General features: G+C 67.7%; 47 protein-coding genes (1 of these 47 running past the window's edge). 21 read left to right on the top strand and 26 right to left on the bottom strand.

Annotation, left to right across the window (positions count from 1 at the left end; translation table 11 throughout):
• From KM176_RS04635 to KM176_RS04645, 3 genes are all read right to left on the bottom strand, one after another.
• Positions 1 to 1192, bottom strand: partial view of an NAD(P)/FAD-dependent oxidoreductase gene (locus KM176_RS04635; protein ID WP_160895437.1) — the 5' portion only. It extends 113 nt beyond the left edge of the window; 1192 of the gene's 1305 nt are visible here — the first part of the coding sequence; the start codon lies at positions 1190 to 1192; its stop codon lies beyond the left edge, outside the window.
• A gap of 73 nt (positions 1193 to 1265) precedes the next feature.
• The gene (locus tag KM176_RS04640) at positions 1266 to 2630 is read right to left on the bottom strand and encodes a glutamine synthetase family protein (RefSeq protein ID WP_160895438.1); all 1365 of its coding nucleotides are present in this window, start codon (positions 2628 to 2630) and stop codon (positions 1266 to 1268) included.
• The gene (locus KM176_RS04645) at positions 2627 to 3307 is read right to left on the bottom strand and encodes a type 1 glutamine amidotransferase (RefSeq protein WP_160895439.1); all 681 of its coding nucleotides are present in this window, start codon (positions 3305 to 3307) and stop codon (positions 2627 to 2629) included. Before KM176_RS04645 ends, KM176_RS04640 begins: the two co-directional genes overlap by 4 nt.
• Before the next feature lie 262 nt (positions 3308 to 3569).
• On the opposite strand from KM176_RS04645, the gene KM176_RS04650 reads away from it, so the two are divergent.
• Both KM176_RS04650 and KM176_RS04655 read left to right on the top strand, forming a co-directional pair.
• Positions 3570 to 3785, top strand: coding sequence for a hypothetical protein (locus KM176_RS04650; protein WP_160895440.1), 216 nt, complete (start codon positions 3570 to 3572; stop codon positions 3783 to 3785).
• An 18-nt stretch (positions 3786 to 3803) separates the two neighbouring features.
• Positions 3804 to 4706, top strand: a complete 903-nt coding sequence (locus tag KM176_RS04655) for a hypothetical protein (protein ID WP_215558762.1) — start codon at positions 3804 to 3806, stop codon at positions 4704 to 4706.
• On the opposite strand, the gene KM176_RS04660 is transcribed toward KM176_RS04655, so the two are convergent.
• The 7 genes from KM176_RS04660 to ppk2 all read right to left on the bottom strand — a co-directional run bounded on the left by KM176_RS04660 (position 4621) and on the right by ppk2 (position 11320).
• A complete protein-coding gene (locus tag KM176_RS04660; RefSeq protein WP_160891069.1) occupies positions 4621 to 5937 on the bottom strand; it encodes a glutamine synthetase family protein in 1317 nt (438 codons plus the stop codon). The two genes, KM176_RS04655 and KM176_RS04660, sit on opposite strands and share 86 nt — an antisense overlap.
• A gap of 174 nt (positions 5938 to 6111) precedes the next feature.
• Positions 6112 to 6960, bottom strand: coding sequence for an ABC transporter permease (locus KM176_RS04665; protein ID WP_160891068.1), 849 nt, complete (start codon positions 6958 to 6960; stop codon positions 6112 to 6114).
• The gene (locus KM176_RS04670; RefSeq protein WP_160891067.1) at positions 6957 to 7832 is read right to left on the bottom strand and encodes an ABC transporter permease; all 876 of its coding nucleotides are present in this window, start codon (positions 7830 to 7832) and stop codon (positions 6957 to 6959) included. Before KM176_RS04670 ends, KM176_RS04665 begins: the two co-directional genes overlap by 4 nt.
• 131 nt (positions 7833 to 7963) lie before the next feature.
• A complete protein-coding gene (locus KM176_RS04675) occupies positions 7964 to 8683 on the bottom strand; it encodes a transporter substrate-binding domain-containing protein (protein ID WP_160891066.1) in 720 nt (239 codons plus the stop codon).
• A gap of 158 nt (positions 8684 to 8841) precedes the next feature.
• Complete coding sequence (locus KM176_RS04680) at positions 8842 to 9621, bottom strand: ABC transporter ATP-binding protein (RefSeq protein ID WP_160891065.1); 780 nt, start codon at positions 9619 to 9621, stop codon at positions 8842 to 8844.
• Between the two features lie 121 nt (positions 9622 to 9742).
• Entirely contained in the window at positions 9743 to 10180 is a 438-nt protein-coding gene (locus KM176_RS04685) for a tellurite resistance TerB family protein (RefSeq protein WP_160891064.1), read from the bottom strand.
• A gap of 207 nt (positions 10181 to 10387) precedes the next feature.
• Positions 10388 to 11320: a polyphosphate kinase 2 gene (gene ppk2, locus KM176_RS04690; protein ID WP_160891282.1), complete on the bottom strand. Its 933-nt coding sequence runs from the start codon at positions 11318 to 11320 to the stop codon at positions 10388 to 10390.
• Positions 11321 to 11613: 293 nt separating this feature from the next.
• On the opposite strand from ppk2, the gene KM176_RS04695 reads away from it, so the two are divergent.
• Entirely contained in the window at positions 11614 to 12915 is a 1302-nt protein-coding gene (locus tag KM176_RS04695; protein ID WP_160891063.1) for an MFS transporter, read from the top strand.
• A gap of 121 nt (positions 12916 to 13036) precedes the next feature.
• Here the strand turns inward: KM176_RS04695 and KM176_RS04700 are convergent, their stop codons facing one another.
• From KM176_RS04700 to secG, 3 genes are all read right to left on the bottom strand, one after another.
• Positions 13037 to 14065, bottom strand: a complete 1029-nt coding sequence (locus tag KM176_RS04700; protein WP_160891062.1) for an Atu2307/SP_0267 family LLM class monooxygenase — start codon at positions 14063 to 14065, stop codon at positions 13037 to 13039.
• A gap of 388 nt (positions 14066 to 14453) precedes the next feature.
• Positions 14454 to 16097 (bottom strand): CTP synthase, encoded by a 1644-nt coding sequence (locus KM176_RS04705; protein WP_160891061.1) that lies wholly within the window; start codon positions 16095 to 16097, stop codon positions 14454 to 14456.
• Between the two features lie 260 nt (positions 16098 to 16357).
• On the bottom strand, positions 16358 to 16741 hold the full coding sequence (secG, locus tag KM176_RS04710; protein ID WP_160891060.1) for a preprotein translocase subunit SecG: 384 nt from the start codon (positions 16739 to 16741) through the stop codon (positions 16358 to 16360).
• Positions 16742 to 17285: 544 nt separating this feature from the next.
• Between secG and KM176_RS04715 the strand changes: the two genes are divergently transcribed.
• The 5 genes from KM176_RS04715 to KM176_RS04735 all read left to right on the top strand — a co-directional run bounded on the left by KM176_RS04715 (position 17286) and on the right by KM176_RS04735 (position 25673).
• A complete protein-coding gene (locus tag KM176_RS04715; protein ID WP_160891059.1) occupies positions 17286 to 18581 on the top strand; it encodes an adenylosuccinate synthase in 1296 nt (431 codons plus the stop codon).
• Between the two features lie 130 nt (positions 18582 to 18711).
• Positions 18712 to 18936, top strand: coding sequence for a DUF2842 domain-containing protein (locus tag KM176_RS04720; protein ID WP_160891058.1), 225 nt, complete (start codon positions 18712 to 18714; stop codon positions 18934 to 18936).
• A gap of 102 nt (positions 18937 to 19038) precedes the next feature.
• Positions 19039 to 22164, top strand: a complete 3126-nt coding sequence (locus tag KM176_RS04725; protein WP_160891057.1) for a valine--tRNA ligase — start codon at positions 19039 to 19041, stop codon at positions 22162 to 22164.
• Between the two features lie 169 nt (positions 22165 to 22333).
• Positions 22334 to 24631, top strand: a complete 2298-nt coding sequence (locus KM176_RS04730; RefSeq protein WP_160891056.1) for a xanthine dehydrogenase family protein molybdopterin-binding subunit — start codon at positions 22334 to 22336, stop codon at positions 24629 to 24631.
• Positions 24609 to 25673, top strand: coding sequence for a DUF2235 domain-containing protein (locus KM176_RS04735; RefSeq protein ID WP_160891055.1), 1065 nt, complete (start codon positions 24609 to 24611; stop codon positions 25671 to 25673). Before KM176_RS04730 ends, KM176_RS04735 begins: the two co-directional genes overlap by 23 nt.
• Positions 25674 to 25905: 232 nt before the next feature.
• Here KM176_RS04735 and metF read toward each other — a convergent pair whose 3' ends face one another.
• The gene (metF, locus tag KM176_RS04740; RefSeq protein WP_160891054.1) at positions 25906 to 26772 is read right to left on the bottom strand and encodes a methylenetetrahydrofolate reductase [NAD(P)H]; all 867 of its coding nucleotides are present in this window, start codon (positions 26770 to 26772) and stop codon (positions 25906 to 25908) included.
• 89 nt (positions 26773 to 26861) lie between these two features.
• Here metF and KM176_RS04745 point away from each other — a divergent pair, with 89 nt between their 5' ends.
• The 3 genes from KM176_RS04745 to thiC all read left to right on the top strand — a co-directional run bounded on the left by KM176_RS04745 (position 26862) and on the right by thiC (position 30877).
• Positions 26862 to 27827 carry a LysR family transcriptional regulator gene (locus KM176_RS04745; protein ID WP_160891053.1) on the top strand — a complete coding sequence of 322 codons (966 nt, stop codon included), beginning with the start codon at positions 26862 to 26864 and terminating at the stop codon, positions 27825 to 27827.
• A 79-nt stretch (positions 27828 to 27906) separates the two neighbouring features.
• Positions 27907 to 28695: an inositol monophosphatase family protein gene (locus tag KM176_RS04750; RefSeq protein WP_160891052.1), complete on the top strand. Its 789-nt coding sequence runs from the start codon at positions 27907 to 27909 to the stop codon at positions 28693 to 28695.
• Between the two features lie 400 nt (positions 28696 to 29095).
• Positions 29096 to 30877: a phosphomethylpyrimidine synthase ThiC gene (gene thiC / locus KM176_RS04755; protein ID WP_160891051.1), complete on the top strand. Its 1782-nt coding sequence runs from the start codon at positions 29096 to 29098 to the stop codon at positions 30875 to 30877.
• 42 nt (positions 30878 to 30919) lie between these two features.
• Here the strand turns inward: thiC and KM176_RS04760 are convergent, their stop codons facing one another.
• The 7 genes from KM176_RS04760 to KM176_RS04790 all read right to left on the bottom strand — a co-directional run bounded on the left by KM176_RS04760 (position 30920) and on the right by KM176_RS04790 (position 40045).
• A complete protein-coding gene (locus KM176_RS04760; RefSeq protein WP_160891050.1) occupies positions 30920 to 32056 on the bottom strand; it encodes a M24 family metallopeptidase in 1137 nt (378 codons plus the stop codon).
• Positions 32053 to 33279 (bottom strand): M20 family metallopeptidase, encoded by a 1227-nt coding sequence (locus KM176_RS04765; RefSeq protein ID WP_160891049.1) that lies wholly within the window; start codon positions 33277 to 33279, stop codon positions 32053 to 32055. Before KM176_RS04765 ends, KM176_RS04760 begins: the two co-directional genes overlap by 4 nt.
• Positions 33276 to 35333: a dipeptide ABC transporter ATP-binding protein gene (locus KM176_RS04770; RefSeq protein WP_160891048.1), complete on the bottom strand. Its 2058-nt coding sequence runs from the start codon at positions 35331 to 35333 to the stop codon at positions 33276 to 33278. Before KM176_RS04770 ends, KM176_RS04765 begins: the two co-directional genes overlap by 4 nt.
• Before the next feature lie 4 nt (positions 35334 to 35337).
• The gene (locus KM176_RS04775) at positions 35338 to 36165 is read right to left on the bottom strand and encodes an ABC transporter permease (protein ID WP_160891047.1); all 828 of its coding nucleotides are present in this window, start codon (positions 36163 to 36165) and stop codon (positions 35338 to 35340) included.
• Positions 36162 to 37112, bottom strand: a complete 951-nt coding sequence (locus KM176_RS04780; RefSeq protein WP_160891046.1) for an ABC transporter permease — start codon at positions 37110 to 37112, stop codon at positions 36162 to 36164. The genes KM176_RS04775 and KM176_RS04780 overlap by 4 nt, the downstream gene beginning before the upstream one ends.
• A 111-nt stretch (positions 37113 to 37223) precedes the next feature.
• Positions 37224 to 38771: an ABC transporter substrate-binding protein gene (locus tag KM176_RS04785; protein WP_160891045.1), complete on the bottom strand. Its 1548-nt coding sequence runs from the start codon at positions 38769 to 38771 to the stop codon at positions 37224 to 37226.
• A 50-nt stretch (positions 38772 to 38821) separates the two neighbouring features.
• Positions 38822 to 40045, bottom strand: coding sequence for a M20 family metallopeptidase (locus KM176_RS04790; protein ID WP_202397668.1), 1224 nt, complete (start codon positions 40043 to 40045; stop codon positions 38822 to 38824).
• Between the two features lie 134 nt (positions 40046 to 40179).
• Here KM176_RS04790 and KM176_RS04795 point away from each other — a divergent pair, with 134 nt between their 5' ends.
• Positions 40180 to 40977, top strand: a complete 798-nt coding sequence (locus KM176_RS04795; RefSeq protein WP_160891044.1) for a GntR family transcriptional regulator — start codon at positions 40180 to 40182, stop codon at positions 40975 to 40977.
• Between the two features lie 3 nt (positions 40978 to 40980).
• Here the strand turns inward: KM176_RS04795 and KM176_RS04800 are convergent, their stop codons facing one another.
• On the bottom strand, positions 40981 to 42507 hold the full coding sequence (locus tag KM176_RS04800; protein WP_160891043.1) for a bifunctional aminoglycoside phosphotransferase/ATP-binding protein: 1527 nt from the start codon (positions 42505 to 42507) through the stop codon (positions 40981 to 40983).
• 112 nt (positions 42508 to 42619) lie between these two features.
• A complete protein-coding gene (locus KM176_RS04805; protein WP_160891042.1) occupies positions 42620 to 42964 on the bottom strand; it encodes a zinc ribbon domain-containing protein YjdM in 345 nt (114 codons plus the stop codon).
• Between the two features lie 292 nt (positions 42965 to 43256).
• On the opposite strand from KM176_RS04805, the gene KM176_RS04810 reads away from it, so the two are divergent.
• Complete coding sequence (locus KM176_RS04810; RefSeq protein ID WP_160891041.1) at positions 43257 to 43778, top strand: hypothetical protein; 522 nt, start codon at positions 43257 to 43259, stop codon at positions 43776 to 43778.
• A gap of 171 nt (positions 43779 to 43949) precedes the next feature.
• On the opposite strand, the gene KM176_RS04815 is transcribed toward KM176_RS04810, so the two are convergent.
• The 3 genes from KM176_RS04815 to miaA form a co-directional block, all read right to left on the bottom strand.
• A complete protein-coding gene (locus KM176_RS04815) occupies positions 43950 to 45578 on the bottom strand; it encodes an ABC transporter substrate-binding protein (protein WP_236045171.1) in 1629 nt (542 codons plus the stop codon).
• 137 nt (positions 45579 to 45715) lie between these two features.
• Positions 45716 to 46510: an AraC family transcriptional regulator gene (locus KM176_RS04820; RefSeq protein WP_160891040.1), complete on the bottom strand. Its 795-nt coding sequence runs from the start codon at positions 46508 to 46510 to the stop codon at positions 45716 to 45718.
• Positions 46511 to 46637: 127 nt separating this feature from the next.
• Positions 46638 to 47537 (bottom strand): tRNA (adenosine(37)-N6)-dimethylallyltransferase MiaA, encoded by a 900-nt coding sequence (miaA, locus tag KM176_RS04825; protein WP_160891039.1) that lies wholly within the window; start codon positions 47535 to 47537, stop codon positions 46638 to 46640.
• A gap of 111 nt (positions 47538 to 47648) precedes the next feature.
• Between miaA and pyrH the strand changes: the two genes are divergently transcribed.
• The 8 genes from pyrH to KM176_RS04865 all read left to right on the top strand — a co-directional run bounded on the left by pyrH (position 47649) and on the right by KM176_RS04865 (position 56431).
• Entirely contained in the window at positions 47649 to 48380 is a 732-nt protein-coding gene (pyrH, locus tag KM176_RS04830) for a UMP kinase (protein WP_160891038.1), read from the top strand.
• A 156-nt stretch (positions 48381 to 48536) separates the two neighbouring features.
• Positions 48537 to 49100, top strand: a complete 564-nt coding sequence (gene frr, locus KM176_RS04835) for a ribosome recycling factor (RefSeq protein ID WP_160891037.1) — start codon at positions 48537 to 48539, stop codon at positions 49098 to 49100.
• Between the two features lie 41 nt (positions 49101 to 49141).
• Positions 49142 to 49876, top strand: a complete 735-nt coding sequence (uppS, locus tag KM176_RS04840) for a polyprenyl diphosphate synthase (RefSeq protein ID WP_160891036.1) — start codon at positions 49142 to 49144, stop codon at positions 49874 to 49876.
• A 2-nt stretch (positions 49877 to 49878) separates the two neighbouring features.
• Positions 49879 to 50667: a phosphatidate cytidylyltransferase gene (locus tag KM176_RS04845; protein WP_202397667.1), complete on the top strand. Its 789-nt coding sequence runs from the start codon at positions 49879 to 49881 to the stop codon at positions 50665 to 50667.
• 4 nt (positions 50668 to 50671) lie between these two features.
• Positions 50672 to 51856: a 1-deoxy-D-xylulose-5-phosphate reductoisomerase gene (dxr, locus tag KM176_RS04850; protein WP_160891035.1), complete on the top strand. Its 1185-nt coding sequence runs from the start codon at positions 50672 to 50674 to the stop codon at positions 51854 to 51856.
• Entirely contained in the window at positions 51853 to 53208 is a 1356-nt protein-coding gene (gene rseP, locus KM176_RS04855) for an RIP metalloprotease RseP (protein ID WP_160891034.1), read from the top strand. The genes dxr and rseP overlap by 4 nt, the downstream gene beginning before the upstream one ends.
• 117 nt (positions 53209 to 53325) lie before the next feature.
• On the top strand, positions 53326 to 55677 hold the full coding sequence (gene bamA, locus KM176_RS04860; RefSeq protein WP_160891033.1) for an outer membrane protein assembly factor BamA: 2352 nt from the start codon (positions 53326 to 53328) through the stop codon (positions 55675 to 55677).
• Positions 55678 to 55690: 13 nt separating this feature from the next.
• Positions 55691 to 56431 carry an OmpH family outer membrane protein gene (locus KM176_RS04865; protein WP_160891032.1) on the top strand — a complete coding sequence of 247 codons (741 nt, stop codon included), beginning with the start codon at positions 55691 to 55693 and terminating at the stop codon, positions 56429 to 56431.
• Positions 56432 to 56490 lie beyond the last annotated feature (59 nt).

The raw sequence follows: 56490 nt of genomic DNA on the forward strand, positions 1-56490 counted from the left end.
CGAAGCCCTCGGCCTGGCCCTTCAGCGCCAGGGCCATGAGCTGGCCGGCGTGGATCGCCGTGCCGACGCCATGGCCCGAATAACCCGAAGCGGTCAGGATGTTGGGGCCGAGGCGGGCGAGATAGGGCGCGCGCTTCATGGTGATGCCCAGCGTGCCGCCCCAGGCGTAGTCGATCCGCACATCCTTCAGATGCGGGAAAATCTGGGTCATCGGCTTGCGGACCTTGGCGGCGATGTCGGCGGGGAAGCGGTAGCCGTAGCTTTCGCCGCCCCCGAATAGCAGCCGCCGGTCCGGGGTCAGGCGGAAGTAGTTCACCACGAATTTGCTGTCGGCCACCGCCACGTCGCGGGTCAGCACCCGGGCGGCATCTTCGCCCAGGGGTTCGGTCACGGCGATGAAATTGTTGATCGGCATGACCCGGCGCGCCGGTTCGCGGTGCAGCCCGGTGAGATAGCCGTTGCCCGCCAGGATCACCGTGCCGGCACGGACCTCTCCGGCTTCGGTCTTCAGGAGCGCGGGCTGGCCGGGGGTGAGGGAGAGGACCTCTGTGCCTTCGAAGAGGCGGGCCCCGGCGGCGGTCGCGGCACGGGCGAGCCCGAGCGCGAGCTTCAGCGGATGCAGATGCGCCGCCCCCATGTCGAGGATGCCGCCGTCATAGGCGGGCGAGGGGCAGAGCGCCTGGGCGGCGGCTTTGTCCAGATGCGCGATCCGGTCGTAGCCGTAGTGGTCCTCCAGGTGATGCGCATAGTGGTGCAGGTGGCGTGCCGTGGCCGGGGAGGTGCCGATCCAGGCAACGCCCGGCTTCAGGTCGCAGTCGATCGCGTGGCGGGTGCAGAGATCCTTCACCAGGGTCTTGGCATCCTCGGCCAGGGTCCAGAGCTTCTGGGCGTCCTCGCGGCCCAGCCAGCCCTCGATCTCGTCCTGGTAGGGGCGCTGGCCCGAGCCGAGCTGCCCGCCATTGCGCCCCGAGGCGCCGAAGCCCACCCGCTGGGCTTCCAGCAGCACCACCGAGAGGCCCGCCTCGGCGCAGTGCAGCGCGGCGGAGAGCCCGGTGAAGCCGCCGCCGACGATGGCGACATCCGCGGTGGTGGCGCCCTCCAGGCGCGGGAAGGGTGCCAGCGCGGGGGCGGTGGCGGCGTACCAGCTTTGCGGATAGGCGCCGCGACGGTCATTGGCATAGAGAAGTTTCATCCGGTCCTCCGGCAAGGCGGCGCAGGGCCGCCCCCGGAAGGGGCGGTCGCGGCGGGGTCTGAGGGGGCGCGGATCAGACGTTGATCAGCAGGTGCTCGCGTTCCCAGGGAGAGATCACGTTCAGGAATTCCTCGTATTCGGTGCGTTTGACCACCGAGTAGACGCGCAGGAATTCCGGGCCCAGCACATCGGCCAGGGCGGTGGCCTCGTCCATCACGTCGAGCGCCTCGCCCAGGGTGCGGGGGAAATCGCCGTCGCCCTCGTAGGCATCGCCCTTGAACTGCTTGGAGGCGCGTTCCTCGTTCATCAGGCCCAGGTAGCCCGCCGCCAGGGAGGCGGCGATCCCGAGGTAGGGGTTGCAGTCCATCCCGGCGACGCGGTTCTCGATCCGGCGCGCCTCGGTCGAGGAGATCGGGATGCGGATGCCGGTGGTGCGGTTGTCGCGGCTCCATTCCAGGTTGATCGGCGCGGCATGGTCCTTCACGTAACGCCGGTAGGAGTTCACGTAAGGCGCCAGCAGCGGGATCACCTCGGGGAGGTGCTTCTGCATGCCGCCGATAAAGTTGTAGAAGGCGTCCGTCTCGCCACCCGCCGGGCCGGTGAAGATGTTCTTGCCGGTCTCGATGTCGAGGATCGAGTGGTGGATGTGCATGGCGCTGCCGGGCTCGTCCGAGATCGGCTTGGCCATGAAGGTGGCAAAGCAGTCGTGGCGCAGCGCGGCCTCGCGGATCATCCGCTTGAAGTAGAAGACCTCGTCCGCCAGCTTGACCGGGTCGCCGTGGCGCAGGTTGATCTCCAGCTGGCCGGCGCCGCCTTCCTGGGTGATGCCGTCGATTTCAAAGCCCTGGGCTTCGGCAAAGTCGTAGATGTCGTCGATGACGGGGCCGAATTCATCGACCGCGGTCATCGAATAGGCCTGGCGCGCGGCGGCGGGGCGGCCCGAGCGGCCCATCATCGGCTCGATCGGCTTGGCCGGGTCGATGTTGCGGGCGACCAGGTAGAATTCCATCTCGGGCGCCACGACCGGCTGCCAGCCCTGCGCTTCATACAGCTTGCAGACCCGTTTCAGCACGTTGCGCGGGCTGTAGGGGATCGGCTTGCCCTTGCGGTCGAAGGCATCGTGGATCACCTGCAGCGTCCAGTCGCCGGTCCAGGGCGCGGCGGTGGCGGTGGTGAAGTCGGGCGTCAGGATCATGTCGGGCTCTGTATAGCCCTCCTCGCCGGCGGCATCGGACCAGTCGCCGGTGATGGTCTGGAAGAAGATCGAGTTCGGCAGGTGGAAGTTCTTCTGCTTGGCGAATTTCGTCGCCGGCACGGCCTTGCCGCGGGCGATCCCCGGCAGATCCGAGATGATGCATTCCACCTCGTCGAGGCGCCGGTTCACGAGGTAGCTTTGCGCGGCCTCGGGCAGCTGGCTGGTCCAGTCGTCGTCACTCATTGGGATTTGCCTTTGAAGAGGGCGGTCATGCGGGCAGCCTCTGCCTGCGCGGTGGTGGGAGTTTCGAGCTTGGCGGTGGCGGCGGCGATCAGCGGATCGGGCACCACGCCTTTCGCCCGCGAGCCCAGCAGGGACGCGATGGCCGCCGAGGTGAATTCGGGATGCGCCTGCACCGTGTAGATCTGGTCGCCATAGGCCAGCGCCGCATTGGCGCAGAACGGCGAGGAGGCGACGACGCGGGCGCCAGGGGGCAGCTCGGTCACCTGATCCTGGTGCCAGGCATTGAGGATGGCGAGCCCGTCCTCGGTCTCGTAGACGTTCGAGCCGACGGACCAGCCGCCGGGGAATTTCTCGACCTTGCCCCCAAGCGCCTGGGCGATGATCTGGTGGCCGAAGCAGACGCCCACCAGGGGCTTGCCGGCATCGCGGATGGCGCGGATGAAGGCCTCGAGCGGGGGGATCCAGGGATGGTCCTCGTAGGCGCCGTGACGCGAGCCGGTCACCAGCCAGCCATCGCAGGCATCGGGGCCCTCGGGGAAGATGCCGTCGACGACCGGGTAGGTCTCGAAGGTGAAGCCGTTGCCGTCCAGAAGCCGTGCGAAGAGGGTCGGGTAATCACCCAGGGTTTCGCGCATGTCCTCCGGCGCGTAGCCGGTCTGCAGGATGCCGATTTTCATGAAACACCGATTGTTTGCGGAGTGAAGGTAGGGGAGCGGGGCGGAGGCGGCAAGGGGGTGCGGCCCGGGATCGGACGGTGGTGGCTTGCGTCGGCCTGCGCTTTCTGAAGGCCTGAGGCCGGACAGGTATCGGGGTCAGTCCCATCGGATGGCGTGCGGCACCGGCCCCGGGCAGAAGGAAGGCATGGTCACGGGCCGCGAGATTTCTGTGGGGCTGGGTGCGGCGGGACGGCCGGCGCTGGCCGAAGCCTCTGCGAGACCGATGACGCCCGACAGGGCGTGGGTGATCATCGACAACGACCTCTCCGGCGATCCGGGCGACCTGTTCCGGACGGCGCTTCACCTGATGTCGCCCTCGGTCGCGATCCCGCTGATCGTCGGGTCGCATCTCCCGAAGGGGGGCGGGGTCGATCCCTCCGGGTACCATGCGGGCAACGCGGCGGGGCGCGTGCAGCCGCTGCTCACGGTCATGGGCTAGGGCGACAAGGCGCCCGCCGTGGCCGAGGTGGAGCTCGGCGCTGGTGGCGATCTGCCGCAAAGCCTGGCGCCCCGGGCCATCATGTCCGAGGCGGTGCGCGACGACGACCGACCGCTCTACTGCTGCGCCGGCGGTGGCCTGATCGGGATCACACTGGCCTGGAAGGCCGCGCCGCGCAGTGCCGAAAGGCTTATGCTGATCCGAACCGGCGGCCCGGTCACGGTTCCGCCCGGCTGCAAGGGGTCCAGCCCCAACATCGACATCCCGGCGGTGCAGATCATCTTCAACGACAGCGATCCGCCGCTTTGGCAGGTGCCACGCGATGCCTGCCGCCAGATGCTTGTCGGCGCCGCCGAACTGCAGGCTGTGGCCCGCCCGGCGGGCGCCTTCCTCTCCGACAGCATCGAGAGGCGCCTGCCGAAGCCGGAGGTCTGCGGGATCACTCTCGGCGAGACCTGCATCCCGGGTGACAGCGCGCTGGTCAGGCCGAGCGAGCGGCAGTCTTCCTTCGATCCTAGCCCACCCTCGGTCGCATTTGTCACCCGCCCCGCGCCCCGGATTTCCGGCGCCGGAGGCAAGGCGCCGGGGCTGGTCGGGCGGGGCATCTTCTGTCCAGGGATCGATCAAAGGCTCACCTTCGCGGATTTCTTCGTCAGGCTGCAGTTGCAGGGCAGGGTTGAGGCGGGCGCGCCACGTCCCTTTCATCTTTCCAAAAATATGTCGGGGGAGTCTCCGAAGGAGACGGGGGCAGAGCCCCCTGCCGCTGCGAGGGGGGCGCTGCCCCCCGGTGCTGCGCACCTCCCCCCGGGATATTTCCGGCCAGATGAGAGAGCGTTCAGACCGTTTCCAGGTAGACGAGCCAGTGTTCTTCCGGGGGAAGCTCGGCCAGGCGGCGGATTTCCTGGCGCTTGGTCATGGTGAAGTTGCGGATCAGCTCGGGCGGGAAGATGCGGGCCATCAGCGGGTCGCGCTCGAAGCGGTCGATGGCGGCCTGCCAGCCGGGCATCAGGCCGGGCAGGTCCTGATCGTAGGCATTGCCGGTGATCGGCTCGGGCGGTTCGAGCCCGTCCTCGATCCCGGCCAGTGCCGAGCCCAGGATGGCCGAGAGCGCGAGATAGGGGTTGATGTCGCCACAGGCGACGCGGTGCTCGATCCGGCGGGCTTTCGCGGGCCCCGAGGGGATGCGGATCGAGGCGGTGCGGTTCTCGTAGGCCCAGCAGTTGCCGGTCGGGGCATGGGCGCCGGGGGTGAAGCGGGCATAGCTGTTGCCATGGGGCGCCCAGATCAGCGTGCCGCCTGCAAGGCCGGCGAGGCAGCCGGCGACCGCGTTCCTGAGCAGCGGCGTGCCTTTCGGGCCGCCATCGTCGAAGATGTTGTTGCCGTTCTCGTCCAGCACCGAAAAGTGCACGTGCATGCCGTTGCCGGCATCATTGGCGAAGGGTTTCGCCATGAAGGTCGCGGCCATGTCATGGCGCCGCGCCATGCCGCGCACCAGCGCCTTGAAGAGCCAGGCGTCATCGGCGGCGGCCATGGCGTCGCGGTGGGCCAGGTTGATCTCGAACTGGCCGAGGCCCGCCTCGGAGGAGGCGCTGTCGGCGGGAATGTCCATGGCGTCGCAGGCGTCGTAGAGCGCGGTCAGGAAGCTGTCGAAGGCATCGAGCTGGCGGATCGAGAGGATCGCATTGCCGAAGACCGGCCGCCCCGAGATCGGGTTCTGCGGCGCGGCCAGCTGGTGACCGGTGTCATCGACCAGGTAGAATTCCATCTCGACCGCCGCCTGCACCGTCCAGCCGCGTTCTGCGTAGCGGTCCAGCACCCGGCGCAGTGCGTGGCGCGGATCGCCGGCGAAAGGGGTGCCGTCGTCGCGGAACATCCACATCGGCACCAGCGCCGAGGGGCTGTCGAGCCAGGGCATCGGCACGGGGCCATGTTCGGTGGGTTTCAGGATACCGTCCTCGTCGCCGGATTCGAAGACCAGCGGGCTGTCCTCGATATCGGCGCCCCAGATGTCGACATTGAGCACCGAGAGCGGCATCCGGGTGCCTTCCGCGTGAAGCTTGTCGTAGGTGGCGAGCGGAATACGCTTGCCGCGCATCTGGCCGTTGAGATCGCTGGCGGCCACGCGGAAGGTCCGGAACTGGTCGGTTTGCATTGGGTCCTCTTGTGGGTCCTCAGGTTTGCCGGGCGTCTCCGGCAAAATATGATCAAATTATTTCTGCATCATGCGCCAAAGAAATGCCTTCGGAAACCCCCTTTCTGAGGGGGTGTGCCGAAACATGACAGGGTTTGATTAAATTGCGACCGCCGCAGCCTGGCCGCCGGCGCCTCAGCGGACCAGCTGGGGCCGGATCCGCAGGCGGCGCTTGCTGTTGGAGGGCAGGTGCCGGTTCAGTCGCCGGTAGATCAGCCCGTAGACCAGTACCACGCACATCGTGAGCGCGATGAAGTAACAGGCCAGGATCGGGTAGGGCACGAAGGGGTTGAAGGTCTTCTGGGCGAAATAGCTGGCGTAATAGAGCGCATCGCCCTTCTGCTGGCGCGCCGGGAAGGAGGAGAAGTAGACCAGGGTCGTGGCATGGAACAGGAAGATCGCCTCGTTGGTATAGGCGGGCCAGGCCAGGCGCAGCATGGTCGGGTAGGTGATGCGGCGGAACTTCTTCCAGCCCGAGAAGCCATAGGCATCGGCGGCTTCAAGATCTCCCTTGGGGATAGAGCGCAGCGCTCCGTGGAATATCTCGGCGGCATAGGCCGTGGTGTTGAGCCAGAGCGTTACCAGCGCGCCCGCCCAGGCGCGCGACAGCCAGGAGCCGTCGAGGGTGAAGCTGAGCCCGGGCAGGGCGATGCTGATGCCGTCGCGGGGGATCAGGGTGAAGAGCTCGTAGAACAGGAAGAACTGGATGAAGAGCGGTGAGCCGCGGAAGATGAAGACGAACCAGTCGGCGGGCTTGCGCAGCAGGCGCCTGTGGCTGTTGCGGGCCAGCGCCACGGAGATCGCGCTGAAGAAGCCGAAGAACAGCGCCAGCAGGCCGAAGTAGAGGTTCCAGATCATCCCCGAGCCGATCAGCACCACCTGGTCGCAGAGGGTGAAATCATTGCGCGGCAGCAGCCGGTCTCCGAGGCCGATGGAGCGCAGCCCGTAATGCTGGACGACATCGAGGCAGGTCGCGAGGCTCATGCGCGGGCCTCCTTCATGCCGGCGGCGGTGGCCTGGCCGCGCGACAGGCGGCGCGACAGGCGCGCGAAGGCGATTTCGGACACCCGGGTCAGCAGCAGGTAGAAGACCAGAAGCACGAGGAAGTACCAGAGGCGCCAGTCGGGATGGGCATAGGTATAGGCCGAGGTCTTGGAGCCGCCGAGTTCGCGGGCCCAGTAGACCACGTCCTCGACCCCCAGAAGGAAGAGGAGGGGCGTGGCCTTGATCAGGATCATCCAGAGGTTCGACAGGCCTGGCAGGGCATAGACCCACATCTGCGGCAGCAGGATCCGGCGGGTGATCTGGCCCCGGGTCATGCCGTAGGCCTCGGCGGTTTCGAGCTGGGCATGGGGGACGGCGCGCATGGCGCCGGAAAGCACATTGGCCCCGAAGGCGCCGAAGACGAAGGTATAGGCGGCGATGGCCAGCGCGATGCCGTAGAGTTCATGCACGTATTGCGGGGCGGAGTTCAGCGGCATCTTGGCGGCGGCGCAGACCACGAAATCATTGCCCTGGCGGACCGGCTCGGTCCAGTCGGGGCATTTGACCTTGAGGCGCAGGTACTCGATCCCCTGATCCAGCGCGATCGGCACGAAGAGGAAGAAGGCGATGTCGGGCACGCCGCGCACGATGTTGGCATAGGCCCAGCCGATCCAGCGCAGCGGCAGGACATGCGAGCGCCCGGCCAGCGCCCCGGCGAGGCCGGCGGCCAGCGCGATCGGCGCCGTGATCAGCATCAGGACGATCACCACCAGGAAGCTCTGGTAGAACATCATCTGCTTGGCCGTCGTCAGGTAGCAGGCGAACCAGTGCAGGCGGTCGAGAGAGGCGGGATCGGCGCAGTAGGAGAACATGGGGCTCCGGAAGCGGGCGGTGGGCCTTGGACGAGGGAGGGGGCGCTGCCCCCGTCACGCCTGCGGCGCGACTCCCCCGAGGTATTTGGAACAAGAAAATGGAGGGGGCCGCGCCGGGCGGCCCGCGCCGTTCAGTACTGGGTGACGTCCTTGCCGAAGTATTTCACCAGCAGAGTGTTCAGCGAACCGTCTTCCTTCATCGCGGTGATGGCGGCGTCGAACTTGTCCTTCAGCGCGGTGTCGGACTTGCGCAGGCCCATGCCGATGCCGCCGCCGAGCGCGACCGGATCGCCGACGACCTTCAGACTGCCATCTTCGGTATAGGGCAGCAGGAAGTCCTTGTCGGCAAAGACCGCGTCGGCCTCGCCGTTCTTGACGGCGGCGATGGTTTCGTCGCCGGTGGCGAATTCCAGCAGGGTGGCGCCGGTCTCGGCGACATAGCCGGCCTGGATGGTGCCGGTCTGGGCGGCGATCACGCCGGTTTTAAGGTCCACGCCGTCCTCGGGGGCGATGTAGATCGACTCGGTTGGCGGGTAGTAATCCTGGGTGAAGTCGATGACTTCCTTGCGCTCGTCGGTGATCGACATGCCGGCCATGATGGTGTCGTAGTTGCCCGAGACCAGGTTCGGGATGATCGAATCCCAGTCGTTGGTGACCCATTCGCAGGTCAGCGCGGCGCGCTTGCACAGCTCATCGCCGAGATCGCGCTCGAAGCCGGCGACCTGGCCGTTGTCGTCGATGAAGTTGTAGGGAGGGTAGGCGCCCTCGGTTCCCATGCGCACCACGTCCTGGGCCAGGACGGGGCTGGCCAGCAGCGCCAGGAGCGCGGTGGAAAGGATGGTCTTCTTCATGGTGGTCTCCCCTGAATGGCGGGGCATTTGCGCCCCGGGCCCGTTCTGTGCGGCCCTGGGGGAAGGGTTCCCACTCGCGCCCGAGTTGACAAGCGGATTCTTGACGCTTTGGACGATTTCGGCCTTTCACGTCACGTCATGCCGCGCGCCCGGGCGCCTCAGGCCGGGGTGGTGGCCGAGAGGAAGCCGCGCAGGCGGTCGCTTTGCGGATTGCCGAAGAGTTCCTCGGGCGGGCCCTGCTCTTCGATCCGGCCCTGGTGCAGGAAGACCACGTGATCGGAGACGTCATGGGCCATGCGCATGTCATGGGTGACGATGATCATGGTGCGCCCCTCGGCGGCGAGCGCCTTGATGACCTTGACCACCTCCTGCTCCAGCTCCGGATCGAGGGCCGAGGTCGGTTCGTCGAAGAGCAGGGCTTCGGGTTCCATCGCAAGGGCGCGGGCAATGGCGGCGCGCTGCTGCTGCCCGCCCGAGAGTTGGGCGGGCCAGGCATCGGCCTTGTCGCCGATGCCGACCTTGTCCAGGTATGCACGCGCCTTCGGCTCGATCTCCTCGCGGGATTTGCCGAGGACGGTCATTGGCGCTTCCATGACGTTCTGCAGGATCGACATGTGGGCCCAGAGGTTGAACTGCTGGAACACCATCGACAGGTTGGTGCGGATCCGCAGCACCTGACGGGCATCGCCCGGACGACGGTGCAGGGCGTGGCCCTTCCAGTGCACCGCCTCGCCCTTGAAGAGGATCTCTCCGGACTGGCTGTCCTCCAGCAGGTTGGCGCAGCGCAGCAGCGTCGACTTGCCCGAGCCGGAAGAGCCGATGAGCGAGATGACATCGCCCCGATGCGCGGTCAGAGAGACACCCTTGAGCACCTCCAGCTCGCCATAGGACTTGTGCAGGTCGCGGATCTCGATGACGGGGGGCTGGTGGCTGTTCATGCGGGTCCTTTCGGCGGCTTTGGCGAAGTAGGACGCGAAAGCGGTCGGAAATCAACCATCGGCTGCGGGTGAGGGACGCCGCGTCACGCTGTCCGGAGGGCCGTGCCGCCGCCGCGGGCGCTCAGGCGCGTTCGGCCTTCTGGCGCGCCCGGGCGCTGTCCTGGTCGGTGATTCCCAGCAGGGAAGCAACGAGGCGCAGCAGCGCGTCCTCCTCCGGGTCGCGCTGGCCGTCGGCCAGGACCACGGCCCAGAGTGCCTCCAGCACGGAGCGGCGGTCCTCGTAGGGCACGGCGTCCTTGATGGCGCGGGTGAATCGCACGGTATCGGGGGCCTGGCCTTCCAGCGTTTCGGCATCCTTCAGCAGTCGCTGCGCCTCGAAGGGCGAAAGGCCGTAACGCCTGCCGGCGATACGGGCGATCATTCCGCGTTCCGCGGCATCGTAATCGCCGTCCGAGCGCGCGACCCGGACGAGAAGGGCGGTCAGCGCGAGGCGCGCATCCCCGTCATCGAGCGGCGCGGGCCCGGGCGAGATCAGGCGGGTGAGGAAGTCTCCGAACATTCCTCTAGTATAGTGTGCCCCGCGACCGGCGCCAATGTGCAAGCGCGTGAAGAGCGCGCATGCCCCTGTCCTTTCATCTTTCCACAAATATGGCGGGGGAGTCTCCGCAGGAGACGGGGGCAGAGCCCCCTGCCACGGCGAAGGGGGCTCTGCCCCCGGTGCTGCGCACCTCCCCCGGGATATTTCCGGCCAGATGAGGAGAGCCGGTCAGTATTTCGAGGGCACGTAAAGCTCGGGCGGCAGAACGGCGCGTTCGTAACTGGAATTGTAGACGCGGTCCGGCAGCGAGATCTCCTCGTGCTCGACATCCGTGTAGGGAAGCAGGGAGAGCAGGTGGTCGATGCAGTTGAGCCGCGCGCGCTTCTTGTCGTTGCCGGTGACGATGTACCAGGGCGCTTCGGGGATGTTGGTATGTTCGAACATCTCTTCTTTGGCCTTGGTATAGGCTTCCCATCGGACCCGGGACTGCAGGTCCATGGGCGAGAGCTTCCACTGTTTCAGCGGATCGTGGATGCGCATCAGGAAGCGCATCTGCTGTTCCTCGTCGGTGATCGAGAACCAGTATTTCACCAGCCGGATGCCCGAGCGCACCAGCATGCGTTCGAATTCCGGCACGTCGTCGAAGAATTCCGTGACCTGGGCATCCGTCGCGAAGCCCATCACCCGTTCCACCCCGGCGCGGTTGTACCAGGAGCGGTCGAAGAGCACGATCTCTCCGCCGGCCGGCAGATGCGGGACGTAGCGCTGGAAGTACCATTGCGATTTCTCGCGCTCGGTCGGGGCGGGCAGGGCGACGGTGCGCACCACGCGCGGGTTCAGCCGCTGGGTGATGCGCTTGATCACGCCGCCCTTGCCGGCGCTGTCGCGGCCCTCGAAGATCACCACGACCTTTTCGTTGTTGTGCACCACCCAGTCCTGCAGGCGGATGAGCTCGGCCTGGAGATGCAGCAGGGCGCGGAAATAGTCCGGGCCCGGCAGGGTGGGGCCATGGGCCTTGTTGTAGATCTCCCGGATCTTCATCGACAGCACGGCATCCTCGAGCTCGATCTCGTAATCCTCGTCGAGCGTGTCGCGCAGTTCCGCTTCCAGCCAGTCCTCGGCCTCTTGGAGCGTGGTGCGGGGGAAGATGTCGTCGGCCATGGGGTCCTCGGGCTGATCGGCGCCCTGGGCGGGGGGCGCTAAAGACAAGCCCATCGCCGGGCGGCGGGGGGCAGTTATCCGCTTATCGCATTGCAATGTGACAGGAATGTGCAGCAAAGCATGGTCATTATCCGGGCACGTAAGGTATGCGTTTTTTGCATTTCCGATATGCAGTCACCTAAAATTTCCGGAAATGGCTTTCGGACGCAGGATTGTTGCGTTACGCCGCCGAAACCTTGGTCCGACGCGAGGTGAGCGCGCCGTGACCTGATACCAAGAACCGGACGGATGACATGACTGACGCAACTTCCTCTGCGCCGGCGGCTGCGGGCGCTGGCCCGCTCAACAAGCCGTCGCGCGTGCTTCTGGCGAGCCTCATCGGCACGACCATCGAATTTTTCGACTTCTACGTCTACGCTACGGCAGCGGTGCTGATCTTCCCGCACCTCTTCTTCTCCGGCGAAGACGCCACCACCGCGCTGCTGGCGAGCTTCGCGACCTTCTCGGTCGCCTTCTTTGCCCGCCCCTTCGGCGCGCTGGTCTTCGGCCATTTCGGCGACCGTGTCGGCCGCAAGACGACGCTGGTGGCAGCCCTGGTGACCATGGGCGCCTCGACGGTGATCATCGGCCTGCTGCCGACCTATGATTCCATCGGCATCATCGCGCCCGCGCTGCTGGCACTGTGCCGCTTCGGCCAGGGCTTCGGCCTGGGCGGCGAATGGGGCGGTGCGGTGCTGATCGCGACCGAGAACGCCCCCGAGGGCAAGAAATCCTGGTACGGCATGTTCCCGCAGCTGGGCGCCCCGGTGGGCCTGTTCCTGAGCTCGGGGCTCTTTGCCGTGATGCTGGGCTTCATGAGCCGCGAGGACATGCTGGCCTGGGGCTGGCGCGTGCCCTTCCTGGCCTCGACCATCCTGATCGTGATCGGTCTGTGGGTGCGCCTGTCGCTGGCGGAAACCCCGGCCTTCCAGAAGGCCATCGACAAGGAAGAGCGCGTCAAGGTGCCCTTCGTCGAAGTGTTCCGCGCCCACAAGATGTCGCTCTTCCTCGGCACCTTCGTGGCCCTGGCGACCTTCGTGCTGTTCTACATCGGCACCGCCTACCTGCTGTCCTACAACGTCGGGACGCTGAAGATGACCCTGCCGCAAGCGCTGCACATCCAGCTCTGGGGTGCCGTGGTCTTTGGCATCTTCATTCCGATCGCCGGCAAGCTGGCCGACCGCATGACCCGCTACACCGTGCTGGCCGGCGTGACCTTCCTCATCGGCGTCTTCTCCTTCGCCCTGGGCCCGCTTCTGGATCCGGCCATGGGGGCCACCGGTGTCTACATCTTCGTGACGATCGGCATGGCGCTGATGGGCATCACCTACGGCATCATCGGTGCCGCCCTGGCGGCACCCTTCCCGACCGAGGTGCGCTACACCGGCTCCTCGCTGGCGTTCAACTTCGCGGGCATCGTCGGGGCGTCCTTCGCACCCTTCATCGCGAAGTGGCTGCAGGCCAACTACGGCATGACCTACGTGGGCTACTACATGCTGGTGGCGGCGGCGATCACCTTCGTCTGCATCCTGGCGATGGGCCGCAACAAGATCTGAAGCTTTCCGCTTCCGCGAACATGGCAAAGGCGCCGGGATCTCCCGGGGCCTTTTTCGTTGCGCTTGCGGCACCGGTGTCCGGGGGGCAGATCCCCCCCGTGCCCCCCGTGCCCCCCGCCGCTCAGCCCGCGCGGCGCAGCTCGGGGGCGACCTTGGTGCCCAGCACCTCGATGGCCTTCAGCATCTCCTTCTGATCGATCACCCCGATCGCCATCTGCATCACCACCCGGTCAAAGCCCAGATCCTCCTTCAGCCCGAGGATCTTGTCGACAAGCTGCGCCGGAGAGCCGACGAACATCGCCCCCTCCGGCCCCATGCCGGCATCGAACTGGGCCCGGCTCTGCGGCGGCCAGCCACGTTCACGCCCCAGCTGGTCCATGACCTGCTTCTGGGCGGGGAAGAAGATGTCGGCGGCGGCCCTGCCATCCTCGGCCACGAAGCCGTGGACGTTCAGCGACACCCTTGCCTTTTCCGGATGGCCGGCCTGTGCGGCGGCCTTGCGGTAGAGATCGGCCAGCGGCGCGAAGCGGCGCGGCTGCCCGCCGATGATCGCCAGCGCCAGCGGCGCCCCGTAGGCGCCCGCCCGCACCATCGACTGCGGTGTGCCCCCGGCGGCGATCCAGATCGGCAGGTTGCCCTTCACGGGGCGCGGATAGACACCCAGCCCCTCGACCTTCTGGGTGAAGTCGGTGCCCGGCCAGTCCAGCCGCTCGCCCTCGTTGATCGCCATCAGCATGGCAAGCTTTTCTTCGAAAAGCGCGTCGTAATCCTTCAGGTCGTAGCCGAACAGGGGAAAGCTTTCGATGAAACTGCCGCGCCCGACCATGATCTCGGCCCGCCCGCCCGAGAGGTTGTCGAGGGTCGAAAACTGCTGGTAGACCCGCACCGGGTCATCCGAACTCAGCACCGACACGGCCGAGCTCAGCTTGATGTTGCGGGTGATCCGCGCCGCCCCTGCCAGCGCCACGGCGGTCGCGGACACGGCGTAGTTCGGCCGGTGATGCTCGCCCAGACCGAAGACATCGAGGCCGACCTGGTCGGCCAGTTCGATCTCCTCCATCAGGTTCGACAGGCGGGTGGCGTGATCGACGACCTCCCCGGTGACCGGGTTCTTGCCGATGTCCCCGAAGGTATAAAGACCGACTTCCATGACGTGCTGCTCCTTGTGGCTTCGCGCCAGCCTACAGAAGCGCGCCCGCCCCATCCACGAAAACACCCGCACAACGGCTGTGCGGGCGTGACAGGCTCTCTGTCATCTGGCCAAAAATATCCCGGGGGAGTCGCCGAAGGCGACGGGGGCAGAGCCCCCTCCGCCGGGCGTCCGGGACCGGGCCCCCGAAGCACCACGCTCCGGAGGCCCGAAAGGTCAGAACACGAAGCCGACGATGGCTCCGACGATCACGACAAGTCCGACAAGATAGATGATCGAATTCATGGCTGGTCCTCCTGGCTGTGCGCCCCGTTGGCGCTTCGAAGACCCAACGAAAAAGGGCGCGGAGAGGTTCCCCGCGCCCTTTCGCAATCTTTCCCGCGCCGGATCAGACCAGCCGCGACACGTCCTTGGCGGCGCGCACGAAGTCCTTGAACAGGGGGTGCGGATCGAAGGGTTTCGACTTCAGCTCGGGGTGGAACTGGACGCCGATGAACCACGGGTGATCGGCGACCTCGACGATCTCCGGCAGCTTGCCGTCCGGCGACATCCCCGAGAAGGTCAGGCCGCAGCCCTCCAGCTTCTCGCGGTACTTGGTGTCGACCTCGTAGCGGTGACGGTGGCGTTCCTCGATGGTCGTGGTGCCGTAGACCTCAGCCACCTTCGACCCTTCGGCCAGCGCGGCGGTGTAGGCGCCAAGGCGCATGGTGCCGCCCTTGTCGTCATCGACCTTGCGCCGCACGGCGTGGTTGCCCTGCACCCATTCCTTCAGGTGGTAGACCACCGGCTCGAAACGCTTCTGGCCGGCCTCGTGGTCGAATTCCTCCGAGCCCGCGGCCTCGATATGCGCGAGGTTGCGCGCCGCTTCGATCACCGCCATCTGCATGCCGAGGCAGATGCCCAGATAGGGGATCTTCTGCTCGCGGGCATATTGCGCCGCCTTGATCTTGCCTTCCGTGCCGCGTTCGCCGAAGCCGCCGGGCACCAGGATCGCGTGGTAGCCTTCCAGATGCGGGGCCGCATCCTCATGGTCGAAGACCTCGGCATCGACCCACTGCACGTTGACCTTGATCCGGTTGGCCATGCCGCCGTGGATCAGCGCTTCCTTGATCGACTTGTAGGCGTCTTCCAGCTGCGTGTACTTGCCGACGATGGCGATGTTGACCTCGCCGTCGGTGTTCCAGATGCGGTCCTGCACGTCCTGCCAGCGCGACAGATCCGGCTTGGGCGCCGGGCTGATCTGGAAGGCGTCCAGAACTGCCTGGTCGAGGCCTTCGCGGTGATAGGCCAGCGGCGCCTCGTAGATCGAGTTCAGGTCATAGGCCGGCACCACGGCGTCGGGACGCACGTTGCAGAACAGAGCGATCTTCTCGCGTTCCTTCTGCGGGATCGGCTGTTCGGAACGGCAGACCAGAATGTCGGGCGCGATGCCGATCGACTGGAGTTCCTTGACCGAGTGCTGGGTCGGCTTGGTCTTCAGCTCGCCGGAGGCCGCCAGATAGGGCAGCAGGGTCAGGTGCATGAAGATGCACTGGCCGCGCGGCAGGTCGTGGCTGAACTGGCGGATCGCCTCGAAGAAGGGCAGGCCTTCGATGTCGCCCACCGTGCCGCCGATCTCGCAGAGCATGAAATCGACCTCGTCCTCACCGACGTGAAGGAAGTCCTTGATTTCGTTGGTGACGTGGGGAACCACCTGGATGGTCTTGCCGAGGTAGTCGCCGCGACGTTCCTTTTCCAGCACGTTGGAATAGATCCGGCCCGAAGAGACCGAGTCCGTCATCCGCGCCGCGACGCCGGTGAAGCGTTCGTAGTGGCCCAGGTCCAGGTCGGTTTCCGCGCCGTCGTCGGTCACGAAGACCTCGCCGTGCTCGAAGGGCGACATGGTGCCCGGATCGACGTTCAGATAGGGGTCGAGCTTGCGCAGGCGAACGGAGAAACCCCGCGCCTGGAGCAACGCCCCGAGGGCGGCAGAGGCCAAACCCTTGCCGAGGGACGACACGACGCCGCCCGTGATAAAGATGTATCTTGCCATGGATCAAAGGCTCCCGTGAGTGGTCGGCGCCATTGCGCATTTCTTAACCCAACGGCCCTCACGGGCCGCAGCATCACGGGATTTAAGCGATACCAGATTCGGGACCGCTCGGCAACAGGGGCCGCAAGATGCTGCCCTCAAGGCAGGCCGATGCCTCAAGGTGTAGTGGGTCAGGGGTGAGGAAAAACAACGGGCGCGCGACCGTTCGGAAGCCGCGCGCCCGGGATATGGGTTCCGGCGGGTCACGCCGGGCCCCGGCCTCAGTTGGCCGAGGGGGTCAGGTCGTTGCCGTCCGAGGACCCTGCGGGGGGCGGCAGCAGGGAGCCGCCGGGCAGGGTGGTGTCGGAGGAGCTGTCGTCGCCGGCGGGCGCGGAGGCGGCCGGGGCGTTGCCGATCCGATCGAGGACCGAGGAGCCGGCGGATTTCTGTGCGGCGAGGATGGTCAGCGCCAGCGAGGTGATGATGAAGGCGGCCGCGAGGCCCCAGGTCACCTTGGACAGCGCCGAGGCTGCGGCCCGGCCGGTCATGGCACCGCCGCCCCCGGAGCCCATGCCGAGGCCACCGCCTTCGGAGCGCTGCAGAAGCACCACGCCGATCAGCGACAGCGCGAGGATCAGGTGGATTATCAGGACGATGTTTTGCATCGGAGGTCAGCCTATGTCGGATTGCGGGCAGTCGCACCGGGTCGGCGCGCGATTTCGCGGCTGTCTAAGGCAGAGCGGGCCGCGCTGCAAGCCCGAATGGTCCGCGCGATGGGCGGGCCGGGGTGGGCGCCGCCGGGGCGGCGCGGCCTCCGGCGGGCATATTTGGGGAAAGATGAAGAGGTGGGCGGTGCCCCTGCGGACTGCGGCAGCTGCGGGGCCGGTCGAATTTTGATGCGGGGTGGCGGGGCCGGGGCGAAAAACGGAGGGCGATCCGTTTGGGCTCCGCGGGGTCGGCGCCGCGTTGGTTGCCGCATTTCAAGGAGGGGCCTTTGGGCAGAATGCAGCGGGCGATCCCTTCATTTGCCTCCTTGCGGCAGGCTCTGGCGGTGCTTTCACGCCGGCACGGGCGAGGTTTCGCCGCCCGCCACCCGGCTTCGTTGAGGAAGGCGGCGAGATTGCGGTTTCGCAGGGCGCGGGGCTTCGCTATACCGGCCCGGGCTCTGCGGGGCCGGAGTCGTTCAAGCCAAGTCAGAAAGGACCGGACATGGCCAATGTCGTCGTTGTCGGCGCCCAGTGGGGCGACGAAGGGAAAGGCAAGATCGTTGACTGGCTCTCGGAGCGAGCCGACGTCATCGCACGTTTCCAGGGCGGGCATAATGCCGGTCACACCCTTGTCATCGACGGCAAGGTCTACAAGCTGAACGCGCTGCCCTCGGGCGTGGTGCGCGGCGGCAAGCTGTCGGTCATCGGCAACGGCGTGGTGCTGGACCCCTGGCACCTGGTCGGCGAGATCGCCAAGATCCGCGAGCAGGGCGTCACCATCGACCCCGAAACCCTGATGATCGCCGAGAACACCCCGCTGATCCTGCCGCTGCACGGCGAGCTGGACCGGGCGCGGGAAGAGGCGGCCTCCAAGGGCACCAAGATCGGCACCACCGGGCGCGGCATCGGTCCGTGTTACGAGGACAAGGTGGGTCGTCGCGCGATCCGCGTTGCCGACCTGGCCGATGCGGCGACGCTGGAAGCCCGCGTCGACCGCGCGCTGCTGCACCACAATGCGCTGCGCAAGGGCCTGGGCATGGAGCCCGTGGACCGCGATGCTCTGCTGGCGAAGCTGCGCGAGATCGCGCCCGAGATCCTGCAATATGCCGCCCCCGTGTGGAAGGTGCTGATCGAAAAGCGCAAGGCCGGCAAGCGGATCCTCTTCGAGGGCGCGCAGGGCTCTCTGCTGGACATCGACTTCGGCACCTATCCCTTCGTCACCTCGTCGAACGTGATCGCGGGCCAGGCGGCAACCGGCGTGGGCATCGGCCCGGGCTCGATCGATTTCGTGCTGGGCATCGTGAAGGCCTATACGACGCGAGTTGGCGAAGGCCCGTTCCCGACCGAGCTGCTGGATGACGATGGCGAGCGTCTGGGCACCCGTGGCCATGAATTCGGCGTGGTCACCGGGCGCAAGCGGCGCTGCGGTTGGTTCGATGCGGCACTGGTGCGCCAGACCTGCGCGGTCTCGGGTGTCAACGGCATCGCGCTGACCAAGCTGGACGTGCTGGACGGGTTCGAGACGCTGAAGATCTGCGTCGGCTACGATCTGGACGGCAAGCGGCTGGATCACCTGCCGATCGCCTCGGACGAGCAGGCGCGCTGCACGCCGATCTACGAGGAGATGGAGGGCTGGAGCGAGTCCACCGAGGGCGCGCGCAGCTGGGCGGACCTGCCGGCGGCAGCCATCAAGTACGTGCGTCGCGTCGAGGAGCTGATCGAGTGCCCGGTGGCGCTGCTTTCGACCAGCCCCGAGCGCGAGGACACCATCCTGGTCACCGACCCGTTCGAGGACTGAGGCGCGGTTTCGCACCGGGCAGGGGGGCTCTGCCCCCCGTCAGCCGGGGGCTGACTCCCCCCGAGATATTTGAGACAAGAAAATGGGGTGAAGGGTGCTTCGCCCCATTTTCGTTTCCGGGAGGATGGCAATGGCATTGAGTTACAGGGCGCGGCGGCGCTGGTCTCTGGTGGTGCTGGTGATCGGGCTGCCGGTCTATATCGTCGCCTGTGTCAGCGTGATGAACTGGCTGGAGCGCCCGCCGCTGCTGGTGGAGCTGGCGGTCTATGTCGGGCTGGGCGTGCTTTGGGCGCTGCCGCTGCGCTTTGTCTTCCTGGGCGTCGGCAAGTCCGATCCGGAGGCGGAAGCGGACTGAGGCGCGGCCATTGCGGGCCTTTTCCTTCCCGCGCCGGTGCGCTATCCCCTCGGCCTAAAGCGATGACCGGCGCCTCCGGGGCGCAATCCGAGGATGATGACCATGGCCATGGAAAAGACCTTCAACGCCGCCGATGCGGAGGCCCGGATCTACGAGGCCTGGGAAAGCTCGGGCGCCTTCAAGGCAGGGGCCAACGCCAAGGATGGCGCCGAGAGCTTCTGCGTGATGATCCCGCCGCCCAACGTCACCGGCGCGCTGCACGTGGGCCATGCCTTCAACAACACGCTGCAGGACATCCTAGTGCGCTGGCACCGGATGCGGGGCCATGACACCCTGTGGCAGCCGGGGCAGGATCACGCCGGCATCGCCACCCAGCTGCAGGTCGAGAAGATGCTGGCGGCGCAGGGCAACGAGGGCCGCCGCGAGCTGGGCCGAGAGAAGTTCCTGGAGAAGGTCTGGGAATGGAAGGGCCAGTACGGCGGCACCATCGTGTCGCAGCTGAAGCGCCTCGGCAGCTCCTGCGACTGGTCGCGCAACGCCTTCACCATGGCCGGTGCGCCGGGCGATCCCAAGATCGGCCACGAGAATTCGCCGAACTTCCACGATGCCGTCATCAAGGTCTTCGCCGAGATGTACCAGAAGGGCCTGATCTACCGCGGCAAGCGGCTGGTGAACTGGGACCCGCATTTCGAGACCGCGATTTCCGACCTTGAGGTCGAGAACATCGAGGTCGCGGGCTACATGTGGCACTTCAAGTACAAGCTGGCCGGCGGCGAGACCTACACCTATGTCGAGAAGGACGAGGACGGCAACGTCACCTTCAGCGAGGAGCGCGACTACATCTCGATCGCGACGACCCGCCCCGAAACCATGCTGGGCGACGGCGCCGTGGCCGTGCATCCCGATGACGAACGCTATGCGCCCATCGTCGGCAAGATGGTGCATCTGCCGCTGTGCGACCGTCTGATCCCCATCGTTTCGGATGAATATCCCGATCCGACCTTCGGTTCGGGCGCGGTGAAGATCACCGGGGCGCATGACTTCAACGACTACCAGGTCGCCAAGCGCGCGGGCCTGCCGATGTACCGCCTGATGGACACCCGCGGCCATATGCGCGCCGACGGTCTGCCCTACGAGGCCTGCGTGGCCCGCGCCCGCGAGATCGCGGCGGGCGCCCAGGCCACCGAGATGGAGATCGACACCCTCAACCTCGTGCCCGAGAAGTATCGCGGCATGGATGGCGCCACCGCCCGCAAGGCCGTGGTCGAGGACATCACCGCCGCCGGTCTGGCCGTGATGACCGTGGCCTCGGATCCCCGTCTGGGCGGCAAGCGCCCGGAAGGCGAAGAGGGTGAGGTGATCGTGCCCCTGGTCGAGGCCAAGCCCATCATGCAGCCCTTCGGCGATCGTTCGAAGGTGGTGATCGAGCCGATGCTGACCGACCAGTGGTTCGTCGACAGCCAGCAGATCGTTGGCCCGGCGCTGGATGCGGTGCGCGAAGGCCGCACCAGGATCATGCCCGAGAGCGGCGAGAAGGTGTATTACCACTGGCTCGAGAACATCGAGCCCTGGTGCATCTCGCGCCAGCTGTGGTGGGGCCACCAGATCCCCGTCTGGTACGGGGTCGACCTGGGCACGCTGAAATCCGGCGGCGAGGGCGATCTGGACCTGGTCGACATGCTGACGCTCTTCGTCGATGACCACCTGGTCCACATGGGCGACGTGGAGGCCTGCGGCGGCTCCTTCGATGAGGTGATCGAGACCTTCAAGGACAAGAACGCCGATGTTCCGGCGCCGATCAGCCATGCCCGCATCGTCGAGGTGGCCGACAAGAAGACCGCCCAGCACATGCTGGCCGAAAGCCTGGCGCAGTACACCGCGACCCAGGACCCGACCGTGCTGGTCTACCCGGTCTGGCGCGACCCGGACGTTCTGGACACCTGGTTCTCCTCGGGTCTCTGGCCGATCGGCACGCTGGGCTGGCCGCAGGAAACCCCCGAGCTGGCGAAATACTTCCCCACCGACGTGCTGATCACCGGCGAGGACATCCTGTTCTTCTGGGTCGCCCGGATGATGATGATGCAGCTCGCCGTGGTCGAGAAGGAGCCCTTCCACACCGTCTACCTGCACCAGCTCGTCCGCGACGAGAAGGGCAAGAAGATGTCCAAGACCACCGGCAACGTCATCGACCCGCTGGTGATCGTCGATGAATACGGTGCCGACGCGCTGCGCATGACCAACGCCTCCATGGCGGCGATCGGTGGTGTGCTGAAGCTCTCGGAAGAGCGCATCAAGGGCTACCGCAACTTCGGCACCAAGCTCTGGAACGCCACCCGCTTTGCCGAGATGAACGGCGTCTTCGAGGCCGGCGCGCCCTCGGCCAGCGTTCCGGTGGCGACCGCCACGGTCAACAAGTGGATCATCGGTGAGACCGCCCGCATCCGCGAGACCGTCGATGCCGCGCTGAGCGAGTTCAAGTTCAACGAGGCGGCGCTTGGCCTTTACGCCTTCGTCTGGGGCAAGGTCTGCGACTGGTATGTCGAGCTGGCGAAACCGCTGCTGGCCGAAGATGCGCCCGAGCGCGCCGAGACCCAGGCGGTCATGGGCTGGGTGATCGACCAGTGCCTGATCCTGCTGCACCCGATCATGCCCTTCATCACCGAAGAGCTGTGGGCGACCACCGCCGAGCGTCCGAAGATGCTGGTTCATGCCGACTGGCCGACCTACGGCGCCGAACTGATCGACGCCGATGCCGACCGAGAGATGAACTGGGTGATTTCCCTCATCGAGGACATCCGTTCGGCCCGCGCCCAGGTGCATGTGCCCGCGGGCGCCTATGTGCCGCTGGTGGTCACCGGCTTCGGGGAACAGGCCCAGGCCGCATGGGCCGCGAACGAGACGCTGATCCTGCGTCTGGCGCGGATCGAGGGGCTGACCCGGGTCGAGGCCTTCGAGAAGGGCACGATCACCGTGCCGGCCGAGGGCGCGACCTTCGGTCTGCCGCTGGCCGGCATCATCGACGTGGCCGAGGAGAAGGCGCGGCTTGAGAAGTCGCTGCAAAAGCTTGCCAAGGAAATCGGTGGCCTGGCCGGGCGTCTGAAGAACCCCAAGTTCGCCGAAAGCGCGCCCGCCGAGGTGGTCGAGGAAACCCAGGCCAACCTCGCCGCGCGCCAGGACGAGGAAAGCAAGCTGAAGGCCGCCCTTGCGCGGATGGCCGAACTGGGCTGACCCGCCGCGCCACGACTGATGCCTTTCGAACGGCCCGCCACCCCGGCGGGCCGTTCCGCTTTCGCGGGATCCGTTCGCGCCTCACACAACCGTGCGGAACCGCCGGGTTTTTCTGGACAGACTCGCCTCAAAGGCTAGTCTCGGAAGAAGGGATGGAGGGGGTGACGCCATGGAGAAATTCGGTCGCAGTCAGCCGGTCACGCGGGTCGAGGACCACCGGTTCGTCACCGGGCAGGGCGGCTATTCCGACGATGTCGTGCCCGAGGGGGCGCTCTATGCCTTCCTGTTCCGCGCGGCCGTGGCCCATGCCGATATCGATGCGCTCGACCTGACCGAGGCGCGGGACGCGCCCGGCGTGCACCTGGTGATCGCTGCCGAGGATCTGCGCGCCGGCGGGCTGACCCGGGGCCTGTCCGCGGTGCGGGCGCCGGGGCGCGACGGCACGCGCGGCGCCGAGGTTCGCTATCCTCTTCTGGCCGAGGGGCGGGTGCGCTTCGTCGGTGAACCCGTGGCGCTGATCGTGGCCGAGACGCTGGATGCCGCTCGCGATGCCGCCGAACGGATCGAGATCGAGCTGGAGGACCGCCCGGTGCAGATGACCCTGGGCGATCCGGTGACCGAGCTGCACCCGGGCCTGCCCGACAACCGCGGCGTCGACTACCTGGTCGGCGATCCGCAGGCCACCCGCGCCGCCCTTGCGGCCTCGGCCCATGCGCTGCGCTTCGAAGTGTCCGACAACCGCGTCATGGTCGTCTCCATGGAGCCGCGCGGCTGCCATGCGGAATGGATCGACGGTCGGCTGCACCTGTCGATGGGCGGGCAGGGCGTCTGGGGCCCGAAGGCAGAGCTTGCAACCCTGTTCGATCTGCCCCCCGAGGCGGTGCGTGTCACCCATCCCGATGTCGGTGGCGGCTTCGGCATGAAGGCCAAGCTCTATCCCGAATACGCGCTTTGCGCCTTCGCGGCGCGGATGCTGCAGCGCCCGGTGCGCTGGACGGCGGATCGCACGGAATCGATGCTTTCCGACAATGGCGCCCGCGACCTGACCCATGTGGTCGAGATGGGCTTTGACGCCGATCTGAAGATCACCGCCTATCACGTGAAGACCCGCTTCAACCTGGGCGCCTACAATTCCAACTTCGGCCAGCTGATCCAGAGCCATCTGTTTGCCCGGGTGCTGACCGGGGTCTACGACATCACCACCGCCTGCCTGGAGGCCGAGGGCTTCTACACCAACACCACCCCCACCGATGCCTATCGCGGCGCCGGCCGCCCCGAGGCGAACTACCTGCTGGAACGCTGCCTGAGCTATGCGGGCCGGGAGCTGGGGGTCGATGAGTTCGAGCTGCGCCGCCGCAACTTCATTCCGCCCGAAGCCTTTCCATACGACACCGTATCCGGAGAGTGCTACGATGTCGGCGCCTTTGATCGGCTGCTGACCCGCGCCGAACAGGCCGCCGATCGCGCGGGCTTTGCCGCCCGCCGGGCCGAGGCGGAGGCACGCGGCAGGCTGCGCGGCCTCGGGCTCTGTTATTATATCGAAAGCATTCTGGGCGATCCTTCGGAGACCGCGAAGGTGGAGTTCATGCCAGAAGGCCTTGTCAACATATACGTCGGCACCCAGTCGAACGGCCAGGGACACGAGACGGTCTATGCCCGCTTCCTGTCGGATCAGTGCGGCATTCCCGTGGACCGCATCCGCGTCATCCAGGGCGACAGCGACCGCATCGCCACCGGCGGCGGCACAGGCGGATCGCGTTCGGTCACCACCCAGAACAATGCCACCCTGGCCGTGGTGGGGCAGATGGTCACCGCCTTTTCGGCCTTTCTGGCCGAGAAGATGGGCGTGCCGCCCGAGGAGGTCTCCTTCGATGACGAGAGCTTCCGGATCAAGGGATCGAATGCCGCGCCCGACATGCTGGACGTGGCCGAGATGGCGCGCGAGGCCGGGCGCGCCGACCTGCTGGTGCACGAGCAGAGCGCGACGCTGCCGGGGCGCTCCTATCCCAACGGTGCCCACCTGGCCGAGGTGGAGATCGACCCCGACACCGGAGCCGTTCGGCTGGAGCGTTACACGGTGGTCGATGATTTCGGCAACATGATCAATCCGCTGCTGGCAGAGGGGCAGGTGCATGGCGGGGTGGTTCAGGGCATCGGACAGGCGCTGATGGAGGCGGTGCATTTCGATGCGGATGGCCAGCTGCTGAGCGCGAGCTTCATGGATTACGCCCTGCCGCGTGCCGCCGACGTGCCGATGATCGGCTTCTCGGTCGAACCGGTGCCCTCGCTCAACAACCCGATGGGCATGAAGGGCTGCGGAGAGGCCGGTACCGTGGGGTCGATGGCGGCTGCCGCCAATGCCGTGATGGATGCGCTGGCCGCGCGCGGGGTGAGACGGGCCGACATGCCCTTCACCCCGGCGCGGGTCTGGACGCTGCTGCAAGATGCCGCCGCGCGGCCCGCTTGAGCAGCTGCTGCGGCTGGTCCGGCCGCGCTGGCTGGCCCGCCACAAGCGGACCACGCTGGCCAACCGGCGCGGCCCGGTCACCCATGTCATCCTCCTGGACGGCACCATGTCCTCCCTCGAGGAGGGGGACGAGACGAATATCGGGCTGATCTACAAGCTGCTGACCGAGCGCGCCGGGGTGGCACTGTCGGTCTATTACGAGGCCGGCATCCAGTGGACGCGCTGGTCCAACACGCTCGATGTGCTGATGGGGCGGGGGATCAACCGCCAGATCAGCCGCGCCTACGGCTACCTGGCCTCGCGCTACCGGCCCGGCGACCGGATCTTCCTGATGGGCTATTCGCGGGGCGCCTATGCGGTGCGTTCGCTGGCCGGGGTGATCGACAAGGTGGGGCTGCTGCGCGCCGAGGAGGCGACCGAGCGCAACGTGCAGCAGGCCTATCGCCTCTACCAGACGCCCAATGCCGGCGAGGCCTGCGCCGTCTTCCACCGCCTCCATTGCCATGCCGGGGTGGAGATCGAGATGATCGGCGCCTTCGACACGGTCAAGAGCCTGGGGCTGCGGCTGCCCTGGATCTGGAAGCTGGCGGAGGCCCATCATGCCTTTCACAATCACCACCTCTCGGCCTGCGTGCGTTCGGGCTTCCATGCCCTGGCGCTGGAGGAGACGCGCTCGGTCTATGCGCCGGTCCTCTGGCAGAGCGACCCGGACTGGCACGGCCGGCTGGAACAGGTCTGGTTCGCCGGCACCCATGGCGATGTCGGTGGCCAGCTGGGGGGCCTGCGGGCGGCGCGCGGCCTGTCGAACCTGCCGCTGGTCTGGATGCTGGGCCAGGCGGAGCTGCGCGGCCTGCCGTTGCCGTCGGGCTGGCGGGCGCGCTTTCCCGGGGATGTCGAGGCGCCTTCCGTCGGGCAATGGCGCGGGACCGCCAAGTTCTTCCTGTTGCGCAAACCGCGCCTGGTGGGGGCCGATCCCTCGGAACGGCTGCACGACACGGCACTGGCGCGCGGCACGATCCCGACCCATCGGCAGATGGCCTGAGATCGCCGGGCGGGCGGCCCGTGGCCGCCGTGGCGATGCCTCCGGCGGGGATATTTGAGGCCAGGTGACAGGGAGGGCGTGACGCCCCGGCAGGCCACCGCGGTCCTGTGGCGCCGCCCGCGCCCCCGGGGTGGAAAAGGGCGCGCCCTGCCGGTTTCATCTTTCCAAAAATATGCACGGCGCGCCGCTGGAAGCAGACGCGCCGGTGCCGGGATCGCAGTGTCGCTGAAGATCAGGCGACGTGTTCGAGCTTGCCGTTCGGCGTCACGCCCAGGGCGTGGCAGACATCGCGGGTCAGTTCGGGCTTGTTGAGCGTGTAGAAGTGCAGCTTCTCGACGCCTTCCTGCATCAGCCGGTCGCACATCTCGGTGCACAGCGAGGTGGCCAGCAGGTCCTCGCGACCGTCGCGCCCGGCCTTCTCGAAGGCCTCGTCCATCCAGGCGGGGACATTGGCGCCACAGTTCAGCGCGAAGCGGCGCATGCCCTTCCAGTTCTCGATCGGCAGGATGCCCGGCACGATCGGCTTGTCGATGCCGGCGGCCACGCAGCGATCGCGGAAGCGCAGGAAGGTATCGGCCTCGAAGAAGAACTGGGTCAGCCCCTCCGCGGCGCCGGCTTCGAACTTGCGCTTCAGCCAGGTGACGTCGGCATCGGCATCGGGGGCGTCGGGGTGACGTTCCGGATAGGCGCCGACGCGCAGGGTGAACTTGCCGGTGGCCGCGAGGGCCTCGATCAGCTCGACCGAATTGGCGAAGCCGCCCTCGCAGGGGGTGAACTTGCCCTCGCCCTTGGGCGGGTCGCCGCGCAGCGCGACGATCTCGGTCACGCCGGCTTCGGCGAAGCTGTCGGCGACGGCGAGGGTTTCCGCGCGCGTGGCGTTCACGCAGGTCAGGTGCGCGGCCACGTTGAGGCCCGCGTTCTTGTGCAGCGTTGCCACCGCGTCACGGGTCAGTTCGCGCGTCGTGCCGCCGGCTCCGTAGGTCACGGAGACGAAGCGGGGGGCGAGCGGGGCGAGAACCTGGACCGTGTCCCACAGGCGGAACGAGGCCTCGAGGTTCTTCGGGGGGAAGAATTCGAACGAAATTTCGGGAATCGTCATCTGCAACTCCATATGCTTGGCCCCTTGTCGCTGAGCCTGCGTCATGAGACAACTTCATAATACTCACGATTATCATGAGGCCGGCTGAAATGCACATCGAGCTTCGACATCTCAGGACGATCCGCGCCATTCACGAGGCCGGCGGGCTTCAGCGGGCCGCCGAGCTTCTGAACATAACGCAAAGCGCGCTCTCGCACCAGATCAAGGGGCTTGAGGACCAGGCGGGGATGGAGCTGTTCGTGCGGCGTACCAAGCCGATGCGGCTATCGGCCGCCGGGCTGCGGCTGCTGCGGGTGGCCGAGCGGGTGCTGCCCGAGGTCGAGGGGCTGGAGGCCGAGTTCGAGGGCTTGCGCGAGGGCAGCGCGGGGCGGCTGCACATCGCGCTGGAATGCCATGCCTGTTTCGAATGGCTGCTGCCGGTGCTGGAGCTGTTCCGCCATGCCTGGGCCGATGTCGACGTGGACATCCGCCCGGGGCTGGCCTTCAACGCCATGGAGGCGTTGGCGCGCGAGCAGGTCGATGTGGTGCTGACCTCGGATCCCGAAGACCTGGCCGGGATCACCTTCGTTCCGCTGTTCGACTATTCGCCGGTCTTCGTGGCCGCCGCCACCCATCCCCTGGCCGCCAAGCCTTTCATCGAGGCCGAGGATTTCCGTGGCGAGACGCTGCTGAGCTACCCGGTGGAGCGTTCGCGCCTCGATGTCTTCACCATGCTGCTGGAGCCCGCGGGCATCGAGCCCGCGCAGCAGCGCCGGGTCGAGCTGACCGAGGTGATCCTGCTGCTGGTGGCCTCGGGGCGGGGGGTGACGGTGCTGCCCGACTGGGTGCTGCGCGAGGTGAAGTATCACTCCGACTACATCACCCGGCCGATCACCGAGACCGGGCTGACGCGACGGATGTTCGCGGCCTGCCGGTCCGAAGAGGTGAGCAAGCCCTACATGGCCCATTTCAACCGTCTGGCCCGGACCGAGGCGGTGAAACTGCAGCGTGGACCCGGGACGCGACCGCCTTCCGCTCCGGCGGCGGGGAAACCTGCGCCGGAACTCGAGGGCTGAGGGCCTTTACACGTCCGCAAGGCCTTGGCAAGCGGTCATGCGACGTCTATACGCGCCTTTCGAAACCAGGAGCCGCCCCATGTCCTTCAGCGCCAATCTCAACATCATGATGAAAGCTGCCCGCAAGGCGGGTCGCTCGCTCGTGAAAGACTTCCGCGAGGTCGAGAACCTGCAGGTCTCGATGAAGGGTGCGGGCGACTTCGTCAGCCGCGCGGACATCGCCGCCGAGGCGATCCTGAAGGAAGAACTGCGCGGCGCGCGTCCGACCTATGGCTGGATCGCCGAAGAGGGCGGTGCCGAGGGCGGCGAGGACCCGACGCGCCGCTGGATCGTCGATCCGCTGGACGGCACCACCAACTTCCTGCACGGCCTGCCGCACTGGGCGATCTCGATCGCGCTGGAGCACAAGGGCCAGATCGTCGCCGGCGTGATCTACGACGCTGCCAAGGACGAGATGTTCATGGCCGAGAAGGGCGCCGGCGCCTGGATGAACGACCAGCGGATCCGCGTCTCGGGGCGCATCCGGATGATCGAGTCGATCTATGCGACGGGCCTGCCCTTCGGGGGCCGCTCTGATCTGCCGGAGACGCTGAAGGACCTGGCGCGGCTGATGCCCGCCTGTGCCGGTGTGCGCCGCTGGGGCGCGGCCTCGCTGGACCTGGCCTATGTGGCGGCGGGCCGCTACGACGGCTTCTGGGAACGGCGCCTGAAGCCCTGGGACATCGCGGCGGGCATCGTGCTGGTGCGCGAGGCCGGCGGCATGATCGAGCCGATCAACCCCGAGGGCAACATCCTGGCGGATGGCGAGGTGGTCTGCGCCAACGAGCCGCTGTTCGAGAAGTTCTCGAAGATCATCCGCGACGTCTGATCGCGGGGCGCCAAAGCTGCGGGCGGGGCGCCCGTGGCCGCCGGTGCATGCATATTTATGGAAAGGTGAAAGGGGGGCCGGAGGCGCCCCTTTTGCATTTCGGCCGGGACGTGCTGCGGGATTGACAGGGCGGGCGGGGCAGAGAATAGTCGGCCCACGTCAGGGGAGTCCCGCCGAGGGGACTGAGAGGCTGACAGGGGGAAACCCCGGTGATGCGACCCTTTGAACCTGACCCAGTTGATGCTGGCGTAGGAAGACCGAAGGGCATTTCCGCATTCTCTGGCGACAGGGGCGGTCCTTTCGGGCCGCGAAGGCTCGCGTGCGTGCCGCGCGTCCGGGGCCGGGGTGGCCCCTTTCTGCCATACGTTTCTCTTGGGTCTCATCGTTTGAGGAGACCGAAATGAAAGATACCGTTCCTGCCATCACCACCGGCGCGCTGCCGGGATCGCGCAAGGTCTATGTCGCGGGTGATAGTCACCGGATCCGCGTGCCCATGCGCGAGATCGCCGTGACCGGAGAGGCGCCGCTGACCGTCTACGATGCCTCGGGGCCCTATACCGATCCGGGGGCCGGGATCGACATTGCGGCGGGCCTGCCGGAGGTGCGTGGCGGCTGGCTGCAGGCGCAGGGCCATGTCGAGGCCTATGCGGGCCGCAGCGTGCGCGAGGCCGACAACGGCTTTGCCAGCGGCGCCCGGCTGGTGCCGGCCTTTCCGGGGGCGCGCAGCGTGCTGCGGGGCAGCGACGGCCGGGCCGTCACCCAGCTGGCCTATGCCCGCGCCGGCATCATCACCCCCGAAATGGAATTCGTCGCCATCCGCGAGAACGAGGGGCGGCTGGCCGCCGCGCCCCGCGACGGGGAGGCCTTTGGCGCCGAGATCCCCGATCTGGTCACCCCCGAATTCGTGCGCCGCGAGATCGCCGAGGGCCGTGCCATCATCCCCGCCAACATCAACCACCGGGAGCTTGAGCCGATGATCATCGGGCGCAACTTCAAGGTGAAGATCAACGCCAATATCGGCAATTCGGCGGTGACCTCTTCCATGGAGGAGGAGGTCGAGAAAATGGTCTGGGCGATCCGATGGGGGGCCGACACGGTGATGGACCTGTCGACGGGCCGCAACATCCACAACATCCGCGACTGGATCATCCGCAACGCCCCGGTGCCCATCGGCACGGTCCCCCTGTATCAGGCGCTGGAAAAGGTCGGCGGCGTGGCCGAGGATCTGAGCTGGGACATCTTCCGCGACACGCTGATCGAGCAGGCCGAGCAGGGGGTGGACTATTTCACCATCCATGCCGGGCTGCGCCTGCACATGATCCCGATGACCGCGAAACGGGTGACCGGCATCGTCTCGCGCGGGGGCTCGATCATGGCGAAATGGTGCCTGCATCATCACCGCGAGAGCTTCCTGTATGAGCATTTCGAGGAGATCTGCGAGATCTGCCGCACCTACGACGTCAGCTTCTCCCTCGGGGACGGGCTGCGGCCCGGGTCCATCGCCGATGCCAATGATGAAGCCCAGTTCGCCGAGCTGCGCACCCTGGGCGAGCTGACGCAGATCGCCTGGGCCAAGGACTGCCAGGTGATGATCGAGGGGCCGGGCCATGTGCCGATGCACAAGATCAAGGCCAACATGGACGAGCAGCTGAAGCACTGCCACGAGGCGCCCTTCTACACGCTCGGGCCGCTTACGACCGACATTGCGCCGGGCTATGACCATATCACCAGCGCCATCGGGGCGGCGATGATCGGTTGGTTCGGCACCGCGATGCTGTGCTACGTGACGCCCAAGGAGCACCTGGGGCTGCCCGACCGGGACGACGTTAAAACGGGCGTTGTCACGTACCGCCTTGCCGCCCATGCCGCCGATCTGGCCAAGGGGCATCCCGGGGCCCAGCGGCGCGACGATGCGCTGAGCCGCGCGCGTTTCGAATTCCGCTGGGAAGATCAGTTCAACCTGGGCCTTGATCCCGACACCGCGCGCGCGATGCATGATGAGACCATGCCCGCCGAGGCCCACAAGGTGGCGCATTTCTGTTCCATGTGCGGGCCCAAGTTCTGCTCCATGCGGATCAGCCACGATATCCGCGCCGAGGCGGAGCGTCAGCAGGGGCTGGAGGACATGGCGGGCAAGTTCCGCGAGGCGGGGCAGCTCTACCTGCCCGAGGACACGGCGTAAGCGCGACGGGCGGGCCCCGTTCTGGGGCCCGCCCGGTCATGCTCAGGCTCCGGCCACCAGGATTTCGCGCGCGGTGGTGGTCAGGCGGCGGCAGCCGGTTTCCGTGACCTCGACGGTTTCCGACAGCGCGAGGCCCTTGGCGGTGGTGTAGAGGTGCAGCACCTGGCCCGCCTCGAACCGCCAGGTGGCGCCGGGATGCAGGCTGATCACCGTTTCCGAGGACCGGGGCGTCTTGGCGTAGATGCCAAGGGCATAGCCGGTGATGTTGGGATATTCGTCGCGCAGCCCCTCGCGCAACATGCCCTCGCGCAGCAGGGCATCGGCGGCGCGGGCTTCCTCTCCGGGGCGGATGGCGGCGAACTGGGCGTCCTGAAGGGAGACCATGCGCGCCATCACCTCGCGGTCCTCGGCCGAGGGCGTGCCAAGGCTGATCGAGCGCATGAAGCGGGCCGAGTAGAAGCGCACGCGCGGCACCAGCTCCACGTGCAGGATGTCGCCTTCCGACAGGCGGTCCTCGGTGAAGGTGGCATGCAGGAAGCCCATGCCATGCCCCTGCGCGGCCCGCGCCTGGCGCGCGATCGAGATCGGGCCGACCCAGTAGTCATCCGCCCCCTGGGTCAGGTAGTGCTGCGCCCCGATGGCCGAGGCGTCCCGCGCCCGCATCCCCGGGGCGATCCCGGCGGCAATCGCGGCCATGGCGCCATCGCCGATGGCGGCGGCCTCGGCGATCAGCGCGATCTCGGCGGCATCCTTGACGTTGCGGATGGTGTTCGAGATCGCGTTCAGATCGACGAACTGCGCCCCGGGCAGCAGCTGCGACAGCCGGTCCCGGGTCCAGGCGGTGAAGCCGAAAGAGGTGAAATCCGCCCCGATCCGGGTCGCGCCGAAGCCCGCCAGCGCCTCGGCCATGGCGACATGGGGATCGGCGTGATCGGGATAGGTCACCACCCGGGGCACCCAGGTCGCGGCGCGGCAGGGCACCTCGTCGATGGCGCGCAGCACCCAGACGGGATCGCCCTCCAGCGGCAGGATGCAGCCCCGGTAGAAGGTTTCCGAGACGGTGTAGCCGGTCAGCCAGTGCAGCATCTCGGCGTGATCGCACAGGAAGACCTCGGCCCCGGCGGCGCGCATGGCAGCGCGCAGCCGGTCCACGCGATGCGCGTGGGAGGCCGGGATCATGCCGCGGGCTCCAGCCCGCAGATTTCCGCGATGGTCAGGATGTAGATCTTCACGCAGTCGATGAACTGGGACTTGCGGACGCGCTCGTCGGGCATGGTGTTGAATTCGCCGCCCGGGCCGCAGACGATGCCTTCCATGCCGGCGGCGGCAAGGTGCGCCGCATCGGTGCCGAAGAAGCAGGGCGGGGCGATCGGGCCGGTCGGCTGGGGCATCCCGCGCACCGCCTCGTAGGCCTGGTTCACCACCTTGACGATTTCGCTGTCGCGCGAGACCTCGAAGGGGGGCATCTGCGGCTTGTTCTTGCGCAGGTCGTAGCTGTCGAGGGTCCATTGCAGGCCCGGGAATTCCAGCTCAAGCGCGCGCAGCTGGGCCCGCATGTCCTCCATCACGCTCTCGATGCTCTGCGAGGGGGCGTAGCGGCAGGTGCCGAGGATCTTGGCGCGGTCCGCGACCTGCGGCGGGCGCCATTCCTCGAACGTGTCGCCAAGGCCTGCGCGCACCACGCCGACGTGGCCGCGGTTCACCGCCTTGTGGTCGGCGGTCTTCGCCCCGGTGAAGGTCATCTTGTTGATGCGCGGCACCAGCGCGGCAGCGGCGGCCAGGGCATCGCAGGCCTCATGGCGCTTGGAGACGTGCCGGGTGTCGCCGGTCAGCTCGATCTGGTAGGAGAAGGCGCCCGAATGCAGCGTCAGCGCCTGGATGTCGGTGGGTTCGGAGTTGACGAAGTAATCCGCCCGCACGCCCTGTTCGAGCATCCGCACCGTGCCGATGCCGCCCTGAAGTTCGCCGACCACGAAGGACAGGATGACATCGCCCTTCGGGCGCAGGCCGGCCTTCAGGATCGTCTCGACCGCGCAGAGGTAGGCCGCATCGCCCGCCTTCATGTTCGACACGCCGATGCCGTAGATGAATTCCTCGTCGATGACGCCGCCCCAGGGATCGACGGTCCAGCCGGTGGTGACCGGGTTGGTGTCGAGGTGGCCGTTGAACAGCAGGCTTTTCCCGCCGCCGGTCCCGCGCAGGGTGCCGATGGCATTGACCCGCTCGCCCTCGACCGGCTGAAGCTGTGCCTCAAGGCCCAGCTCTTCCAGGATGTCGCGCATGTGACGCGCCAGCACCAGCTCTTCCTCGGTTTCCGAGTAGCTCTTGTGCTGGACCATGTCGGCGAGCCTTGCGAGGCAGGCGGCTTCGTCGACGGATGCGATCAGGTCTTCGGGGGTCATCGGACGGTCTCCGTGGTCTTCGGGGTCTTGAACTGCCAGATCGGGGGCACGGCGCGCAGTTCGGCGGTGTCGATGTGGCACAGGATGTCGTGATCCGCCCCGGGCTGGCGCAGGGGCGGGCGGGCGCTGTCGCAGAGCGCGCCGACATGGCGCGGGCAGCGGCTGGCGAAGGGGCAGCCCGACAGGGTGTCGGTGCGCTTGGGCAGGGCGCCCTGAAGGCGCACGCGCCGGGTCTCGCTGCCGGGATCGACGGAATGCGAGGACGACAGCAGCGCCTCGGTATAGGGGTGCCAGGGCGCGGCATCGAGATCGGCGATCTCGCATTGCTCGACCATCTCGCCCAGGTACATCACCGCCACCCGGTCCGCGACATGGCGCAGGATGCCAAGGTCATGGGTGATGAAGACCAGCGCGGCGCCGGTCTCGGCCTGGATCTCGCGCAGCAGGCGGACGATGGCGGCCTGCACGGCGGCATCGAGGCCCGAGGTGATCTCGTCGCACAGGATCACCTGCGGGCGGGCGGCGAGCGCCCGGGCAATGGCGACACGCTGCTTTTCCCCGCCCGAAAGCTGGTGTGGGTAGCGGCTGGCGTAATCGGCGGGCAGGCGGACGCGTTCCAGCAGGCGGGCGATCTCGGGCGCGTAATCGGCGCGCGACAGGTCGGGGCGGAACAGGCGCAGCGGCCGCGACAGGATCGTCGCCAGAGAATGGCGCGGGTTCAGCGAACTGTCGGGGTTCTGGAAGATCGTCTGCACCCGGGCGCGCCAGGCGGAGGAATTCGGGCGCACCGGCTGGCCGGCCAGTTTCGTGGTGCCCTCGAAACCGTGCAGCCCGGTCAGCGCCCGCGCGAGCGAGGACTTGCCGCAGCCGCTTTCCCCCACCAGCGCAAGGGTTTCGCCCCGGCGCAGACGGAAGCTGACGTTGTTGACGGCGCGCACCTTGGCGGCGCTGCGGCCCCGCAGCCGGTCCACCAGGCTGTCGCGCCCGTAGGTGACCTGCATCCCCTCGACCTCCAGCAGCGCCTCGTCCTGGCGGGGCGAGGGCAGCGGAGCGGGGGCTTCGGGGGCTGGCAGGACCTCTCCGGCGCCGGCGCGGGCACAGGCGATGCGGCGATCGCCGGCCTCGGCCAGCCGCACGGGGGCGCCATCGCAGAGATCGGCACGGTGATGCGGGCAGGAGGCCGAGAAGATGCAGGCGGGCATGGTGCCGCGCCGGGGCGCGGGGCGGGCACCGCTGGCGGCAAGGCCGCGGCCCGTCTGGCGGTCCGAGGCGCGCGGCAGGCTGGCCAGAAGCGCCTGGGTGTAGGGGTGGCGGGGGGCGGCAAAGATGTGCTCTACCGGGCCTTCCTCGACGATGCGGCCACCGTAGATCACCGCGACGCGGTGGGCGATGTCGGCCACGGTGCCAAGGTCATGGCTGATGAACAACGCCGAGACCCCGGTGCGTTCCTGCAACGCGCGGAACAGGTCCAGCAGCGTCGCCGCCGTGGTGGCATCCAGCGCCGAGGTCGGTTCGTCGAACAGGATCAGCTCGGGTTCGCAGGCGAATGCCAGGGCCAGCACGACGCGCTGCTTTTCCCCGCCCGAGACCTGGTGGGGATAGCGGTTCATCATCGCCTCGGGGTCGGGCAGGCCGACCATGGCGATCAGTTCAAGCGCCCGGGCGCGGGCGCCGGAGGCATCCAGATCGGTGTGCCGTTGCAGCGTCTCCAGCAGATGCGCGCCCAGCGTCTGGACCGGGTCCAGCGTGGTCGCGGCGTTCTGGAACACCATGGCGATGCGGCGGCCCCGCAGGGCCTCCAAAGCGCGTTCGGGCAGGGCGGTGATGTCATCGCCGTTCAGCACGATGGCGCCGCGTTCCTCGGCGACCTTGCCGGGCAGGTCGCGGATCACCGCATTGGCGAGCGAGGATTTGGCCGAGCCGCTTTCGCCCACCAGTCCCAGCACCTCTCCGCGTCCGATGGTCAGGGTGATGTCGTCGAGGATGCGCACCGGGCCGGTGGCGGTGTCGTAGTAAAGCGCGTAGTCGCGCAGGCTCAGGGCAGTGTCGGTCATGCGCTCACTCCGCCGTCTTGGGGTTGAGGACATCGCGCAGACCGTCGCCCAGCAGGTTGAAGCCGATGGCGACCAGCGCGATGGCGACGCCGGGGGCGATCACCGGCCAGGGGCTGCGGAACAGATGGGTGCGCGCCTCGGCGATCATCAGGCCCCATTCCGGCGCCGGCGGCTGGGCGCCCAGGCCCAGGAAGGACAGGGTGGCCAGCGTCATGATCGCGAAGGCGACGCGGATCGTGCCCTCGACGATGACGGGGGCGATGGTGTTTGGCAGGATCTCGGCCAGGACGATCCAGATCAGGCTTTCGCCGCGGGCGCGGGCGGCAGAGACGTAATCGAGGCTGCGCACCTGAAGCGTGACGGAACGCGCGATGCGCGCCATGCCGGGGGTGAAGGCGATGCCGATCGCCAGCACGGCGTTGATCGCGGAGGAGCCCAGCACGGCCAGGATCATCAGCGCGAAAAGCAGCGAGGGGATCGCCATCAGCGCATCGGTCACCCGCATCAGCATCTCGTCCGCGAGACCGCCGAGGTAGCCCGAGACGACGCCGATCACGGCCCCCGCGACGGTGCCGATCAGGGTCGCCAGCAGCGCCAGCAGCACGGTGGAGCGGGCGCCGACCAGAACGCGGCTCAGCAGGTCGCGGCCGTACCAGTCGGTGCCCAGCGGGAACTGCGCGGAGGGCGCGGCGAAGCGGGAACCGAAGTTGAAGGCCTCCGGGTCGTTCGGGGCCAGCGACGGGCCCAGGATGGCGATCACCAGCAGCGCCGTCACGATCACCAGCCCGAGGGCACCTTGCGGGTTCTTCAGCAGTGCGCGCAGGGTGCTCATTGGTACTGGATCCTCTTGTCGAGCGCCGCATAGGCAAGGTCGGCGGCCAGGTTGGCCAGCGCATAGGTCAGCGCCATGATCAGCGCGCCGGCCTGCAGCATCGGCAGGTCGCGGTTCTGGATCGCCAGGATCAGCTGGCGACCGATGCCGGGGAAGGCAAAGACCTCTTCCACGACGATGACGCCGCCGATCAGGTAGCCGACGTCGAGCGCGATCACGGTGATCGCCGGCAGCATGGAGTTGCGCAGCGCGTGGCGGTAGATCACCTGCCGGCGCGACAGGCCGCGCAGCCTTGCGGCGCGGACGAAGTCGCTTTCCATCGTGTCCACCATCTCGGAGCGCACCATGCGGCTGATATGGGCGATGAGGATGATCGCCAGCGTGATCACCGGCAGGGCGATATGGTGCAGCGCATCCAGCGGGTCATCGGCGAAGGAGGTGTAGCCCGAGGCCGGGAACAGCCCCACCGAAGGCCCCGCCAACCAGGCCAGCAGCAGCGTCGCCAGCACGAATTCCGGCAGCGACACGCCGAGGTAGCTGATCACCGAGAGGCCCAGGTCGGTCTTGCCGCCGCGCCGGGTGCCGGCCAGAACGCCCAGCGGAATGGCGATGACGCAGACCAGCAGCAGCGACAGGATCGCCAGGATCGCCGAACGTCCGAAGGCCGCCAGGATCGTCGGGCCGACCGGCTGGCTGGTGCGCAGCGAGGTGCCGAAATCGCCATGCAGCACGCGGCCCAGCCAATGCCCATATTGCAGCCAGGCGGGATCGCCCAGACCCAGCTTGGCATTCAGCGCGGCCAGGGCTTCGGGGGTGGCATATTCGCCCAGGATCATCGTCGCGGCATTGGCGGGCAGAAGCTGGGTCACGCCGAAGACGATCAGCGAAACGAGGAAGGCGGTCAGCGCCAGATAGGCAAGGCGCCGCAGCAGGAAGCTGGCCGACATGGCAGGGTCTCCCGGGCTTTGGGGGCTGGGGGTCCGCGCAAGGGGCGCGGCAGGAACGGGGCCGCGCATATCGCACGGCAGGCCGGCCCCCGAAGGGGCCGGCTGGGGGGCTTACTTGGACAGCCAGACCTTGTGCAGCGCGAAGGTCGCACCGCGCGGGCTTTGTTCATAGCCCTGAACATGGTCGCCGCGCGCGCCCAGCAGGTCGAAGAAGCAGGGCACCAGCGCGGGAATGTCGGTGCGCATCAGCTCCTGGGTCTTGGCGTAAAGCTCGGCGCGCTTGTCGGTGTCGGTGGTGGCATCTGCCTCGGCGACCAGCTTGTCGAACTCGGCGTTGTTCCAGCGGGTTTCGTTCCAGCTGGCGTCCGAGGTGAAGAGCAGGTTGAAGATCGCGCCCTCGGTCGGCTGCATGTTGTAGTAGCCGACGTAGAACTTGCCCTTCTTCCACACCTGATCAAGGTAGGTCGGGTGGTCCATGGTCTGCACGGTGATGTCCCATCCGCCGGGCTTGGCCATCTCGCGCAGGACCACGGCCATGGCGGCGCGGTAGTCGGGCTTGACGGAGGCGACCAGCTCGATCTGGATGCCGTCGGGATAGCCGGCCTCGGCCAGCAGCGCCTTCGACTTCTCGGGGTCGTAGGCTTTCAGCGGCGCATCGGCATAGTACTTGTAGGCGGCGTTGACGGGGGTGTCGTTGCCCGGGGTCCCGAAGCCTTCGGCCACCATGTCCACCATGGCCTGGCGGTCGACACAGTAAGAGAGCGCCTCGCGGACCTTGGGGTTGTTGAAGGGCTCGACCGTGCAGTCCATCACCACGTCCAGGAACCGGCCCGAGGGGGTGCGCATCCCGGTGACGCCCTTGCCATCGGCGATCCGCTTGTAATCGGTGGGCTGCACTTCGGTCAGCAGGTCGACTTCGCCGGCCAGCATGGCGGCGGCAGCGCCGGCGGCATCGGGGAAGGTGCGCACGACGATCTCGTCCAGGTAGGGCTGGCCCTCGATGTAGTAATCGGGGTTCTTCTCGACCACGGCGCGGTCATCGGCGACGAATTCCTTAAGCCGGAAGGGGCCGGAGCCGACGGGGGTGGTGCCGAGGCTGTCGAAGTCGTTCTCGATCACCGAGGCGGGCAGGATCTTGGCGGTCGGGTAGGTCAGCGCGACCGGCAGGTCGGCATAGGGCGTCGAGGTGCGGAAGATCACGCCGGTCTCGCCATCGGCCACCACTTCGGAGATCGGGCCAAGGTTGCGGCTGCCCGGCGCGGCGGTGGCCGGATCCAGAAGCTTGGTGAAGGAGGCGACGACATCGGCGGTGGTCACCGGCGCCCCGTTCGAGAAGGTCGCGCCCTGGCGCAGGGTGAAGTGCCACTCGGTGGCATCGTCATTGGCGCTCCATTCCGTCGCGAGGTCGGGTTGCGCGGTCATGTCGGCGCCCAGCATGGTCAGGCCGGAATAAAGCAGCTCTGCCAGCAGGTATTCGGAGTTCAGCCGCACCAGCATCGGGTTCAGCACCGAGGGGGTGATGTTGAGGGCCAGCCGCAGCGTGCCGCCGGGCTGGATGTCCTGGGCACGGGCGATCGAGGCCAGGCCCGGCAGGGTCACGAGCGCGCCCGAGGCGGCGGCCGTGCGCAGGAAGCTGCGGCGGTCGAGGGTGAAGGTCATGAGGGCTCTCCTGTTGGGTCTTGTTATGGTCTTGAAGGGTCTTTTGACGATCAGGCCGGATCGGGGATCGCACCGTCCTCGGCAAGGAACAGGGCGATGGCCTGCGACAGGGCGCAGAGATCGGCGCGGGTGGTGAATTCGTCGGCAGCGTGGATGTTGCGGTCGGGGCGGGCGAGGCCCCCCAGCAGCATGTGGCGCAGCCCGGCCTTCTGCACCCAGCCGAAATCCGACGAGGTGCCCGAACCGTAGCGCGCGAAGGCGCTTTCGGGCAGGCCGAAGGCCTGGGCGCGGGCGCGGGTCCAGCGTTCGGTCGCGGGGCCGTCGGGGTCGGACACGGGGGGCAGGTGGCCGGTCTGGATCAGCTCCCAGCCAAGCGCGGGGGTGTCGCGCAGCGCCTCGGCGATGGTCTCGCGGATCTCGCGCTCGACGGCCTCGGCGTCTTCCTCGGCCAGGTAGCGGCGGTTCACGGTGGCGACGGCGGCCCCGGGGATGGCCGAGCCCTTGTCGCCCGAATGCACCGCCGTGATGTTGAGCCGCGCGCGCAGCGGGCCCTTGGCCCAGGGCGGGGCGGGCAGCGCGGTCTCGCGCGCCTCGATCACGGGTTTCAGCCCCTGAAGCGCCAGCAGCGCCGGCAGCAGCGCCTCCGCGGCATTGATTCCGCGGTCGGGTTCGCCGGAATGGCTGGCCTTGCCGGTCAGCGTCAGCGTCAGGTCCATGGAACCCAGGCACCCGGCCCAGATCCGCGGCTCGGCCGAACCGTTGAGGTTCAGCAGCACCTCGGGCAGGGGCATCGTCTCGGCCAGGTGGCGGATGCCGGGATAGCGCCCGCCTTCCTCGTCCGAGCAGAAGGCCAGCACCGGGCGATAGGCCAGCGGCGTGCCGGCAATGGCCAGCCGCAGCAGCGCGTCGCGCACCGCCACGATGGTCCCCTTCATGTCCGCCGTGCCCCGGCCCAGCAGCCGTCCGTCGCGTTCGGTGACGGTCAGGGGATCGCTGCTCCAGCCGTCGCCGATGGGGGCGGTGTCGGTGTGGAAGTAGATCATCGCCTCGGGCTGGTCGTCGTGGGCGCCGGGCATCTCGGGGCGCAGCAGCAGGTTCACCCGCGCGCCGCGCAGCCCCGGACCGTCCCAGAGCGCCTGCGGCACCTCGATGCGCTCGGCCGTGCCGCCCAGGGGCGCAAAGCTCTGCTCCATCAGGTCGGCAAAGGCCGCATAGCCGTCGCCCGGCGGCATCACCGTCGGACATGCCACCATTTCGGTCAGCTGGCTGACCATTTCGTCGGCATCCGGTGCGCCGAGCAGGGGATCTGAGTCGGTATATCTCATACCTATATAGAAATACGGATGGACGGCTCTTGGCAAGTGTGGTTTCTGTTGAAACATTAAGCAGTCTGAGAACGGAGCAGTGCATGGCGGGGAAGGTGGACGTGGATCCGCAGGTGCAGGAGGAGGGGTCCGACGGGACTCTGACCGAGGGCGCCCTGGTGAAGACCCCGCTGCACGAGCAGGTGAAGGAACGCATCCTGCGCCGCATCATCCTGGGCACCTGGGGAGAGGGCTTCGTGCTGCCGCCCGAGACCGAGCTGGCGCGCCAGTTCGGCGTCTCCTACGGGACGATCCGCCGGGCAATGACCGACCTGACCGCCTCGGGGGTGATCATGCGGCGGCGCAAGACCGGCACCGTGGTCACGGGGCGCACGCCGCACCATTCGATGTCACAGTTCTACCGCTACTACCGGCTGCACGGGCGCGACGGGCGGCTGCTGAACAGCGATACCGTGCTGGCCGATGCCTGCCACCGCCCGGCCACCCAGTCCGAGGCCGAACTGCTGGAGATCCCCGCCGGCGCCCCGGTGGCCTTCATGCTGCGCCGCCGCTTCCACGAGGGGCGCGTGGTGATGGTGGACCGCGTGACGGTGCCGCTGGCGCTGGCCCCCGATTTTCCCGCCACGATCGAAGAGATGCCGACGCTGGTCTACAAGTGGCTGCTGGAGCATCACGGGTTGCGGCTGGCCGCCGTGCGCGAAAAGCTGGTGGCGCGGCTGGCCACCCCGGAAGACCTGAAATGGCTGGAGCTGCCGGCGGACGCGCCGCGCGCGGTGCTGGATATCGAGGAGGTCTCCTACGATTCCCTGAACCGTCCGCTGGTCGCGATGCGCCATGCCGCCCTGACCGAGGATCACTGCTACATCAACGAGATACGCTGAGGCCTAGCCGATCTTCAGAACCGCTTTCGCGGCGCGGAGCGTGGCCTCGGGGCGGCCCGAGGCATCCAGCTCCTGCCACTCGCCCAGTGGCCCGCTGCCCTGCGCCAGCTGCCCCGCGAGCACCAGCGTATCGGCATCCGACCAGTCGTTGCGCCGTGCCGCGACGCGCGCGTCCAGCACCGGCTCGGGTGCCTCCAGCCAGAGGCCGGTGACCGGGCAGCCAACATCGCGCCCCAGGGCGGTGACCGCCTCGCGCCGTGCCGGATCAAGGAAGGTGCCGTCCAGCAGCACCGATTGCCCGGCCTCCAGCAACAGGCGCGCCCGCGCCAGCAGCCCCTCGTAGACCGCGCCCCGTGCGGCGATGCCATAGGCCGTGCCCGGCATCTTGCGCTCGCGCCCGACATGGGCCGCGCTCTTGCGGGCCTCGTCGGTGGACAGCAGCACCGCGCCCAGCTCGGGGGCCAGCGCCCGCGCCAGCACCGACTTGCCCGAGCCCGAGACCCCGCCCACCGCCACCAGCCGCGCAGGCGTCGGGCGCAGCACCGCGCAGGCCTGCGCCAGATAGGCCGCGATCTCCCGGGCGGAGGCGCCGGGCTGGCCGGTGGCCGCATCGGTTTGCAGCAGCACCATGGCCCTGATCATCGCCCGGACCGACAGGAACAGCGGGAAGGCGGCCAGACCGGCATCCTCCTGGCCCCCGGCGGCAGCCAGATAGGCCGAGAGCACCAGCGTCGCGGCGCGCGCCAGCCCCCGGTGATCCAGGTCCATCACCAGGAAGGCCAGATCGTACAGTACGTCGCAGGTGCCAAGGTCTTCGCTGAATTCAAGGGCATCGAAGGGGACGGGGGCGCCGTCGATCAGCACCAGGTTGCGCAGGTGCAGATCGCCATGGCCGCGCCGCCTGTGCCCGGCGGCGGCACGGTCCTCCAGCAGAGGGCCCTGCGCCTTCAGCGCCCTGCCGGCCTGCGCCAGGGCCTCGGGCAGCTGCGCGGTGCCGGGCGCGCCGGGAAATTCGCCAAAGACCCGGGCCAATTCCTCCAGGATCGCCTGCATCGGTGCGGCGCCGGGTCCCGGGCGGATCTCGGCCCCGGCATGGTAGGCCTGCACCATCCGCCCGATCGCCCCCGCCAGATCATCGTCCAGCGCGCCGCGCGCGGCCACGGCCTCAAGCTCGTTCTCGGCGGGAAAGCGGTGCATCCGCAGCACCCAGTCGATCACCGGGCCGGAGCCGTCGATCTCCGGGCTATCGCTTTCCGGGCCCTCGGTCACCGGCACGACATCGCGGTACAGCATCGGTGCGGCGGGGGCGTTCAGCGCCAGCTCCCGCTCCAGCAGGGCATGGCGCAGCTCCGGGGTGGAGAGGTCCATGTAATCGTAGCAGACCGCCCGCTTCAGCTTCAGCACGCTGTCGCCCAGCAGGAAGATCACCGCGCCATGGGTGTCGATGCGTTCGGGGTGCGGCCCGTCGGCGGGCGCGCCGAAGGCGGCGGGGGTGGAGAGAAACGCGATGGTTGCCGCTTGCGTGCTCATGGGGGCCTCCGTGACTGCGCGGACAGTCTGGCACCCGGCAACCGGCAAGGCCATGCGCTGGATCAAGTTTCCCGGGGCGCGCGCGTGCGGCCAGCCCCGGGGAAAGGACGGATCAGTCGGTGACCTTCTTCACGAACTGGGATTTCAAGCCCATCTGGCCGATCCCGGGGATCTTGCAGTCGATGTCGTGATCGCCCGCCACCAGGCGGATGCCGCGCACCTTGGTGCCGACCTTCACCACCGAGGAGCTGCCGCGCACCTTCAGATCCTTGATCACGGTCACCGTGTCGCCATCCTGAAGGATGTTGCCGACACTGTCGCGCACGACCGCTTCCTCCGCATCGGCGGGGGCATCGGCGGACCATTCGTTTCCGCATTCGGGACAGATCAGCAGGGCATCCACCTGGTAGGTGTAGGCCGAAGCACAGGACGGGCAGGGGGGCAGGGTATCGCTCATGATGCGGCCATAATCCCTGAGCGTCGCGCGGGCCAGAGGCAAATGCGCGCAGGCCCGGCGCGGTGCGCGCGGCGCAAACTCTTGAAAATCCCTTGCCGCAAGGGCCTGTGGAAAAACCTTCAACTTCCTGAATGAAAGGAAATTTCCGGACTTCCGGACACGCGGAAACCAGCCCATGCAAGTCAAAAATGTCGCAAAAAATCGCTTTCGGCAGGAACTCGCGGGTGGGGAAAGCACGTTGTTCCGGCACAAACCGCCCCGCTGCCGGGCGGCGCTGAAAAGGAGATAGACCGTGAAGAAGACCGCTGCCCTGTCCGCCCTCGCCCTCGCCCTTGCCCTCTCGACCGCCGTCGCCCTTCCGGCGCTGGCCTATGACGGCCCCGTCGACACCGTCACCGCCGACATGCCCGAGCCGGTGACGGTCACCAGCCCCTCCGTCGGCGGCTATGCCCGCGCACTTGAAGGCGATATCGACGCGGCCATCGTGGCGGCGCTGCAGACGCCCACCGGCGTGCCGGGCGGCATCACCGTGGCGACGACGCTGGACCGGATGGACATCGAATCAAACTACCAGACGCCCGAGCCCGACTACAGCGGCCTGCGTGGCACGGTCGAGGTTCGCGATGCCAATGGCGTGGTGCTGCGCCGCCTGCCGATCGACCTCAGGGCCGAGGCCGCCCCGGTGGTCGATGCACCGGCCAATGCGGTGATCGTGCCCCCGAGCCTCGATTCCTACTATGCCGCCATGGTCAAGGTCTTTGCCGAGAAGGCCGTGGGCGACATTCGCAGCCTGCCGGACTTCCAGGCTTCCTGATCCCGCCAGAAGCCGGATCCAGGGCCCCCGGTCTCACCGGGGGCCCTTTGCATGTCCGTCCCATTTTCTTGTTCGAAATACCTCGGGGGTCCGGGGGGCAGCGCCCCCGGGGCCGGGTCGGCGCGCCTCCCTCGCCCCAGAGTCCCCCGCCTCAAACTGCCCCGCGCCTCCTCAGCCCGCCCGCCACCAGCGGTCGTAATGCATCTCCAGCGCCGGGTGCATCTCGGCGCCCATGACATCGGGCTTCATGTGCCGGAACAGCGACCGCCAGTAGGGCTGCACCATCACCGCCTCCTCCAGCAGGATGGTTTCCAGCCGGGCCATGATGGCGCGCCGGGCCTCGGCATCGGCCAGCGACAGCGCCTGGTCGAGCAGCTGGTCGAACTCCGGGTTGGCCATCCCGGTCTCGTTCCAGGACGCGCCCGAGCGATAGGCCAGCGCCAGCACCTGCACCCCGAGGGGCCGCATGTTCCATTCCGTGGCCGAGAACGGGTAGCTCAGCCAGTCCTTCCAGAAGGTCGAGCCGGGCAGGATGGTGCGGCGGATCTTCAGCCCGGCGTCGCTGATCTGGGCGGCCACCGCATCGCAGGTCTCCGACTGCCACTGGTCGTCGAGCGAGATCAGCTCGAACTCGGTCTCCTCCAGCCCCAGGGCGCGCATCTGCGCCAGCGATCCCGCCGGGTCGGTCGGGATGCCCGGCACCTTCGCGTATTCGGGGTGGATCGGGCAGACATGGTGGTTCTCGGCCACCGTGCCGTCATTGTGGTAGCCCAGCTCCAGGATCACCCGGTTGTCCACCGCATTGACCAGCGCATGGCGCACCTGCGGATCGTCGTAGGGCGGATGGGCGCGGTTGAAGCGCACGGTCATCGTCGCGGCGGTCATCGCCTCGGATTTCTTCCAGCCCAGGGCATCGAGCCGGGCGATGAACTCTCCGGTGGACTGGTAGGTCATGTCGATCTGGTCGGCCTCGGCGGCGGCCATCCAGGAGGCCATGTCGGTGCCATGGTCGAGGAATTCGATCCGGTCGAGCCAGGCGCCCTGGCCCCACCAGGACCGGGCGGTGTCGCGCACCAGCACCTGGCGCTCTCCGGGCAGATTGGTTTCGGGCAGGTAAGGGCCGGTGCCGATGGCACCGACCGAAGGATCGCCGCCCCCGTAGGAAGGATGCACCAGCGCGGCGGGGTAATCGGCAAGGCTCGGGATCAGGGTGATGTCGGGGCGGGCGCAGGCCAGCTCGACCGTGTGTTCGTCGGGGGTCCGGATCGCATCGTCTCGGGCCTGGCCGGTGGCGGGATCGATCAGCGATCCCAGCCGCGAGGCCATGGAATTGCCGGCGGCGGCGCTGTCGCACCAGCGGGCGATGTTGAAGGCCACGTCCCGGGCGCCGAAGGCATCGCCGTTCGACCACAGCACATCGCGGCGCAGGTGCAGCCGGTAGAGCGTGGCATCATCGTTGACCTCCCAATGGCTGGCCAGCCGCCCCTCGAAAGTGCCGTCGCGCTGGTACTCGACCAGGTATTCCAGCCATCCGCGGGTGAAATTGGCCATCTCGGGCCAGTCGAAGCTGCGCGGGTCCTTCAGCGCCTTGCACGACATCTGCACCCGCAGCGTGCCCCCGGCCCGGGGCGCCTCCTGGGCGCGGGCCGGCTGGGCCAGCCCGCCCAGGGCATGGGCCGCGGCGCCCGTGAGCCCAAGCGCGGTGGCCCGTGCCAGGAACTCCCGCCGGTCCAGGCGACCGGCGCGGAAGTCGCGGGCATACATCCGGGCGGCGGGGTGGGGCGGGTCGTGCTGGGGCATTGTCCTCTCCGTGGCGGGACTCCGGGCATCCAGAATGCCACAGGCCTGCCCCTGGGAGGACACTTTTTCGGGTCATTTCTTCCGGATAGGGGAACCGACCGGTGCGGGGGCGCGGCCCCGGGGCGCCGGTCGCGCGTTCAGCGCGGGCCGCGCAGCGCATCCGGCAGGGCGCCGGTATGCTTCTGGATGAAGCTGGAGAAGGGAGCGGCGCCGCCAAAGCCCAGCATGTCGGCGATCAGCCCGACCGGCAGGCGGCCATCTTCCAGCATGGCGCGGGCTTCGTGCAGGCGGCGGCCTGCCAGCACCTCCTCGGGGGCCAACCCCGAGGTGCGCTCCAGGCTGGCCGAGAGGTCCTGCGGGCTGACGCCCAGGTCATGGGCCAGTTCCGGCACGCCGCGCGCGGTGCGGTAATCGCGCGACACCATCGCCGAATAGGCGGCCGCCAGGGTCTCGTGGGCATCGCGGGGCCGCGGGATCGACCGTTCGGCCCGCAGCATCCGCCGCATCCAGATCGACAGCAGCGCGGCATGGGCCTCCAGCGCCTCGGTGGCATGGGGGCGGGCCTCGGCCTGTTCGCGGCGCAGCGCATCCAGGGTCAGCGTCAGCTCGGCCAGCGCCGGCGGCGTGCGCACCGAGATCAGCACCGACTCCGTGGGAACCGCCACATGGGCGGAGGGCGGGATCTGCACCACCTCGCCATAGCTCTGGCGCCCGATCTCGAGGCTCATCAGCGCATGGGCCGGCACGAAGAGCACGCTGTTGGTCGACAGACCCCGGCGCCGCCCGTTGACGACGCAGCGCCCCTGTCCGCGCGCCAGGAACACCACCAGGTGGTGATCGCGTTCATGGGGCAGCTGCAGGCGCCACGCGCCCCCGGCGCAGAACCGTGACAGGGTCAGGCTGGTGACAGCGGGGGGCGATTGGTCGTTCACGGGTCGCAGGCTCCGGTTGGGGCTTGGTCGCTCCGGTCCAGGAAAGGAAAGGGGGGCCAGGAGGAAATCAGGTCGCGGGAGATCGGGAGGACATCCGGGAATGACCTCCGAAGACGCCCGATTGTACCTATCCAGAGGAAAATTGCAAAAGTTCTCCGGGAGTCAGGCGGTTCCAGCCCTGCATCCGGGCGCGAAACCAGCTGCGTTGACGTTTGGCATACTGCCGGGTGGCGATCACGGCACGATCCCGCGCCTCCGTCAGCGAAATTTCGCCGTGCAGATGGGCGATCAGCTCGGGTCCGCCGATGGCGCGGGACGAGGGCAGGGCGGGATCCCACCCGTCCAGGTTGGCCCGCGCCTCTTCCAGTGCGCCCTCGGCGAGCATCTGGTCGAATCGCCGCTCGATCCGGGGTGTCAGCCAGTCCTTCGGCGCCTCCAGCAACAGGGGCTGGGTGTCGGCCAGGGGCAGGCGGGGGGGCGGCGTCTCGGCCTGCCAGGCGGCCAGGCCGCGCCCGGTGGCCCGCAAAACCTCCCAGGCGCGCTGCACGCGCGCGGGATTGGCCAGGTCGATGCGCCCGGCGGTCTCGGGGTCAAGGGCGGCGATCATCTGCGCCAGCGCCCCGGCTTCGCGCAGGGCGTTGCCCTCTTCGCGCACGGGATCGGGGACCGGGGGGATCTCGGCCAGCCCCTCGGTCAGAGCGCTGAAGTACAGGCCGGTGCCGCCGATGATGATCAGCCGCTCGGGCCCGTCCAGCAGCTCCGAGACCTCGCGCAGCCAGTCGCCGACGCTGTAGGCGACATTGCGCGGCACATGGCCGAACAGGCGGTGCGGCGCGCGGGCTTCCTCCTCGGCGGAGGGGCGGGCCGACAGCAGCCGCCAGTTGGCGTAGACCTGCAGCGCATCGGCATTGACGACAGTGCCGCCTTGACGCGCCGCGATTTCCAGCGCGAGGGCGGTTTTCCCGGAGGCTGTTGGTCCGGCGATCAGAACATGCTGCCCGGCGGCGAGGCGCTTTGTCCCGGTCATGGGCAAACCTCTTCCATTCGGCAGAACTTCATGTTTTCCCGCATTGAACCCCCGGTGCATTTCGGACATTTTGCGCCGGATCCCAGACCCCGCGCCGCAGAGGAGTGCACCATGTCAGAAAGCGACCAGGACCCCAAGTACAAACGGGTTCTTCTGAAGATTTCGGGCGAAGCTCTGATGGGGCCGCAAGGATTCGGCCTGCACCCGCCGACCGTCGAGCGGATCGCGCAGGAAGTGAAATCGGTGCATGACCTCGGTGTCGAGATCTGCATGGTCATCGGCGGCGGCAACATCTTCCGCGGCCTGGCCGGCTCTGCCCAGGGCATGGAGCGCACCACCGCCGATTACATGGGCATGCTGGCGACCGTGATGAACGCGCTGGCGATGCAGTCGGCGCTGGAAGGCATCGGCGTCTTCACCCGGGTGATCAGTGCCATCACCATGAACGAGGTGGCCGAGCCCTACATCCGCCGCCGCGCCGTGCGCCACCTGGAGAAGAAGCGCGTCTGCATCTTCGCCGCCGGCACCGGCAACCCCTATTTCACCACCGACACCGCCGCGACCCTGCGCGCCAACGAGATGGCCTGCGAGGCGATCTTCATGGGCAAGAACGGTGTCGACGGGGTCTACGACAAGGATCCGAAGAAGCACGCCGACGCCAAGCGATACGACTACGTGACCTACGACGAGGCGCTGATGAAGAACCTCAAGGTCATGGATGCCTCGGCGATCGCGCTGGCGCGCGACAACCACAAGCCGATCATCGTCTTCCCGCTGGACGAGCCCGGCGGCTTCAAGGGCATCCTGGCCGGGCAGGGCACCTACACCACCGTTCACGACTGAGCTGGCCGGTGCGCGGCGGCGCGATCCCGTCCGGGTCTCCGGACGGGGTCGGACCCCGCGTCGCCCGGGCACCGAAATTCGGTGCCGCTCTATACAACATGCCGTGACTGGCGCTATAGGAACGGCAACTAAGCATACCTGAGGGGGACTGAGCAGATGTCCGACGAATTCGAGCTCGATACCGACGCTCTCTCGCGCCGCATGGAAGGCGCCATGAGCAACCTGAAGACGGAATTCGCCTCGCTCCGCACCGGCCGTGCCTCGGCCTCGATGCTGGAGCCGGTGATGGTGGAGGCCTATGGCACGCCCACCCCGATCAACCAGGTCGGTACCGTCAACGTGCCCGAGCCGCGCATGGTCACGATCAACGTCTGGGACAAGGGCATGGTCGGCAAGGTCGAGAAGGCGATCCGCGAAAGCGGCCTCGGCATCAACCCGCAGCTCAACGGCACCATCATCATGCTGCCGATCCCCGAGCTGAACGAGGAACGCCGCAAGGAGCTGACCAAGGTCGCCGCCCAGTATGCCGAGCACGCCCGCGTGGCCGTGCGCAACGTGCGCCGCGACGGCATGGACCAGATCAAGAAGGCCAAGGCCGACGGCATGTCCGAGGATGACCAGAAGTTCTGGGAAACCGAGGTCCAGGACCTGACCAACAGCTTCATCGCCAAGGTCGACAAGGCCCTGGAAACCAAGCAAGCCGAAATCATGCAGGTCTGATGCGCGTCCGCGCGCATCGACAGAAGACAGAAGGAGATCCCATGGCGCAGGACGAGGCATCCGTTTCGGTCAGGCCCGGACCACGTCATGTGGCGATCATCATGGATGGCAACGGCCGTTGGGCGACCATGCGTGGGCGCCCGCGGCTGTTCGGCCACCATGCCGGCGCCCGCCGGGTCCGCGAGATCGTCGAGGCCTGCCCCGACCTTGGGGTCAAGTACCTGACGATTTTCGGCTTCTCGACCGAGAACTGGAAACGCACCCAGATCGAGGTCGCGGGGCTGATGAGCCTGTTCCGCTCCTATATCCGCAAGGAGGCCCGCGCGCTGCGGGACCAGAACGTGCGCGTGCGCTTCATCGGCGACCGTCCGGGGCTGGACCACAAGCTTCAGGCGCTGATGGACGAGCTGGAAGAGATGACGGCGCATTGCACCGGCACCAACCTGACCATCGCGCTGAATTACGGTGGCCGCGACGAGGTGGCCCGCGCCACCAAGCGCCTGGCCGAGGATGTTGCCGCGGGCCGTCTGAACCCTGCCGACATCGACGTGGAAACGCTGCCGAAATACCTTGATACCTGCGTGCTGCCCGATCCCGACCTGGTGATCCGCACCAGCGGCGAGGCGCGGATTTCCAACTTCCTGCTGTGGCAGTCCGCCTATGCCGAATACGATTTCGTCGACACGCTCTGGCCGGATTTCAGCCGAGAGGTCTTCGGGCGCGCAATCGAGAGCTACAGCTGCCGGGATCGCCGCTTCGGCGGCGTCAAGGGCTGACGATGGCCGCGCGAAACTGGTCCGACCTGATGCCCCGGGTGCTGTCGGGGGTGGCGATGGTCCTGGGAGGCGGCGCGCTGATCTGGGCGGGCGGCAACTGGTTCCGCATCTTCATCGCGCTGCTCTGCGGGGGCATGGCATGGGAACTGGCGCGGATGATCGCGCCCTATGCGAAGACCCGCGCCCTGCAGATGGGGGGCATCGCGGCGGTCTGCGTCGCGCTGGCGATCTACCTGCCGGGCGGCATGGCGCTGCCCTTCCTGCTGATCCCCTCGATGGCGGGCATCGCGCTGATGCCGCAGCGCCGTTCGATGTTCCTGACCTTCTGCGCAATGATCCTGCTGGCCGGTTACGGCATGGTGCGGCTGCGCGATGATCAGGGGCTGGGCTGGCTGGCCTGGGTCGTGGCCGTCGTCGTCGTCACCGATGTGGCGGGCTACTTTGCCGGGCGGCTGATCGGCGGACCGAAATTCTGGCCCCGCGTCAGCCCCAAGAAGACCTGGGCGGGCACCACGGCGGGCTGGGTTGCAGCCGCACTGGTCGGGGTCTGGGTCGGCCATTACTCGGGCATGGGCCTTCAGATCGCCGCCGTCTCCGTCGCGCTGTCGATGGCGTCGCAGATGGGCGATATCGCCGAAAGCGCTGCCAAGCGGCGGGTCGGCGTCAAGGACAGCTCCAATCTCATTCCCGGCCACGGCGGGTTGCTGGACCGGTTCGACGGCATGCTGGGCGCGTCGCTCATGCTGCTGATCACCGGGCCCTGGACCGGGCTCTTCTTCATCGCGGGGTAAACCCATGCGCAGGATCACGATCCTCGGTGCGACCGGCTCCATCGGTCAGAGCACCATCGACCTCATTGCCCGGGATCCGGACGCCTATGCCGTCGAGGCGCTGACCGGCGGGCACAACATCACGCAGCTGGCGCAGGACGCCATCCGGCTGAACGCGAAACTGGCCGTCACCGCCCATCCCGGGCGGCTGGAGGACCTGCGCGAGGCGCTGTCGGGCACCGGGATCGAGGCCGCCGCCGGGCCGCAGGCCCTGATCGAGGCCGCCGAACGTCCCGCGGACTGGGTGATGTCGGCGATCATCGGCGCCGCGGGCCTGGCCCCGGGGCTGGCCGCGCTGCGCAAGGGCGCGACGCTGGCGCTGGCGAACAAGGAAAGCCTGGTCTGTGCCGGTCGGCTGATGCTGTCGGAGGCCGAGGCCCACAACGCCCGGATGCTGCCCGTGGACAGCGAGCATTCGGCCCTGTTCCAGGCGCTGGCGGGCGAGGATATGGCCAGCGTCGAGCGGGTCATCATCACCGCCTCGGGCGGGGCCTTCCGCGACTGGCCGATCGAGGCCCTGTCGCAGGCCACGCCCGAGCAGGCTTCGACCCATCCGAACTGGGCGATGGGGCAGAGGATCACCATCGACAGCGCCTCGATGTTCAACAAGGCGCTGGAGCTGATCGAGGCGCGCGAGTTCTTCCACCTCGATCCCGATCAGATCGAGGTGCTGGTCCACCCCGAAAGCCTGATCCACGCCATGGTCGGCCATGTCGATGGCGGGCTGCTGGCCCATGTCGGCCCGGCGGACATGCGCCATGCCATCGGCTATGCGCTGAACTGGCCGGAACGCGCGCCCCTGCCGGTGGAACGTCTGGACTTCGCGAAGATCGCCCAGCTGACCTTCCGCGCCCCCGATCCGGTGCGCTACCCCGCGCTGGAAATCGCCCAGCGGGTGATGCGGCGCGGCGGCCTGTCGGGCGCGGTGATGAACGCCGCCAAGGAAGAGGCGATGGACGCCTTCATCGACCGCCGCATCGGTTTCAACGACATGGCGCGCACCGTCTCGCGGGTTCTTGACCGTGCCGAGGGCGATCCGTCGCTGCTGGATGCGGATTTCACCCTTGATAACGTGCTCGGCGCCGACCAGATGGGTAGGTCATGGGCACGCGATGACCTGCCCGCCGTTACAGGAACTGGGACCGCATGACTTCTCTTCTGCCCGTCTTCGGGAGCACGCTCTACGTGGTCGTGGCCTTCGTGATCTCGCTGTCGATCATCGTCGCCATTCACGAATACGGGCATTACATCGTCGGGCGCTGGTCCGGCATCAAGGCCGAGGTCTTCTCGCTCGGCTTCGGGCCGGTGCTGGTGTCGCGCGTCGACCGCCATGGCACGCGCTGGCAGATCGCGGCGCTGCCCTTCGGCGGCTATGTCCGCTTCAAGGGCGACGAGGACGCGGCCTCGGCCACCCAGGACAGTGCGGCGATCCGCAACATGAGCGCGGCAGAGCGGCGCCAGACCATGCAGGGCGCCCCGCTCTGGGCCCGGGCGGCGACCGTGGCCGCCGGTCCGGTCTTCAACTTCATCCTCTCGACGGTGCTGTTCGCGGCGCTGCTGTTTGCCCGCGGCGACGTGGCCGAACCCATCGCGGTGGGCAGCCTGCGCGCGCTGCCGCCCGTTCAGGGCAGCACCCAGTCGGGGCTTGAGCCCGGCGACCAGATCCTGTCGATCGGCGGGGTCAGCCTTCAGGACGACCAGAGCACGGCCTCCATGCCCGCAACCAGCCTGCCGCGCAGCGCGCTGGTGGATTACGTGGTGCGCCGCGACGGCCAGCAGATCACCGTGCCAGGCCCCTATCCCTATCCGCCGCTGGTGGCGCAGCTCTCGCCCAATTCGGCGGCCTATGATGCGGGGCTCAAGCAGGGCGACGTGATCACCGCCATCGGGGATACCCCCGTGGTGGCCTTCGACCAGCTGCGCGAGGCGGTCGAGGGATCGAACGGCGCGCCCCAGGCCCTGACGGTCTGGCGCCCGGGCACCGGCAGCGACCTGCATTTCACCCTGGTGCCGCGACGGGTCGATGAACCGGCCGCCGACGGCGGCTTCACCACCCAGTGGCGCATCGGCATCGCCGGGGGCATGGCCTTCGAACTCGCGACGGAGCGCGCCGGGCTGTGGCAGTCGATCACCGGCGGCGTGACGCAGACCTGGTCGGTCATCGTGACCTCGCTCGACGGGCTGTGGAACATCGCCACCGGCGCGATTTCGTCGTGCAACATGACCGGGCCGATCGGCATCGCCAAGACCTCGGGGGCGATGGCCAGCCAGGGGCTTGTCAGCTTCGTCTGGTTCGTTGCCGCGCTCTCGACCGGGGTGGGGCTGCTGAACCTCTTCCCGGTGCCGGTGCTGGATGGCGGCCATCTGGTCTTCCACGCCTGGGAAGCGGTCACCGGGCGTCCGCCTTCGGACCGCGCGCTGCGGGTGCTGATGATCGCCGGGATGACCCTTGTTCTGGCCGTGATGCTGTTTGCGCTGACCAATGATGTGACCTGCCCCTGAGGCAGGTCCGTCGTGACTGCCGGGAAGCTGCCGACGGGTCGTGACGTGTTTTGACAATGGGGGGCTGACCCGGTACTCAGATTGCAAACAAAGAGCAGTCTAGACGGGACAGTCCACATGCCGAAGAACCACGCAGCGGGAACCGCCAGCGCCCCGGTCCGCCGCCGCCTGTATTCCGCTCCGCTTGCCGCGGCGCTTTTCATGATGGTGTCGGGTGTGTCGCTGTCGGTGCCGCAGATGGCGGCGGCGCAAAGCTACAGCTTCAACGCCGTCTCGGTGGAGGGCAATACCCGCATCCCCACCGGCACGATCCTGTCCTACGCGGGAATCGCCAAGGGCGCGAATGTCAGCGCCGCAGAGCTGAACGACGCCTACCAGCGCATCGTTGCCTCGGGCCTGTTCGAAACGGTGCAGCTGACGCCCCAGGGCGGCACGCTGAAGATCCAGGTCGCGGAATACCCGACGATCAACAAGATCGACTTCGAGGGCAATGCCCGCCTGAAGGACGATGATCTGGCCCAGCTGGTCAAGTCGAAGGTCCGTCAGGTCTACTCTCCCTCCCAGGCGGAGGCCGATGCCGCGCTGATCTCGCAGTCCTATGCTGCCCAGGGGCGCCTGGCGGCCAAGGTGACGCCGCGCATCATCCGCCGCTCCGACAACCGCGTCGACCTGGTCTTCGAGATCTTCGAGGGCGGCGTGACCGAGGTGCAGCGCATCTCCTTCGTCGGCAACCGCGACTACTCGGACCGCCGCCTGCGCCAGGTGCTGCAGACCAAGCAGGTCAACATCCTGCACGCGCTGTTCAAGAACGACACCTTCGTCACCGACCGGGTGGAATTCGACAAGCAGGCGCTGACCGATTTCTACCATTCGCGCGGCTATGTCGATTTCCGCATCACCGGCGTCAACGCCGAGCTCTCGCCCGAGCGCGACGGCTACGTGGTGACCTACAACATCCAGGAAGGACAGCAGTTCAAGCTGGGCAAGGTCTCGACCGTCAGCAACTACCCGGGCGTCGATGCCAAGGACTACCAGGATGCGCTGAAGGTCAAGCCGGGCATGGTCTACTCGCCCTCGATCATCGACAACTCCGTCACCCGTCTGGAACGCCTGGCCGTGCGCCAGGGCCGCGATTTCCTGCGCGTCGATCCCAAGATCACCCGCAATGACCGCGACCAGACGCTGGACGTCACCTTCGAGCTGAACAAGGGCAAGCCCATGTTCGTCGAGCGGATCGACATCCAGGGCAACACCACGACGCTGGACCGGGTGATCCGCAACCAGTTCCACACCGTCGAAGGCGACCCGTTCAACCCGCGCGCCATCCGCGAGGCAGCCGAGCGCATCCGCGCCCTGGGCTTCTTCAAGACCGCCGACGTGAACGCCCGCAAGGGCACCGCCGACGACCAGGTGATCGTCGACGTCAAGGTCGAGGAACAGCCGACCGGCTCGCTTTCCTTCGGGGGCACCTATTCGACGACCGACGGCTTCGGCCTGGCGGTCTCGCTGTCGGAAAACAACTTCATGGGCCGTGGCCAGACCGTCGGCCTGACGCTCTCGGGGGCCTCCTCGGACCAGGTCTACGGCGCCCGCTTCGTGGAGCCGAACCTGCTGGGGCGTGACGTGAAACTGTCGCTGGGCGCCAATTACGAGGCGACCGACAGCGACTATGCCGATTACGACACCGAGGTCACCAGCTTCACCGCCGGCCTGACCTTCCCGGCGGGCGAGCTGTCGACCTATACGCTGCGCTACTCGGCCCAGCTTTCCGACGTGACGCTGAACGATACCACCGTGGGTTCGCTGATCACCGCGGAAGCGGCGAAGGACCCGCAGCTGGCCTCGGCCATCGGCTACGGCTACAGCTACGACACCCGCACCAACGGCCTGAACCCGAACGCCGGTATGCTGTTCGAGTTCAACCAGGACTTCGCGGGCCTGGGTGGCGATGAGCAGTACATCAAGACCACGGCCAAGGCGATCGCCCAGACCAAGCTGATGAACGAGGAGCTGACGCTGCGCGCCACCTTCCGCGCCGGCATGATTAACTCGCTCGGCGACAGCCACACGCTGGTCACCGACCGCTATCGGATCGGCAACTCGATCATGCGCGGCTTCCAGCCCGACGGCATCGGTCCGCGCCAGCGCGACAGCGACGGCACCTACGACGACATGCTGGGTGGCACCACCTACGCGGTTGCCAGCTTCGACGCCGAATTCCCGCTGGGCCTGCCCGAGGAACTGGGCATCACCGGGGGCACCTTCCTGGACATCGGTTCGGCCTGGGGGCTCGATCAGTCGGCCTCGGATGTGCTGTACGAGGATGGCCCGATCCGGGTTGCCGCCGGTGTCTCGATCTTCTGGAACACGCCGATCGGTCCGCTGCGCTTCAACTTCTCCAAGGCGCTCAAGAAAGAGAAATATGACCAGACGCAAACCTTCGATCTGTCCATCCGGACGGATTTCTGAGGCCCCGCGTCGGGTGATCCTCGGCAGCGCGGCGGTGCTTTCCGCCGCGCTGCTGGTTTGCGGCGCTCCGGCGCTGCAGGCCCAGGATGGCCTCTCTCCGCCCGAGAGCGCCTCCGACGACGGTACCGGCGGGATCCATCTGCCGCGCTCTCCGGTGCTGATGATCGACACCGAACGGATGTTCTCGCAAAGCCGTTTCGGTCAGGAGCTGGCCCAGAAGGTCGAGGCGCAGGCCAATGCGCTGGCCGCCGAGAACCGGAAGCTCGAGGCCGAACTGGCCGATGAAGAGCAGAAGCTGACCGACGAACGTTCCACCATGGATCCGGCCAAGTTCCGCACCCTGGCCGATGCCTTCGACAAGAAGGTCACCCGCATCCGCCGCGAGCGCGAGGAGAAGGCCAAGGACCTGGGCCAGGATTCCGATGCCGCGCGCAAGAAGTTCCTGTCCGCCGCCCAGCCGGTGCTGAACGAGATCATGCGCCGGGCCGGGGCCGCGATCATGCTGGACCGGCGCAGTGTCTTCCTGGGGCGGGAGTCCGTTGACGTGACCGACGCCGCCGTTGCCATGATCGACGCGAGCCTGGCGCCCGTCGACAATGCCGCACCCGATGCCTCGGCCGCGCCGGCGGCGCCCGAGGCCGGCAGCGCCGAGCAGTTCGGCAAGGTCAATCCCGATGCCGCACCCGCGGCGCCGGCGGCCGATCCCGGCGATGGCCCGCTGCTGCCGGGGCAGGGCAAGGCCGCATCCCCCTGAGGCGGCAGGCGCCCCGGTGCCGGGGCGGGGCCTGACGCCGCGCCCCTCCGGCCACCCCC

Source organism: Pseudooceanicola endophyticus, from assembly GCF_018760365.1.
GTDB lineage: Bacteria > Pseudomonadota > Alphaproteobacteria > Rhodobacterales > Rhodobacteraceae > Pseudooceanicola > Pseudooceanicola endophyticus.

What these genes read in the sequence shown, in the direction of transcription:
- KM176_RS04640 (WP_160895438.1), bottom strand. Translation starts at nt 2,630, where the DNA reads ATGAGTGACGACGACTGGACCAGCCAGCTGCCCGAGGCCGCGCAAAGC.
- KM176_RS04645 (WP_160895439.1), bottom strand. Translation starts at nt 3,307, where the DNA reads ATGAAAATCGGCATCCTGCAGACCGGCTACGCGCCGGAGGACATGCGC.
- KM176_RS04650 (WP_160895440.1), top strand. Translation starts at nt 3,570, where the DNA reads ATGACGCCCGACAGGGCGTGGGTGATCATCGACAACGACCTCTCCGGC.
- KM176_RS04660 (WP_160891069.1), bottom strand. Translation starts at nt 5,937, where the DNA reads ATGCAAACCGACCAGTTCCGGACCTTCCGCGTGGCCGCCAGCGATCTC.
- KM176_RS04665 (WP_160891068.1), bottom strand. Translation starts at nt 6,960, where the DNA reads ATGAGCCTCGCGACCTGCCTCGATGTCGTCCAGCATTACGGGCTGCGC.
- KM176_RS04670 (WP_160891067.1), bottom strand. Translation starts at nt 7,832, where the DNA reads ATGTTCTCCTACTGCGCCGATCCCGCCTCTCTCGACCGCCTGCACTGG.
- KM176_RS04675 (WP_160891066.1), bottom strand. Translation starts at nt 8,683, where the DNA reads ATGAAGAAGACCATCCTTTCCACCGCGCTCCTGGCGCTGCTGGCCAGC.
- KM176_RS04680 (WP_160891065.1), bottom strand. Translation starts at nt 9,621, where the DNA reads ATGAACAGCCACCAGCCCCCCGTCATCGAGATCCGCGACCTGCACAAG.
- KM176_RS04685 (WP_160891064.1), bottom strand. Translation starts at nt 10,180, where the DNA reads ATGTTCGGAGACTTCCTCACCCGCCTGATCTCGCCCGGGCCCGCGCCG.
- ppk2 (WP_160891282.1), bottom strand. Translation starts at nt 11,320, where the DNA reads ATGGCCGACGACATCTTCCCCCGCACCACGCTCCAAGAGGCCGAGGAC.
- KM176_RS04695 (WP_160891063.1), top strand. Translation starts at nt 11,614, where the DNA reads ATGACTGACGCAACTTCCTCTGCGCCGGCGGCTGCGGGCGCTGGCCCG.
- KM176_RS04700 (WP_160891062.1), bottom strand. Translation starts at nt 14,065, where the DNA reads ATGGAAGTCGGTCTTTATACCTTCGGGGACATCGGCAAGAACCCGGTC.
- KM176_RS04705 (WP_160891061.1), bottom strand. Translation starts at nt 16,097, where the DNA reads ATGGCAAGATACATCTTTATCACGGGCGGCGTCGTGTCGTCCCTCGGC.
- secG (WP_160891060.1), bottom strand. Translation starts at nt 16,741, where the DNA reads ATGCAAAACATCGTCCTGATAATCCACCTGATCCTCGCGCTGTCGCTG.
- KM176_RS04715 (WP_160891059.1), top strand. Translation starts at nt 17,286, where the DNA reads ATGGCCAATGTCGTCGTTGTCGGCGCCCAGTGGGGCGACGAAGGGAAA.
- KM176_RS04720 (WP_160891058.1), top strand. Translation starts at nt 18,712, where the DNA reads ATGGCATTGAGTTACAGGGCGCGGCGGCGCTGGTCTCTGGTGGTGCTG.
- KM176_RS04725 (WP_160891057.1), top strand. Translation starts at nt 19,039, where the DNA reads ATGGCCATGGAAAAGACCTTCAACGCCGCCGATGCGGAGGCCCGGATC.
- KM176_RS04730 (WP_160891056.1), top strand. Translation starts at nt 22,334, where the DNA reads ATGGAGAAATTCGGTCGCAGTCAGCCGGTCACGCGGGTCGAGGACCAC.
- KM176_RS04735 (WP_160891055.1), top strand. Translation starts at nt 24,609, where the DNA reads ATGCCGCCGCGCGGCCCGCTTGAGCAGCTGCTGCGGCTGGTCCGGCCG.
- metF (WP_160891054.1), bottom strand. Translation starts at nt 26,772, where the DNA reads ATGACGATTCCCGAAATTTCGTTCGAATTCTTCCCCCCGAAGAACCTC.
- KM176_RS04745 (WP_160891053.1), top strand. Translation starts at nt 26,862, where the DNA reads ATGCACATCGAGCTTCGACATCTCAGGACGATCCGCGCCATTCACGAG.
- KM176_RS04750 (WP_160891052.1), top strand. Translation starts at nt 27,907, where the DNA reads ATGTCCTTCAGCGCCAATCTCAACATCATGATGAAAGCTGCCCGCAAG.
- thiC (WP_160891051.1), top strand. Translation starts at nt 29,096, where the DNA reads ATGAAAGATACCGTTCCTGCCATCACCACCGGCGCGCTGCCGGGATCG.
- KM176_RS04760 (WP_160891050.1), bottom strand. Translation starts at nt 32,056, where the DNA reads ATGATCCCGGCCTCCCACGCGCATCGCGTGGACCGGCTGCGCGCTGCC.
- KM176_RS04765 (WP_160891049.1), bottom strand. Translation starts at nt 33,279, where the DNA reads ATGACCCCCGAAGACCTGATCGCATCCGTCGACGAAGCCGCCTGCCTC.
- KM176_RS04770 (WP_160891048.1), bottom strand. Translation starts at nt 35,333, where the DNA reads ATGACCGACACTGCCCTGAGCCTGCGCGACTACGCGCTTTACTACGAC.
- KM176_RS04775 (WP_160891047.1), bottom strand. Translation starts at nt 36,165, where the DNA reads ATGAGCACCCTGCGCGCACTGCTGAAGAACCCGCAAGGTGCCCTCGGG.
- KM176_RS04780 (WP_160891046.1), bottom strand. Translation starts at nt 37,112, where the DNA reads ATGTCGGCCAGCTTCCTGCTGCGGCGCCTTGCCTATCTGGCGCTGACC.
- KM176_RS04785 (WP_160891045.1), bottom strand. Translation starts at nt 38,771, where the DNA reads ATGACCTTCACCCTCGACCGCCGCAGCTTCCTGCGCACGGCCGCCGCC.
- KM176_RS04790 (WP_202397668.1), bottom strand. Translation starts at nt 40,045, where the DNA reads ATGGTCAGCCAGCTGACCGAAATGGTGGCATGTCCGACGGTGATGCCG.
- KM176_RS04795 (WP_160891044.1), top strand. Translation starts at nt 40,180, where the DNA reads ATGGCGGGGAAGGTGGACGTGGATCCGCAGGTGCAGGAGGAGGGGTCC.
- KM176_RS04800 (WP_160891043.1), bottom strand. Translation starts at nt 42,507, where the DNA reads ATGAGCACGCAAGCGGCAACCATCGCGTTTCTCTCCACCCCCGCCGCC.
- KM176_RS04805 (WP_160891042.1), bottom strand. Translation starts at nt 42,964, where the DNA reads ATGAGCGATACCCTGCCCCCCTGCCCGTCCTGTGCTTCGGCCTACACC.
- KM176_RS04815 (WP_236045171.1), bottom strand. Translation starts at nt 45,578, where the DNA reads ATGCCCCAGCACGACCCGCCCCACCCCGCCGCCCGGATGTATGCCCGC.
- miaA (WP_160891039.1), bottom strand. Translation starts at nt 47,537, where the DNA reads ATGACCGGGACAAAGCGCCTCGCCGCCGGGCAGCATGTTCTGATCGCC.
- pyrH (WP_160891038.1), top strand. Translation starts at nt 47,649, where the DNA reads ATGTCAGAAAGCGACCAGGACCCCAAGTACAAACGGGTTCTTCTGAAG.
- frr (WP_160891037.1), top strand. Translation starts at nt 48,537, where the DNA reads ATGTCCGACGAATTCGAGCTCGATACCGACGCTCTCTCGCGCCGCATG.
- uppS (WP_160891036.1), top strand. Translation starts at nt 49,142, where the DNA reads ATGGCGCAGGACGAGGCATCCGTTTCGGTCAGGCCCGGACCACGTCAT.
- KM176_RS04845 (WP_202397667.1), top strand. Translation starts at nt 49,879, where the DNA reads ATGGCCGCGCGAAACTGGTCCGACCTGATGCCCCGGGTGCTGTCGGGG.
- dxr (WP_160891035.1), top strand. Translation starts at nt 50,672, where the DNA reads ATGCGCAGGATCACGATCCTCGGTGCGACCGGCTCCATCGGTCAGAGC.
- rseP (WP_160891034.1), top strand. Translation starts at nt 51,853, where the DNA reads ATGACTTCTCTTCTGCCCGTCTTCGGGAGCACGCTCTACGTGGTCGTG.
- bamA (WP_160891033.1), top strand. Translation starts at nt 53,326, where the DNA reads ATGCCGAAGAACCACGCAGCGGGAACCGCCAGCGCCCCGGTCCGCCGC.